General features: G+C 66.9%; 53 protein-coding genes and 1 tRNA gene (1 of these 54 only partly in view). 22 read left to right on the top strand and 32 right to left on the bottom strand.

The window, feature by feature from the left end:
- A protein-coding gene (locus A5767_RS04405) for a hypothetical protein (RefSeq protein ID WP_019290954.1) crosses the window boundary here: on the top strand, positions 1-139 show its end. 251 nt of this gene lie to the left of the window's left edge; only the last 139 of its 390 coding nucleotides appear in the window; the start codon falls outside the window, past its left edge; it ends in the stop codon at positions 137-139.
- 427 nt (positions 140-566) lie between these two features.
- Here the strand turns inward: A5767_RS04405 and A5767_RS04400 are convergent, their stop codons facing one another.
- Complete coding sequence (locus tag A5767_RS04400; protein WP_006553103.1) at positions 567-716, bottom strand: hypothetical protein; 150 nt, start codon at positions 714-716, stop codon at positions 567-569.
- A gap of 104 nt (positions 717-820) precedes the next feature.
- On the bottom strand, positions 821-2,356 hold the full coding sequence (locus tag A5767_RS04395) for an amino acid permease (RefSeq protein ID WP_064851751.1): 1,536 nt from the start codon (positions 2,354-2,356) through the stop codon (positions 821-823).
- Between the two features lie 219 nt (positions 2,357-2,575).
- On the opposite strand from A5767_RS04395, the gene A5767_RS04390 reads away from it, so the two are divergent.
- Complete coding sequence (locus A5767_RS04390) at positions 2,576-3,082, top strand: Lrp/AsnC family transcriptional regulator (RefSeq protein ID WP_006553105.1); 507 nt, start codon at positions 2,576-2,578, stop codon at positions 3,080-3,082.
- Positions 3,083-3,136: 54 nt separating this feature from the next.
- Here A5767_RS04390 and A5767_RS04385 read toward each other — a convergent pair whose 3' ends face one another.
- The 7 genes from A5767_RS04385 to A5767_RS04355 form a co-directional block, all read right to left on the bottom strand.
- A complete protein-coding gene (locus A5767_RS04385) occupies positions 3,137-4,222 on the bottom strand; it encodes a Glu/Leu/Phe/Val family dehydrogenase (RefSeq protein ID WP_064851750.1) in 1,086 nt (361 codons plus the stop codon).
- A gap of 35 nt (positions 4,223-4,257) precedes the next feature.
- Positions 4,258-7,716 carry an indolepyruvate ferredoxin oxidoreductase family protein gene (locus A5767_RS04380; protein ID WP_064851774.1) on the bottom strand — a complete coding sequence of 1,153 codons (3,459 nt, stop codon included), beginning with the start codon at positions 7,714-7,716 and terminating at the stop codon, positions 4,258-4,260.
- 217 nt (positions 7,717-7,933) lie between these two features.
- Complete coding sequence (locus A5767_RS04375; protein WP_064851749.1) at positions 7,934-8,431, bottom strand: GAF and ANTAR domain-containing protein; 498 nt, start codon at positions 8,429-8,431, stop codon at positions 7,934-7,936.
- Between the two features lie 159 nt (positions 8,432-8,590).
- Positions 8,591-9,004, bottom strand: a complete 414-nt coding sequence (locus A5767_RS04370; protein ID WP_064851748.1) for an SPW repeat protein — start codon at positions 9,002-9,004, stop codon at positions 8,591-8,593.
- Positions 9,005-9,176: 172 nt separating this feature from the next.
- Complete coding sequence (locus A5767_RS04365; RefSeq protein ID WP_064851747.1) at positions 9,177-10,175, bottom strand: zinc-binding alcohol dehydrogenase family protein; 999 nt, start codon at positions 10,173-10,175, stop codon at positions 9,177-9,179.
- 4 nt (positions 10,176-10,179) lie between these two features.
- Positions 10,180-10,422, bottom strand: a complete 243-nt coding sequence (locus A5767_RS04360; protein WP_064256182.1) for a hypothetical protein — start codon at positions 10,420-10,422, stop codon at positions 10,180-10,182.
- Positions 10,423-10,472: 50 nt separating this feature from the next.
- Positions 10,473-10,670 (bottom strand): hypothetical protein, encoded by a 198-nt coding sequence (locus A5767_RS04355; RefSeq protein ID WP_064851746.1) that lies wholly within the window; start codon positions 10,668-10,670, stop codon positions 10,473-10,475.
- A 148-nt stretch (positions 10,671-10,818) separates the two neighbouring features.
- Between A5767_RS04355 and A5767_RS23265 the strand changes: the two genes are divergently transcribed.
- The gene (locus A5767_RS23265) at positions 10,819-10,971 is read left to right on the top strand and encodes a hypothetical protein (RefSeq protein ID WP_019290944.1); all 153 of its coding nucleotides are present in this window, start codon (positions 10,819-10,821) and stop codon (positions 10,969-10,971) included.
- Positions 10,972-10,990: 19 nt separating this feature from the next.
- The gene (locus A5767_RS04350; protein WP_064851745.1) at positions 10,991-11,572 is read left to right on the top strand and encodes a hemerythrin domain-containing protein; all 582 of its coding nucleotides are present in this window, start codon (positions 10,991-10,993) and stop codon (positions 11,570-11,572) included.
- A gap of 24 nt (positions 11,573-11,596) precedes the next feature.
- Here A5767_RS04350 and A5767_RS04345 read toward each other — a convergent pair whose 3' ends face one another.
- Positions 11,597-12,076, bottom strand: coding sequence for a DUF421 domain-containing protein (locus A5767_RS04345; RefSeq protein ID WP_064851744.1), 480 nt, complete (start codon positions 12,074-12,076; stop codon positions 11,597-11,599).
- Positions 12,076-12,597, bottom strand: a complete 522-nt coding sequence (locus A5767_RS04340) for a hypothetical protein (protein ID WP_064851743.1) — start codon at positions 12,595-12,597, stop codon at positions 12,076-12,078. The genes A5767_RS04345 and A5767_RS04340 overlap by 1 nt, the downstream gene beginning before the upstream one ends.
- 197 nt (positions 12,598-12,794) lie before the next feature.
- On the opposite strand from A5767_RS04340, the gene A5767_RS04335 reads away from it, so the two are divergent.
- The 3 genes from A5767_RS04335 (at position 12,795) to A5767_RS04325 (ending at position 17,062) form a co-directional block, all read left to right on the top strand.
- Positions 12,795-13,586 (top strand): manganese catalase family protein, encoded by a 792-nt coding sequence (locus A5767_RS04335; protein ID WP_064851742.1) that lies wholly within the window; start codon positions 12,795-12,797, stop codon positions 13,584-13,586.
- A gap of 128 nt (positions 13,587-13,714) precedes the next feature.
- On the top strand, positions 13,715-15,007 hold the full coding sequence (locus tag A5767_RS04330; protein WP_064851741.1) for an ATP-grasp domain-containing protein: 1,293 nt from the start codon (positions 13,715-13,717) through the stop codon (positions 15,005-15,007).
- 12 nt (positions 15,008-15,019) lie between these two features.
- Positions 15,020-17,062 carry a CocE/NonD family hydrolase gene (locus A5767_RS04325; RefSeq protein WP_064851740.1) on the top strand — a complete coding sequence of 681 codons (2,043 nt, stop codon included), beginning with the start codon at positions 15,020-15,022 and terminating at the stop codon, positions 17,060-17,062.
- Between the two features lie 135 nt (positions 17,063-17,197).
- Here A5767_RS04325 and A5767_RS04320 read toward each other — a convergent pair whose 3' ends face one another.
- The 3 genes from A5767_RS04320 to A5767_RS04310 form a co-directional block, all read right to left on the bottom strand.
- Entirely contained in the window at positions 17,198-17,656 is a 459-nt protein-coding gene (locus tag A5767_RS04320; protein WP_064851739.1) for a DUF6098 family protein, read from the bottom strand.
- An 81-nt stretch (positions 17,657-17,737) separates the two neighbouring features.
- On the bottom strand, positions 17,738-19,258 hold the full coding sequence (locus A5767_RS04315) for a sugar transferase (protein WP_064851738.1): 1,521 nt from the start codon (positions 19,256-19,258) through the stop codon (positions 17,738-17,740).
- Between the two features lie 357 nt (positions 19,259-19,615).
- Positions 19,616-20,731, bottom strand: a complete 1,116-nt coding sequence (locus A5767_RS04310) for a glycosyltransferase (protein ID WP_064851737.1) — start codon at positions 20,729-20,731, stop codon at positions 19,616-19,618.
- 177 nt (positions 20,732-20,908) lie between these two features.
- Here A5767_RS04310 and A5767_RS04305 point away from each other — a divergent pair, with 177 nt between their 5' ends.
- The 5 genes from A5767_RS04305 (at position 20,909) to A5767_RS04290 (ending at position 27,741) form a co-directional block, all read left to right on the top strand.
- Entirely contained in the window at positions 20,909-22,705 is a 1,797-nt protein-coding gene (locus A5767_RS04305; RefSeq protein ID WP_064851736.1) for an alpha/beta fold hydrolase, read from the top strand.
- Positions 22,702-24,099, top strand: coding sequence for an O-antigen ligase family protein (locus A5767_RS22430; RefSeq protein ID WP_138844530.1), 1,398 nt, complete (start codon positions 22,702-22,704; stop codon positions 24,097-24,099). The genes A5767_RS04305 and A5767_RS22430 overlap by 4 nt, the downstream gene beginning before the upstream one ends.
- Positions 23,982-25,064: a glycosyltransferase family 4 protein gene (locus tag A5767_RS04300; RefSeq protein ID WP_064851735.1), complete on the top strand. Its 1,083-nt coding sequence runs from the start codon at positions 23,982-23,984 to the stop codon at positions 25,062-25,064. Before A5767_RS22430 ends, A5767_RS04300 begins: the two co-directional genes overlap by 118 nt.
- A gap of 12 nt (positions 25,065-25,076) precedes the next feature.
- The gene (locus A5767_RS04295) at positions 25,077-26,624 is read left to right on the top strand and encodes a flippase (protein ID WP_230826372.1); all 1,548 of its coding nucleotides are present in this window, start codon (positions 25,077-25,079) and stop codon (positions 26,622-26,624) included.
- Between the two features lie 82 nt (positions 26,625-26,706).
- Positions 26,707-27,741: a GH39 family glycosyl hydrolase gene (locus A5767_RS04290; RefSeq protein WP_231913115.1), complete on the top strand. Its 1,035-nt coding sequence runs from the start codon at positions 26,707-26,709 to the stop codon at positions 27,739-27,741.
- Here the strand turns inward: A5767_RS04290 and A5767_RS04285 are convergent, their stop codons facing one another.
- A complete protein-coding gene (locus A5767_RS04285) occupies positions 27,742-28,824 on the bottom strand; it encodes a GNAT family N-acetyltransferase (protein ID WP_064851733.1) in 1,083 nt (360 codons plus the stop codon).
- 165 nt (positions 28,825-28,989) lie between these two features.
- Here A5767_RS04285 and A5767_RS04280 point away from each other — a divergent pair, with 165 nt between their 5' ends.
- Positions 28,990-30,111: a GH39 family glycosyl hydrolase gene (locus A5767_RS04280; protein ID WP_064851732.1), complete on the top strand. Its 1,122-nt coding sequence runs from the start codon at positions 28,990-28,992 to the stop codon at positions 30,109-30,111.
- A 16-nt stretch (positions 30,112-30,127) separates the two neighbouring features.
- Here A5767_RS04280 and A5767_RS04275 read toward each other — a convergent pair whose 3' ends face one another.
- From A5767_RS04275 to A5767_RS04245, 9 genes are all read right to left on the bottom strand, one after another.
- A complete protein-coding gene (locus A5767_RS04275) occupies positions 30,128-31,327 on the bottom strand; it encodes a MalY/PatB family protein (protein ID WP_064851731.1) in 1,200 nt (399 codons plus the stop codon).
- A gap of 42 nt (positions 31,328-31,369) precedes the next feature.
- Positions 31,370-32,017, bottom strand: coding sequence for a phosphate signaling complex PhoU family protein (locus A5767_RS04270; RefSeq protein WP_024102005.1), 648 nt, complete (start codon positions 32,015-32,017; stop codon positions 31,370-31,372).
- 73 nt (positions 32,018-32,090) lie between these two features.
- The gene (locus A5767_RS22975) at positions 32,091-32,249 is read right to left on the bottom strand and encodes a hypothetical protein (RefSeq protein ID WP_019290929.1); all 159 of its coding nucleotides are present in this window, start codon (positions 32,247-32,249) and stop codon (positions 32,091-32,093) included.
- A gap of 118 nt (positions 32,250-32,367) precedes the next feature.
- Complete coding sequence (locus A5767_RS23260) at positions 32,368-33,882, bottom strand: hypothetical protein (RefSeq protein ID WP_064851730.1); 1,515 nt, start codon at positions 33,880-33,882, stop codon at positions 32,368-32,370.
- Positions 33,883-33,974: 92 nt separating this feature from the next.
- Positions 33,975-34,769 (bottom strand): hypothetical protein, encoded by a 795-nt coding sequence (locus A5767_RS04260; RefSeq protein ID WP_064851729.1) that lies wholly within the window; start codon positions 34,767-34,769, stop codon positions 33,975-33,977.
- A 129-nt stretch (positions 34,770-34,898) separates the two neighbouring features.
- Positions 34,899-35,603, bottom strand: coding sequence for a hypothetical protein (locus A5767_RS04255; protein ID WP_064851728.1), 705 nt, complete (start codon positions 35,601-35,603; stop codon positions 34,899-34,901).
- Positions 35,604-35,711: 108 nt separating this feature from the next.
- Positions 35,712-36,038: a SelT/SelW/SelH family protein gene (locus A5767_RS04250; protein WP_064851727.1), complete on the bottom strand. Its 327-nt coding sequence runs from the start codon at positions 36,036-36,038 to the stop codon at positions 35,712-35,714.
- 217 nt (positions 36,039-36,255) lie between these two features.
- Positions 36,256-36,417 carry a hypothetical protein gene (locus A5767_RS23255; RefSeq protein WP_197483196.1) on the bottom strand — a complete coding sequence of 54 codons (162 nt, stop codon included), beginning with the start codon at positions 36,415-36,417 and terminating at the stop codon, positions 36,256-36,258.
- A gap of 83 nt (positions 36,418-36,500) precedes the next feature.
- Positions 36,501-37,628 (bottom strand): glycosyltransferase family 4 protein, encoded by a 1,128-nt coding sequence (locus A5767_RS04245; RefSeq protein ID WP_064851726.1) that lies wholly within the window; start codon positions 37,626-37,628, stop codon positions 36,501-36,503.
- Between the two features lie 176 nt (positions 37,629-37,804).
- Between A5767_RS04245 and A5767_RS04240 the strand changes: the two genes are divergently transcribed.
- Genes A5767_RS04240 through A5767_RS04225 form a run of 4 tightly spaced genes read left to right on the top strand, consistent with a single transcriptional unit; the run spans position 37,805 to position 44,389 of the window.
- A complete protein-coding gene (locus tag A5767_RS04240; RefSeq protein WP_064851725.1) occupies positions 37,805-39,796 on the top strand; it encodes a hypothetical protein in 1,992 nt (663 codons plus the stop codon).
- Positions 39,797-39,801: 5 nt separating this feature from the next.
- A complete protein-coding gene (locus A5767_RS04235; protein WP_231913114.1) occupies positions 39,802-41,286 on the top strand; it encodes an archaeosortase/exosortase family protein in 1,485 nt (494 codons plus the stop codon).
- On the top strand, positions 41,271-42,746 hold the full coding sequence (locus tag A5767_RS04230; protein WP_064851723.1) for a glycosyltransferase: 1,476 nt from the start codon (positions 41,271-41,273) through the stop codon (positions 42,744-42,746). The genes A5767_RS04235 and A5767_RS04230 overlap by 16 nt, the downstream gene beginning before the upstream one ends.
- Positions 42,743-44,389, top strand: coding sequence for a glycosyltransferase family 39 protein (locus tag A5767_RS04225; protein WP_197483195.1), 1,647 nt, complete (start codon positions 42,743-42,745; stop codon positions 44,387-44,389). Before A5767_RS04230 ends, A5767_RS04225 begins: the two co-directional genes overlap by 4 nt.
- On the opposite strand, the gene A5767_RS04220 is transcribed toward A5767_RS04225, so the two are convergent.
- The 3 genes from A5767_RS04220 to A5767_RS04210 all read right to left on the bottom strand — a co-directional run bounded on the left by A5767_RS04220 (position 44,381) and on the right by A5767_RS04210 (position 46,793).
- A complete protein-coding gene (locus A5767_RS04220; protein WP_064256163.1) occupies positions 44,381-45,445 on the bottom strand; it encodes a hypothetical protein in 1,065 nt (354 codons plus the stop codon). The genes A5767_RS04225 and A5767_RS04220 overlap by 9 nt on opposite strands.
- Before the next feature lie 87 nt (positions 45,446-45,532).
- Positions 45,533-46,123 carry a dCTP deaminase gene (gene dcd, locus A5767_RS04215; protein ID WP_006552638.1) on the bottom strand — a complete coding sequence of 197 codons (591 nt, stop codon included), beginning with the start codon at positions 46,121-46,123 and terminating at the stop codon, positions 45,533-45,535.
- Positions 46,124-46,157: 34 nt separating this feature from the next.
- A complete protein-coding gene (locus tag A5767_RS04210; protein WP_064851772.1) occupies positions 46,158-46,793 on the bottom strand; it encodes a TetR/AcrR family transcriptional regulator in 636 nt (211 codons plus the stop codon).
- Positions 46,794-47,056: 263 nt separating this feature from the next.
- Between A5767_RS04210 and A5767_RS04205 the strand changes: the two genes are divergently transcribed.
- The 3 genes from A5767_RS04205 to A5767_RS04195 all read left to right on the top strand — a co-directional run bounded on the left by A5767_RS04205 (position 47,057) and on the right by A5767_RS04195 (position 51,037).
- A tRNA-Gly gene (locus A5767_RS04205) sits at positions 47,057-47,127 on the top strand.
- Positions 47,128-47,353: 226 nt separating this feature from the next.
- Complete coding sequence (locus A5767_RS04200) at positions 47,354-49,042, top strand: hypothetical protein (RefSeq protein WP_064851722.1); 1,689 nt, start codon at positions 47,354-47,356, stop codon at positions 49,040-49,042.
- Between the two features lie 744 nt (positions 49,043-49,786).
- Positions 49,787-51,037, top strand: coding sequence for a hypothetical protein (locus A5767_RS04195; RefSeq protein WP_156665119.1), 1,251 nt, complete (start codon positions 49,787-49,789; stop codon positions 51,035-51,037).
- Between the two features lie 50 nt (positions 51,038-51,087).
- On the opposite strand, the gene A5767_RS24110 is transcribed toward A5767_RS04195, so the two are convergent.
- Positions 51,088-51,423, bottom strand: coding sequence for a tyrosine-type recombinase/integrase (locus tag A5767_RS24110; RefSeq protein ID WP_082937595.1), 336 nt, complete (start codon positions 51,421-51,423; stop codon positions 51,088-51,090).
- A gap of 223 nt (positions 51,424-51,646) precedes the next feature.
- On the opposite strand from A5767_RS24110, the gene A5767_RS04190 reads away from it, so the two are divergent.
- Positions 51,647-52,744, top strand: a complete 1,098-nt coding sequence (locus A5767_RS04190; RefSeq protein WP_231913113.1) for an ISAs1 family transposase — start codon at positions 51,647-51,649, stop codon at positions 52,742-52,744.
- 381 nt (positions 52,745-53,125) lie between these two features.
- Here A5767_RS04190 and A5767_RS04185 read toward each other — a convergent pair whose 3' ends face one another.
- The 4 genes from A5767_RS04185 to A5767_RS04170 all read right to left on the bottom strand — a co-directional run bounded on the left by A5767_RS04185 (position 53,126) and on the right by A5767_RS04170 (position 56,786).
- Positions 53,126-53,686, bottom strand: a complete 561-nt coding sequence (locus A5767_RS04185; RefSeq protein ID WP_064851720.1) for a gluconokinase — start codon at positions 53,684-53,686, stop codon at positions 53,126-53,128.
- 145 nt (positions 53,687-53,831) lie between these two features.
- A complete protein-coding gene (ahpF, locus tag A5767_RS04180; RefSeq protein WP_064851719.1) occupies positions 53,832-55,427 on the bottom strand; it encodes an alkyl hydroperoxide reductase subunit F in 1,596 nt (531 codons plus the stop codon).
- Between the two features lie 146 nt (positions 55,428-55,573).
- Positions 55,574-56,137, bottom strand: a complete 564-nt coding sequence (gene ahpC, locus A5767_RS04175) for an alkyl hydroperoxide reductase subunit C (RefSeq protein ID WP_006552642.1) — start codon at positions 56,135-56,137, stop codon at positions 55,574-55,576.
- A gap of 406 nt (positions 56,138-56,543) precedes the next feature.
- A complete protein-coding gene (locus tag A5767_RS04170; protein ID WP_006552644.1) occupies positions 56,544-56,786 on the bottom strand; it encodes a DUF2630 family protein in 243 nt (80 codons plus the stop codon).
- 100 nt (positions 56,787-56,886) lie between these two features.
- Between A5767_RS04170 and A5767_RS04165 the strand changes: the two genes are divergently transcribed.
- A complete protein-coding gene (locus A5767_RS04165) occupies positions 56,887-57,309 on the top strand; it encodes a hypothetical protein (protein WP_064851718.1) in 423 nt (140 codons plus the stop codon).
- Positions 57,310-57,465 lie beyond the last annotated feature (156 nt).

Here is a 57,465-nt window from a genome sequence, read left to right as displayed (position 1 = left end):
GAACCGTCGGCGCCGGCGGCGTTCGCAGCGACCGGCGTCGTACCGCAGGCATCCCGACGGGTCCAGAGCCATGCCGACCCCCGTCTTTCCGGCGGAAAGCGACGTCGAAACGGGCCCCATCCGCCGCAAAGCAGGATGAACGTCTCGGTTCGACCCCGAGAAGATTCTCAGGTCTCGTTTCAGTATCGACTCTGGACGAGTGCCCAGCTGTCACCTAAGCTCCAAAGCGGCCACGGCGTAGGTGGCCGTGTCTCCCTAGAGTCCTCCCCGACACAGGAGATACAGCGCGAGGCCCCCGCCGGCTCCTCCCCTCGAATCGCTGGCGGGGGCCCTTCCCTGTCGGCCTCCCCGACGACAGGGGCAGATCGATGGTAATCAGGTCCCGATGTCCGATTCGTCCTGCGTTCGGACGAAACGCCGGGTAACCCTTGTGACCTTCGTCTCTGCGGCGCTGTTCACAGCATAGAGCAATCTGCTCACTCGCGTGCATAGGTCCTTCTCGAGTTCACCGAAAGATCAACTCGCAGAGTCCGTTCTGCCGCTTTCGCGCGCTTCGCACTCTTCCGTCAGGCACGATCCGCCAGCTCGGCGTGCCCGGCCTGACGAGCACAATGCGCGCAGCAGAAGACGGCATCCGCCGACTCCACGCCGTGCCCGAGGATGCGGCAGTGACAGTGGGCGCACTGCGGCGCCATCTCCTCCTCTTCCGGCGTCACGATCGGACGGTGTCCGCTCTCCTTCCGGTCGGGTACCCGGAACCGCCGGAACACACGAGCCCGCCCACACCGATTCGGTGCGGGCGGGCTCGTGGACGACGGATCTATACCGGTTCAGGTTCCCTCGCTTCGTGCTTCGCGGCTTCCTGCTGCGCGGCCTCGAGCTTCAGGCGTTGTCCGAGCACCGACTTGCGGCGACCGTAGACGAAGTAGATCGCCACTCCCAGGACCATCCAGACGGTGAAGCGGATCCACGTCTCGACCGAGAGGTTGAGCATGAGCCAGCCGCAGGCGAGGACCGCGAGGATCGGGACCAGCGGCACGAGCGGCACCCGGAATCCGCGGGGCAGGTCGGGGCGGGTACGGCGGAGCACCATCACGCCGACGCAGACCAGGACGAAGGCGAACAGCGTGCCGATGTTGACCATCTCCTCGAGCACACCCATCGGGAACACCGCGGCGAGGACGGCCACGACACCACCGACCATCAGGGTGATGCGCACGGGCACACCCTTGTGGTTCGTGACGGCGAGCTTGCGGGTGACGAGTCCGTCGCGGGACATCGCGAACAGCACGCGGGTCTGGCCGAGCATCATCACCATCACGACGGTGGTGAGGCCGGCGAGGCCACCGATGTTGATGGCCATCTGCGCCCAGGTGATGCCGTGTGCCTCGAAGGCCGTGGCCAGCGTGGCACTGCCGTCACCGACCAGCTCGCTGCCGGTGCGCAGGTCGGTGTACTTCACCATGCCGGTGAGCACGAGCGTGACGCCGACGTAGAGGACCGTGACGATCGCCAGCGAGCCGAAGATGCCGCGAGGCAATGCCTTCTGCGGGTTCTTCGTCTCCTCCGCAGTGGTGGCGACGACGTCGAAACCGATGAAGGCGAAGAAGACCAGGCTCGCTGCGGCGAGGAGGCCGTACCAGCCGTAGGTGCTGCCGCCCGCGCCGGTGAGCGCCGAGAACAGCGACTGATGCAGACCGGATGCGGCGCTCTCCGCCTCTTCGGCCTGGGGGACGTACGGCGAGTAGTTGGACTTGTCGATGGAGAAGATGCCGACGACGATGACGAGCAGGACCACCGCGACCTTGATGGCAGTGACGACGGCGGAGACCCGCGACGAGACCTTGGTGCCGATCGCGAGGATGATCGTGATGGCGCCGACGATGAGCAGCGACCCCCAGTCGACCGTGATCGGTCCGAGGTCGATCGACGCGTCCCCGCCGAACATGCCCCCGAGATACATCGACCATCCCTTGGCGACGACCGCGGAGGCGAGGGCGAACTCGAGGATCAGGTCCCATCCGATGATCCAGGCGACGAACTCACCGAAGGTGGCGTAGGAGAAGGTGTAGGCGCTGCCGGCGACCGGTACCGCAGAGGCGAACTCCGCGTAACACAGTGCGGCGAGACCGCACGCGATCGCGGCGAGGACGAACGCCAGCGAGATGGACGGTCCGGCGAGATTGCCGGCGGTGCGGGCGGTGAGGGTGAAGATTCCGGCTCCGACCACGACGGCGACGCCGAACACGGTCAGATCCTTGGCGGTCAGTTCTCGTCGTAGCCGCGAACCGGGTTCATCGGTATCCGCGATCGACTGTTCGACGGATTTGGTCCGCCAGATGCCGACTCCGGGCATTGTGTGCTCCTCGGGGTGATTGCGGCGCCCGCCACGCCCGGTCCGGGCGAGGGGTAGGCATGTCGCTCACTTCGCGCGCATTACGTTGCAGCAAGCAGTGTTTGCGTGAGCATTTGATGTAGCAATCATGGCACTGGCTCGTGAAGTGTCAATATCTTTCTGTTCGGCTGAGCATTATGCTCGAGTGGTGACGCGCATCACAACGGAAAGGGTGTCATCGTGTTCAGTCTCGACCGGCTCGACGCAGCTCTCCTCGGAGAGCTCACGCACAACCCCCGGGCAGGAATCGTCGACCTGTCGGCGAAGCTCGGCATCGCCCGCAACACCGTGCAGTCGCGCATCAGAAAACTCGAGGAGTCCGGTGCCGTCACCGGATACCGACCGGTCGTCGACCTGCCGAAGCTGGGTGTGCCGCTGCAGGCGTTCATCGGCGCCGAGCTCGTCCAGGCACAGATGGGGCATGTGATCGCCCAATTAGGCCGATTCCCAGAGGTATTGGAAGTCCACGCGACAACGGGCCGGGAGGATCTCCTGATCCGGATGGCGGCGCAGTCCCAGGAGGACCTCCTGTTGGTCCTCGAACGGCTCCACGCCATCGAGGGCGTCGCGCACACCACCACGACGCTCGCGCTCACCACGCCGATCGAGTACCGGACGCAGCCACTCGTCGAGCACATCACCCGCAATGCGGGGCACGGGCGTTCCTCGTCGGCCGGAAACTCCTGAAGACACGAGAAGGGGAGGCACCTCGCGGCGCCTCCCCTTGTTCCCCTGTGCGGATCAGGCAGTATCGATGCGGCGCTCGGCGATCCGGTTGGCCGCTGCGCCCGGCGTGACGCCGAGAGTGCTGGAGACGTCGAAGATCTCGGCGGTGCGCTCGAAGATCGACTCCACTCGTGTACGGACGACGTCGGCGGCGGATCCGTCGACCTCGCCGGCGACCTGGATCAGTCCACCCGCGTTCGCGACATAGTCGGGTACCCAGACGATTCCGCGCTTGCCCAGCAGGCCCTCCACCTCGGGCTGCGCGAGCTGGTTGTTGGCCGCACCGCACACGAGACGTGCGTCGAGGTGGGCAGCGGTGATCGAGGTCAGCGTGCCGCCGAGAGCGCACGGGGCGTAGACGTCGGCGGACGAGGCGACGACGTTGTCGGTGACCTGCGCCGGGAACTCGTCGACCACGCGGGCGACCGCGGCGGGGTTCACGTCGGAGACGATCACCTCGGCACCGTCGGCGACGAGCAGCTTCACGAGTTCGTAGCCGACCTTGCCGAGACCCTCGACACCGACCGTGCGACCCGCGAGAGTCGTTTCGCCCCAGACCGTCCGAGCGCCGGCACGCATGGCCTGGAAGACACCGAGTGCGGTCAGCGGCGAGCTGTCGCCGGATCCGCCGGCGGCGACGGTGCGCCCCACGGCGTGGGCGGTGTGCCGGCCCACCACGTCGAGATCCTCCGCGCGGGTTCCCACGTCGGCGGCGGTGATGTAGCGACCACCGAGTGACTCGACGAATCGTCCGTAGGCGGCGAGCAGTTCGTCGTTCTTGTCCATCTTCGGATCACCGATGATGACGGCCTTGCCGCCACCGAGGTTCACACCGGACACCGCGGCCTTGTAGGTCATGCCCCACGACAGTCGCAGCACGTCCTCGAGTGCCGACATCTCGTCCGCGTAGGGGTAGAAGCGGGTGCCGCCGAGGGCGGGTCCGAGTGCGGTGGAGTGGATCGCGACGATGGCGCGCAAGCCGGTGGCCGCGTCGTGATGGAAGACGACCTGCTCGTGCGGACGGTCGGTCAGGCGGGCCGAGCGGCCGAACACGCCGTCGGACGTGGTGAACTCGGGGAGGTCGAGGGCAGAGGTGGTCATCGGTGGGTTCCTTTGCAGCAGAGGGTGTTCGTGCTTCAGAAGTCGGTGTCGATGCCGAGCTCGGCGAGGCGGGCCCGGTACTGCTCGACGGAGCGGAGCTTGACGTCCTCGTAGCCGCGCACCATGTCGGGCAGGGCCGCGATTTCGGCGGCGCGGTCGTAGGAGTCGACGTCCAGATCGGCGGCGAGCCGCTGGATCGTGGCGGTGTAGTGGGCGAGCAGAGCACGCTCGACGCGGCGGACGTGGGCGTAGCCGAAGGGATCGAGCTTCGTGCCGCGCAGACGCTTCGCCTTGGCCAGAGCCTTCAGCGCGACATGCGATTTCGGTCCGAAGCCGACCTTCTTCTCACGGCCGAGTGCGCGCAGCGCCGGCGGGTGCAGGCGGTAGGTGAGCTTGCGCCCACCGGGGACCTGGCCCTGCACCTCGTCGAGGAAGGCCGGGTCGACGAGCATGCGGGCGACCTCGTACTCGTCCTTGTAGGCGGTGAACTTGAACAGTCCGCGGGCGACGGCCTCGCTGAAGTCCGTGCGGTTCGTGACGCGGCGCTCTGCCTCCCAGGCTGCCTGCACCTGCGCGATGTAGCGGGCGGCGAGGGCTTCGCTCTGGAAGTCGATCAGCGACGCGGCGCGGATCCGCACGAGCCGCTCGACCTCACCCGTGAAGGTGGTGCCGGCGAACAGACGCTCCGGTGCGACGGTGGCGGCGCGCTCCGTGGGGGCCGGTTCGGTCGCGGCGGCGAAGGCCGCGGGATCCGCGACGGCCACCCGGCCCCAGCGGAAGGCGGCGATGTTGGTCGCGACGGCCACACCGTTGATCTCGATGGCCTCCTCGATGGCGTCGGCGGGGATCTCGAGTCCGCCGAGTTGGTGGGCGGCGCCCACGACGAGGAAGTTCGCGGCCGAGGTCTCACCGAGCAGCGCCTGGGCTGCGGCGAGGGCGTCGAACGAGACGGTCGTGCGGGTCGCGGTGTCGAGGCGGGCGAGCAGGTCGTGCTCGTCGGGGTGCCGGACAGAGCGGTCGTAGACCATGTCGCCGGTGGGGACGCGGCTCGTCGACGCGACTGCCACGGTCTCCTCACGGTTCGCGTAGGCGAGGTTCTTCGGCTCGGTCGCGGTGAGCAGGTCGAGCGCGAGCAGAGCGGTGGCACCGCCCGGGCCGACGCGGTTGCCGGGCTCGAGTCCGTCGGCGGCGAAGCGCAGGTGGGAGACCACCGGGCCGGCTTTCTGGCTCATGCCGATCTGGTCGAGCGACTCGACCTCGAATCCGGCGCGTAGCGCGGCCGTGGCGAGCACCTGGTTGACGGTGACGATGCCGGTGCCGCCGATGCCCGCGAGGAAGACGTTGCGGGTGCCCTTCGGGGTGTCGATGGCGGCGTCCGGGATGCGCGGCGGGGTCGGAGCCTTGCGGCGCTTGGGCTTCTCCGGCGACGTCTCGACGGTCACGAAGGACGGGCAGTCGCCGTCGAGGCACGAGTAGTCGGTGTTGCAGGAGGTCTGATCGATGCGGGTCTTCGAACCGAATTCGGTGCCGACCGGCTGCACCGACAGGCAGTTGCTCTTGACGCCGCAGTCGCCGCAGCCCTCGCACACCGCTTCGTTGATGACGACGCGGATCGTGCGGGCGGGCAGGGTGCCACGCTTGCGCTGACGGCGTGCGTCGGCGGCGCAGTGCTGGTCGTAGATGAGCACGGTGACGCCCTCGATCTCGCGCAGCAGCTTCTGCGCCTCGTCGAGCCGGTCGCGGTGCCAGACCTCGGTGCCGCGGGCAAGGGTGCGCTTGCGGAGGCGCTTCGGTTCGTCGGAGCAGATGATGATCTTGCGGACGCCCTCGGTGGTGAGCTTGTGGGTCAGCGCCGGGATCTTCAGGGCGCCTTCGGCGTCCTGCGCGCCGGTCATCGCCACGACGTCGTTGTAGAGCAGCTTGAAGGTGATGTTCACGCCGGCGGCGACACACGCCTGCACGGCGAGTTGACCGGAGTGGAAGTAGGTTCCGTCGCCGAGGTTCTGGAACATGTGGCCGATGTCGGTGAACGGCGCCTGGCCGATCCACTGCGCACCTTCGCCACCCATCTGGGTCAGGCCGGTGACGGCGCTGTCCTTGCGGCACGACAGGGTGACGAGGGTGTGGCAGCCGATGCCGCCGCCGCCGATCGAACCCTCCGGCAGTGCGGTGGATCGGTTGTGCGGGCAGCCGCTGCAGAAGTAGGGGGTGCGCTGGGTCGACAGCACCTCGAGCGACAGCTGCGGCAGGGGTGCGGGGCCGAGTTCGACGTGGCCGCGGAGCACGCGACGCAGCGGGCCGCGCAGGCGACCGGCGGTGAGCTCACCGTCAACCGGCACGAGCGGGCGGCCGTCGGCGTCCTTCTTGCCGACGATCTGCGGGGCGTTCGCGGTGCCGTAGAGAATCTCGCGGATCTGGGTCTCGACGAAGGCGGTCTTGTCCTCGACCACGATCAGTTCGTCGAGGCCGCGGGCGAATTCGCGGACGATCTCGGGACCGATGGGGTACGGCATGCCGATGCGCAGCAGGCGGATGCCGGCGCGGTGCAGCGCGGCGTCGTCGACACCGAGGTCGAGCAGGGTCTGGCGCAGGGCGTCGAAGGTGGTGCCGGTGGCGGCGAGGCCGACGCGGGCCTGCGGCGGGTCGACCTCGATCACGTCGAGGCCGTTGAGGCGGCCGTATTCCTGGACGATCTTCCAGCGCGGGCCGTAGAGGTCGGCCTCGGCGATGACGCTGTCGCCAGGCGCGGCCATGGGGCGCTGCTTGTAGACGAACGGCCGTCCTTCCCATTCGATCTCGGGGACCGCGATGGGCAGGTCGGAGATGGAGCCGTCGACGGACCAGGCGCCGTCGGCGACGTCCGCGACGATCTTGAGGGCGACGAGGCAGCCCGAGGCACGCGACAGCGCGACGCCGTGCAGGCCCATCGTGACGATCTCGGCGGCGTTGCGCGGGAACAGGACCGGGATTCCGAGGGCGGCGAGGGACCGCTCGCTGACGGCGGGCACGGTCGACGACTTCGACGCCGGGTCGTCGCCCACCATGAGCAGCACGCCGCCGTTCGGGTTCACGCCGTACATGTTGGCGTGACGCAGTGCGTCGGTGGCGCGGTCGAGGCCGGGGCCCTTGCCGTACCAGACGCCGACGACGCCGTCGTGAGTCGGTGTGCCGGCGCCGAGCTGTCCCTGGCTGCCCCACACCGCGGTGGCGGCGAGTTCCTCGTTGAATCCGGGCACGAAGGTGATGTCGTGCTCGGCGAGGACCTTCGGCATGCCGTGGAGCATCTTGTCGAGACCACCGAGGGGGCTGCCCTGATATCCGGAGACGAAGGTCGCCACCCGGCGACCGTCCCGCATGGCCCGTACCTGCTGTTCGACGAACAGCCGGGCGATGGCCTGGACGCCGGTGAGCAGCACGGTGCCGGAGCCCGAGCGATATCGGTCGTCGAGGTCGTAGGGAAGTCGTTCGCTCTCCCGGATTACGGTCTCGGTCATTGCGTACCACCCGTCCTTCGTCGCGGCGTCCGATTGTGTCTGCGCCACTTCGATCGCGTCATTTGGTACAGCAATAGTTGATTGAGCTAGGCGAACTCGTCAACATAAGATTTTCCAGCGCATCATTTTGATTAGATGTGATGCACGACACACTGGATGGATGCGCACGGTGCTCAGTTCCGGACGATCCGGCGCATCCGCCTGGGGAGGATTCGCTCTACCGTTCACGCGGAGGTCGGGCGGTCTCGACCACTTCGACGGCAAGGTCGCGCACGAGTTGGTTGCGCTCCTGGGACAACCTGCGCAGCATTCCGAATGCGCTCTCCGCGTCGATGCCGAAGCGTTCCATGAGAACGCCCTTCGCCTGCCCGATGACATCCCTCGAAGCCAGGGCCGCGCGGAACTGCTCCTCGCGCAGCGCGGCCACCGCGGCGAAGGCCGCATGCGTCGCCAGGGTCGAGGCGATGTCGACGCTGCCGTCGTCGAACGCACCCGCCTGCGAGCTGTGCAGATTGAGGGCTCCGATCGTGTCGTCCGTCGTGTACAGCGGGACCGCAAGCATGGAGCGAGCACCCAGACGGGCCGCTCGGGAAGCGAACGCGGGCCATCGGTCGTCGTGCATCTCACGAGCGAGTTCCTCGATGGATTCTCGCAATTGTCGTTCGAACCTCACCGAGTTCGCACTACGAGCGCCGCGGCCTTCACCGGTGTCCATACTGCATCGTGGCATCGAAACGGCGACGGGTTGCAGCGTTCGACCGAGGGGTATTGCCCTCGGTAGCCGGAATCGGTGTCCGGACGCCGCACCCGGTGAGGTGCTGCCGGTTCAGACATGCAGCCGGCAGCACCGCCCGGGGCTACTGCACCGAACCGGTCAGCGTGAACGGTCCATCAGACCGGTTCCCATCGCGGCCGTGGCCACGCCCAGGACGAACACGATCACACCCACGATGACGTGGGACCAGATCATGGAGGTGCTGGTATCGACGCCGCTGACCAGCCACGGCGAAACGACCAGCCACAGACCGAGCAGAGGCGCGATGAACGCCAGGCCGTGGGTGCGGCCGTAGGCCGAACCGAGCGCCATGGCGAGCAGTGCGACCGCGAGGCCGCAGATCAGATTGGTGGTGGCGAGTGCCGTCTGATCGGCGAAGCCGATGATCCAGGCGGATGCCGCTGCGTACAGACCGGCAACCATCATCAATCCGTCGGTGACCTGGACTGTGGGCTGTTCGCCCATCCGGTCGTAGCGTTCGCGCATCTCGACGATGTCGGGATGGGTGTGCATTGCAGAATGAGCCGATGATGTCGACATTGTCCTCATCTCCTCGTGGGTGAGAAGTCCGAGGGGCCCTCCTGGGTCCGACACTATTATCGTCGTCCCGGGCGCGATGTTCCCGTAGGGTAGAAAGTCCCGACTTGGTGATCTCGGGCGGAGCGCACCGTATCGATCCGGACCATCAGGGGACGAGGACGGCAGCGCCGCGCACGCGGTCGCCGGCGAGATCCGCCAGCGCGCGATCGGCGTCGTCCAGCCCGTATCGCATCGTCGCGACCCTGATGCGGTGCTGCCCGGCGAACGCGAGGAACTCCCGGGAATCCTTACGGGTATTGGCGGTCACCGACCGGATCTCGCGCTCGTAGAACAGGTGCCGCTGGTAGTTCAGCTGCGGAACGTCGGTCAGGTGGATGCCGGCGATCGAGAGGATGCCGCCGCGGTCGAGTGCTTCGAGTGCAGGCGGCACGAGGTCGCCGACGGGTGCGAAGAGGATGGCGGCGTCGAGGGGCACCGGTGGTGCGTCCGCGGCGCCCTGCACCGACGCGGCCCCGAGTTCGCGAGCGAGATTCCGCGCGTCCTCACTCCTCGTCATGACGTGCACCTCGGCACCTCGCGCCAGGGCGACCTGCGCCGCGATGTGGGCGCTGCCGCCGAAGCCGTAGATGCCGAGCCTCCCGCCGTCGGGAACCGAGGCGCGCTTCAGCGCGCGGTAGCCGATGATGCCGGCACAGAGGAGCGGAGCGAGTTCGACGTCCTCGTATCCGTCGGGCAGCGGGAGGGCGTACGCCGCCGGTACGGCGACGAACTCGGCGTACCCGCCGTCCTCGTCCCAACCGGTGTATCTCGAATCCGGACACAGGTTCTCGTCGCCACGACGACAGTAGCGGCACTGCCCACAGGTCGAACGCAGCCAGGCCACGCCGACGCGGTCGCCGTCGGCGAACCCTTCGACCGCCTCCCCCACTCGATGGACCACCCCGACCACCTCGTGCCCCGGGACGACACCCGCCCGGTGGACGGGGAGATCGCCCTCGGCGACGTGCAGGTCGGTGCGGCACACACCGCACGCCAGCACGCGCACCAGAAGATCGTTCGGTCCGGTCTGGGGAAGCGGGACGGATTCGAACCGCAAAGGGTGACCGGCGACGGGGCCGGGCTCCACCACGCGCCACGCTCGCATCGACTCAGGCAGAGCCCGCCGAACCCCCGCCCTCCGGACCCCCGCCCTCCGAAGCTCCGCCCTCCGAAGCTCCGCCGCCCGGACCTTCGGTGTGCCAGGGCCGCACATCCGGATCGTCGTCGGCCGGCGGCTCCGGATCGCGTGCCTCGTCGGCGCGGGTCGGACGGTTGGCGCGGATCATTCCTTCGGTTTCCTCTGCGAGCGCGTCGTCCTTCTTCGGACCGTGCTTGTCGCTCCCTCGTTCCATCTCTCTGCTCCTTCCGATGGTTCGCCGAGAATCCGTCTGTAACGCAGCGGCTACTCGGTTGCGGGTGGGACGTGGTCGGGGTCGTGGTCCTCGACGCCGGCGGCAATGCGTTCCTGCTCCGTGCGGTACTCGAGATAGTCGTCGTCGACGCGGTCCGGCGACTTGCCGTGCTCGCGCCGATCCTTGGGCGCGGACTCGGTCGGGTCGATCACGTCGTCGAGATCGGGAGTGTCGTGCGGTCCGGTCATGATCTTCCTCCGAACATTTCTCGGTGAAAGGCGGTCTCCCTAGGACTACCCCCGCCCGGCTCCCCGAACCACCTACCCCGGCAGGATGCGAATCCCCGTCGGTCGCCGGAGTGTTTGCCCTCGCCGGTAGTGGTGAACCCCTTGGTACATGAGCAGCACAGACGGTTCTGCCGATCCGTACGACGCAGCCGAAGATCCCGACGCCGATCCCGACAACCTCCTCTCCAAGGCTCCGCAGCAGCCCGACCAGGCGGAGGGCGAGGACGAACCGGACGAGACCGGCGATACCGGACGATCCTGACCGTTCGAAGGAGACATCGATGACCGAAACCGCCCACGAGGGACCGAATTCCGGCGGCACGGATGTCGTCACCATCCTCACCGAGGACCATCGGGAGATGCTCGAGCTTCTGGGCCGAGCGGAGACCACGCTCGACGCGGAGGAGCGCCGCGATCTCACCGATGCGGCGATCGCCGAGGTGATGAGGCACTCGGTCGCCGAGGAAATGTTCGTCTATCCCGAGATGGAGAAGCACCTCCCCGGCGGCACGGAAGCCGTCGAACACGACAAGGAGGAGCACGACGAGATCGTGCAGGTGATGAAGCAACTCGAGGGCGCGGAAGCATCGAGTGCGGAGTTCACGACGTTGGTGAAGAAGTTGCAGGATCTTCTGCGCCACCACGCGAACGACGAAGAATCCGACCAGTTCCCGGCGTTGAGGACGCATCTCGGGCAGGACACCCTCGTGGAGGTCGGCACCAAGGTACAGGCCGCCAAGAAGCTGGCCCCGACCCGGCCGCATCCGTCCGCGCCGCATTCCGAACTGTTCCACAAGACCGTCGGACCGGGGGTCGGCATGGTGGACCGACTGCGCGACGCACTGACCGGACGCAATACCTGAGCGTCAGGACGGCGCGGCACCCCGTCACGCCGGGTCGGGTTCCTCCGGCGCGCCGTCCTGAGCGCTCGTCCGGGCGAAGAAGGAGATCCTCCCGTTCGTCTCGAGCACCGCGAGGTCGATGTCGGCGAACCGCCGGATGCCCTGTTGACGCGCGGCGGCCATGAGGTCGTCGAGGGACAGACGTTCCCGTTTCAGGTTCTGCATGTCGGGTTCGCCGTCCTGGACGATCACGACGGGAACCCCGTGGGTGATCCCGCGCATCCGCGGTGATCGAGCGTTGATCGTCGAGAGGGCCAGGGTCAGCACGGCGAAGACACCGATGGTGAGGACCGCACTCGTCATCGACACGTCGTCCTGGGTGATCCCCTGCTGCACGAGATCACCCATAGCCACGAACAGCACGAGTTGGAAGGTGCTCAGTTCGCCGACACTCGACCGGCCGACGAGGCGGGTGATCCCCCACAGGAACAGGAACAGGACGAGCGCGCGGATCACAATTTCCATCAGGGCACCAGCCAGGTATCGAAATAGATTGTCACTGCCGATTTCTCGCCGTCCATCACCGAGACGGAGCCCGATTCGCCCCATTGCCTCCCGGCCCGAATCCGCACGTCGAGCGCGAAGGTGAACTCGTCACCCGGTGGCGGGTCGAAGGTCAGGTACGCCAGCCCCTCGCCCGCGGTCTCCGAGGACGGCTCGGGCAGCCGGCCCCGCATCTCGAGGATCTCGAAATAGGACGTGTCGATCGCCAGGACGATCTCCCCGTCGAAACCGCCGTCACGGCGCACCGTCACCGCCCAGGGAACGTCGAGCCCGGAACGCGCGATGCGCGGGTAGGTCAGGTCGAGTTCGTACCCGCCGCCCTGCGCGGTGGCCGTCGAACTCCGGACGCCGAGAAAGCCCAGCACCCCGGCCACCAGCACGATCACGAGCACGGCCGCTGCAGCGGTCCGCAACCGCGCCACGCCCTTGCTGCGAGCCACCTTCCCGACATCGTCGAGGGTGGATTCCGGCCTGTTCTCCATCTGTCCACGTTGGCACAGAACCGGTGACAAACGGTGGATATCGACAGGGTGTTTGAGCTGCAGAAGCACGGGTGGTCGCAGGTAGCACCACGGGCCAACCGAGGCGGCGTCGAGACCAGGCGCCACGGGGTGTCTTCACGGGCGCGTCTTCATGCGCGACGCGTTTTCGCACGACAATTGGCATTCGAGGGAGCAACATGTTTCGTCACACAGACCATCTGCAGTTCGACGCCAAGCCGGAGAAGCCCGATCCCGTCTACGCCCGCAAGCTCCAGGAGCTGATCGGCGGCGCGTACGGTGAGATGACCGTGACCATGCAGTACCTGTTCCAGGGCTGGAACTGTCGAATGCCCGGCAAGTACAAGGACATGATCATGGATGTCGCCACCGAGGAGATCGGGCACGTCGAAATGATCGCCACCATGGTGGCGCGTCTCCCCGAAGGCGCACCCGCCACGGAGTCCACCAAGAACGCCGCCGCCGATCCGGTGGTCGCAGCGGTACTCGGCGGCATGGATCCCTCAGCGCAGGGCAGAGTGCAGACAGCCCGGTTGTACAACATGACGGACGATCCGGGCGTCAAGGACATGCTCCGGTTCAACCTCGCCCGCGACACCTACCACCAGAACCTGTGGCTCGCGGCCATCGAGGATCTGAAGGCCGACGGTATCGAGCCCAGCCCGATCGCACCGAACGCGTTGTTCGACGAGGAGCACTCCGAGCACGCATCGAGCCTGTGGCACCTGTCCGACGGCGCGGCCTCCGATCAGGGTCGCTGGGCGCACGGCACCGGTCCCGACGGCACGACACCCATGTCGTTCCTCGCCGACCCGGTCCCGCTGGGCGATGTGGCGAGCGCACCGCCGCCGGACCCGAAGCTGTACGCGACCTACGACGGGTCGCAGGGCAAGCCCCGTTCTGCCGCAATGGGAACGGAGAAAGGACTCATGGGCAAGATGAAGGACGCCCTCGACCCCGACAATCCCTGATACTTCCTTCCGATGCAACCGCCCCGGCTCCCCGTGAGCCGGGGCGGTTGCGCGTGAAAGTACTTTCCCGACGGTTTGTTTCGTTACCGGTTTGTTTTGTGACGTGAGGGAGCGGGAAGGCTTCATCAATGAGCACCAACATTTTCGTCCTCGGACTCACCGACATCCAGCGCAAGGAGCTCGAGACCGTACGCGGCGCCGACCAGCTGAGCTTCCACGGCCTCCTCGACTACGAAACATTGGTGGAGCCCGACGAATACGTGTTCGACGATCTTCTCGACGCCTGCCGGCGCGAACTCGACGACTTCCCCGGCAGCGTGGACGGGATCATCGCCCACTGGGACTTCCCCACGAGCGTCCTCGCCCCGATCCTCGCCGCCGAACGGAACATCCCCTCGCCGTCGCTGCGCAGCATCGTCGCCACCGAACACAAGTACTGGAGCCGTCTCGCCCAGAAGGAATCGGTTCCCGAGTGCGTCCCGCAGTTCAACTCGTTCGACCCCTTCGACGACAACGCCCTCGACAGCATCGAGCTCGACTTCCCGTTCTGGGTCAAGCCCGTGAAGTCGCATTCGTCGCAACTCGGATTCGAGATCCACAACGAGCAGGAGTTCGCCGACGCCCTCGTCGAGATCCGCGAGAAGATCGGACTCGTCGGTAACGCCTTCGACGAGGTCCTGCGCCGCGTCGACCTCCCCGACGAGATCGGGAAGAGCTCGGGCACCACCTGCCTCGCCGAGCAGGTCGTCAGCGGTATCCAGGCCGCCCCCGAGGGCACGATGTTCCAGGGACAGTTCAACGTCCACGGCGTGTTCGACATGCGCAAGGACGCCGCCGGGCACAGCTTCGAACGTCTCGACTACCCGGCGAGCACCGTGCCCGAAGAAGTGCAGGCACGCATGATCGACATCACCGAGCGCTACCTGCGCCACGTCGGCTTCGACAACGGCTGCTTCAACTCCGAGTTCATGTGGGACGAGGAGAACGACAAGCTCTGGCTGATCGAGGTCAACACCCGGATCTCCCAGTCCCACAGCGAATTGTTCGCCAAGGTCGACGGCAGCTCCAACCACGAGGTGGCCATCGACATCGCCCTCGGCCGGCAGCCCCGCATGCCGTACCGGCAGGGCGACTACGCCGTCGCAGCGAAGTGCATCATCCCGCACTACGAGGACGGCATCGTCACGTCGGTGCCCTCGGAAGCCGACATCGCCCGTCTCCGCGAACGGATCCCCGGCGCCCTGGTGTGCATCGACGTCGCTCCCGGTGACCGGCTCGCCGACCTGCCCAACCAGGACGCCTACCGCTACGAACTGGGCACGATGTACATCGGCGCCGACAGTGTCGAACAGCTCGAGCAGCGCTATCACGAAGGCCTGGAGACACTTCCGTTCGCCTTCGATCCGGCACCCGAGGACTAGGAGGAGCACTACATGCGCACGATCACAGACCTCCCCCATGAGGTCCGTGTCATCGAGAACGTCTTCATCACGATGCGCGACGGCGTTCGGCTCGCGGCGCGGGTCTGGCTGCCCGTCGACGCCGAAGCACATCCGGTACCCGCTGTGCTGGAATACATCCCGTACCGCAAGCGGGACTCCACGCGCGGACGTGACGCGTTGAATCACCCCTACATGGCCGGCCACGGCTACGCCTGCGTGCGGGTGGACATGCGCGGCAGCGGCGATTCCGACGGGGTGCTGCGCGACGAGTACCTCGCCGACGAGCACGACGACGCCTGCGAGGTCATCGAATGGCTTGCGGCGCAACCGTGGTGCGACGGTTCGGTCGGCATGATGGGCATCTCGTGGGGTGGCTTCAACAGCCTGCAGGTCGCGGCACGCCGGCCACCCGCCCTGAAGGCCATCGTCAGCGCTTCCGCCACCGAAGACCTGTACGTCGACAACATGCATTACATGGGTGGTTGCCTGTTGTCCGACAACCTGTCCGAGGCGACGGTGATGTTCGCCTTCAACAGCCTGCCTCCCGATCCCGCCATCGTCGGCGATCGCTGGCGCGAGATGTGGCACGAACGTCTCGAGGGCAGCGGCCTGTGGATCGAGAAGTGGCTCGAACATCAGCACCGGGACGACTACTGGAAGCGTGCCTCCGTCAACGAGGACTACTCGTCCGTGCAGTGCCCGGTCCTCGCCGTGGGTGGCTGGGCCGACGGTTACACCAACGCCATCTTCCGGTTGATGGAACATCTCGACGTTCCCCGCAAGGGACTGATCGGACCGTGGGGCCACAAGTACCCGCATCTCGGGGTCCCCGGCCCGGAGATCGGTTTCCTGCAGGAGGTCGTGCGGTGGTGGGACCACTGGCTCAAGGGCGTCGACACCGGGATGATGGACGAACCGATGGTGCGTGCCTGGATGCAGGACTCCATCGAGCCGAACCCGTCCTACGCGGAACGTCCGGGCCGTTGGGTGGCCGAACCGTCGTGGCCGTCGCCGAACATCGAGAACCGCCGCTACACCTTCGACCGGTACGCGCTGCATCCCGACGACGACGGCACCCTCACCGTCGACGAACGTCCCCTGGCACTGCAATCCCCTTTGAGTGTCGGCATGTTCGCCGGCAAGTGGGCGTCCTACGCCGCGACTCCCGACCTGCCGTCGGATCAGCGCGAGGAGGATGGCGGTGCGCTCGTCTTCGAGACCGAGGCGCTCGACACCACGACGGAGGTTCTCGGCCGTCCCGAGCTGGAGCTCGAGGTCTCGTCCGACAGACCGGTGGCGATGCTCGCCGCCCGGCTGTCCGACGTCGCGCCCAACGGCGAGGCGACACGCGTGACCTACGGGTTACTCAATCTCACGCATCGCGACAGCAGTGAGAAGCCGGAAGCCCTCGAGCCGGGAAGGCGCTACCGCGTCCGGATCGAGCTCAACGGCATGGGCCACGTGTTCCCGGCCGGGCACCGTCTGCGCCTGTCGCTGTCCACCTCCTACTTCCCGCTGGCGTGGCCGTCGCCGACACCCGCCGAGGTGACGGTGTACACCGGTGGTGGTCTGCATCTGCCGGTGCGCCCGTCCCGAGCGGAAGATACGCATCTGCGCGAATTCGGTGAACCGGAAGCGGCTCCGGAGCTCGGGATCACCCTGCTGCAGCCGGGCGAGCACCATTGGCGGACCACCCGCGACCTCGCGACCGGCGTGTCGACCCTCGACATCCTCGACGACCAGGGGTCGTTCCGGATCGACGAGACCGGTACGGTCATCCGGCGTCGCACCCAGGAGTGGTTCAGTTTCGGGGGTAACGATCCCAACTCCGTCCGCGGCGAGACGCAGACCGTGCGGCGCTACGAGCGGGACGACTGGCGCACCGAGGTCCGTACCCGCACGATCCTCACGTCCACTCCGGAGGAGTTCGTGATCAACGCGGAGCTCGACGCCTTCGAACTCGACGACGATCACGGCGATCGTCGCGTCCACTCACAGAGCTGGCAGCGCCGGACGCCGCGAGATCTGGTGTGACGCACACGCGACATCCGGTGTGACGCACACGCGACATCCGGTGTGACGCACACGCGACATCCGGTGTGACACGCACACGGAAGCCCACCCCGCGATATGCCGGGGTGGGCTTCCTGCGTTCTGCGCGAACGGTTCTCAGTCGCTCCTGTGCGAATCACCGTCGACGTCGAAGTGCTCCTCGTACCACCTCTTCGCCTCGTCGAGCACATTCCTGCCGAGCCGGGCATGGGGCCGGACGTCGACGAGCAACGGTTCGTGGCCGGGACCGCGCCCGACCATCCTGCCCGCGAGGATCCAGACGAACCGACCGTCCTCGTCGCCGAACCCGGTGCACGTGCAGACACGGCGGGCGCCCCAGTCCTTGACGGGCCGGCGCCACCACGGCTCCGGAGCGAGGGTGGTGGCGACGAGCCCGGGCAGGGTCACGTTCGCCTCGCGATCGCGGCTCGGCCCGTCCTCGGCATCCGCCGCCGGACCCTTCGAATACCGCAGGTAGAGCAGCGGATCCGTCGCGACGTCGGCGAGCTGGTCGAGCGAGGCGATCAGCGGGATGTCGTCGGGATCGGGTTGGAAACCCCGCACGGACGTGTTCACCTTCGACTCCTCCTGCAGATCCCAGGGCGAAGTCGAAGGGTTCCCTGCCCACCGGCTACGAAACCCCGCACTGCGGTGGGGTCAGTAGGCGCCGTCGCTCGCGAGCACCGCGCGCACCGTCTTCACGACGATGAGCAGATCCTGCACCATCGACCAGTTCGCCACATAGAACAGATCGAGGCGGATGCGGTCGGCTTCGGACAGGTCGGATCGCCCGGAGACCTGCCACAATCCCGTCATGCCGGGTCGCACCAGGATGCGGCGCGGAACGAAGCCCGGGATCTTCTCGCCCTCGCCGACCGCGAGGGGACGCGGCCCCACGAGACTCATGTCGCGAGCGAGGACGTTGAACAACTGCGGCAGTTCGTCGATGCTCGTGCGGCGGATGAACCGCCCCACGGGCGTGATCCGCGGGTCGCGGGCGGACTTGTAGAAGGTCGCGTCCTCCTGACCGGTCTGCGCGCGGACCGTATCGACCATCCGGTCGGCATCGACGACCATCGATCGGAACTTCCACATCCGGAAGACGGTGCCGCCCAGGCCGACGCGTTCCTGCCGATAGAAGACCGGACCGCCGTCCTGGAGTTTGATCAGCGCGGCGACCACAAGCATGACCGGCGCCGCGATCGTGAGGGCGAGGACCGCGCACACGAGGTCGAAGGTCGTCTTGGCGATCCGATGCGACCCGCGGTACTGCGGCTCCTCGACGTGCACGAACGGCAACCCACCCACGGGATGCACCGACAGTCGCGGCAGGGCGATGTCGGTGACGCCGGGAGCCACCACGAGATCGACGCGATACGGCTCGAGTTCCCATGCGAGCTCGCCGATATCACCGTTCCCCCAGTGCGTTCCGGCAGCGATCGCGACGGTGTCGGCGCCGGAGAGCTTGACGGCGTTGATCACGTCGGTTTCCGCACCGAGTACCGGGATCTCCTGTCCGGCGACGGTGATGGTGCGCCCGCTCTCCCCCGTGTACCCGGTGGTGCACACGCCGGCGACGCGGTATCCGGCCGACGTGTCGCGGACGAACGATCCGACCATCGCATCCACCGCGCGTTCGGAGCCGACGACGAGCACCGAGGTCCGGAACTCGCCCCGCACACGCCGGCGTTCGATCGAACGACGGCACCATCGACGTCCGAGCGGCAGAACGACCAGGCCGACCGGCATGGCCAGCAACACGTAGACCCGGATCGTGTCGAGGTCGGTGGCGAACGAGTCGACGAGGAACGAGGCGATCGCGAGCAGACCGAAGGTCTGCAGGGTCGCCCTCGTGACGAGCCGGTACTCCTCCTCGCCGCTGCCCACGATCGGCTTCTTGCGAGTTCCGTTGAGTGCCAGAATCGCAAGCCACAGGCCGGCCACCACGATCGCCGAGGCGAGTCCCCGGGTCACCGAGGACCCCGGGTCGACCGGTCCACCGATCATCGTCCCGGCCCCCTGCGCCAGGACGACGGTAGTGACGACGATCGTCGTGTCGGTGATCGCCAGCGACCGGAGATAGGTGCGCTGCCATTGTCTGCGCGGGACACTTCCGTGACCGTCGCTCGTGTCGTGGGTCGGCGCGTTGCGGCGCGCCAACTCGGGTCCGATCCCCATACTTCTCCTGCTTGCCTACTCCACGCGAAGTGGCCCCGACAGCCAGATGAACGATTCGGTGATTATGTCCGTTTTCTCGAAGGAACGCGAATCCTGTTTCAGTGCAACGGATCACAGTGACGCGGGTGATTCCACCCTGAAGCGAAGAAGCTACGCGTAACTCGAATTACTTGTGCGTGTAGCTACTTCAGCAAAGAACACATTCATGAAGCCGCGACGAACGTAGCTCGGCCGGCGGCAGTGAGCCATGACGATCCCCCATCGAACCCCATCAGCAGGCCCCCGACCCGGGAGAAAGGTACAACAGAGACGAACCGGCGACAAGAGTTCGTCTACTCGTCGGTAGTATGATGTGAGTCACGCCGTTCCGATCCCCTCCCCGACCCAGTCGCGGATGTGCTGCCGGAAGTTTTCCGAGGACAGCGCGGCGACGGCCTCGTTACGGCCCTTCGGCACACCGTCGATCGCGGCGATGCACTCGGCGACCGCCTCCACCCTGTCCTCGCGGAAACACAACCCGTCGACCCCCTCGGCAACCGTCTCACCAGCACCTCCGAGCGCGTTGACGACCACACGCGCCCCTGCCGCACGTGCCTCGACGGGCATGATCCCGAAGTCCTCCACCGCAGGAAAGACGTAGACGTGGGCCTGCTGGTAGAGCGCGTAGAGCAGGGCGTCCGACGGTCGAGCGAGCACGTGGACCGGCACCGTCGCCTCGTCGGCGAGCTGCCGCAGCCGGCCCTCCTCCGGCCCCGATCCCGCGATCACCGCCGGCACCCCGGCGAGGTCGGCTGCCCGGATCACCCAATCCAGTCGCTTGTACGGCACGAACCTCGACGCCCCCAGCACGAAGGTCTCCGGAAGCCCCTCCAGCAGGGCGGATTCGGCGGCGGACAGTTCGTCACGCCAGTCGGGCACCGACGAGATGCGGGCCGTCTCGACGGGAGGGAAGATCACACGCGCCTCGACATCCCAGGACCGCTCGATGCGGCGACGCACGAAATCGCTGTTCGCGGCGAAGTGTGCACCCTCCCGCGCGCGACGCCGATCGAGGGCACGCAACGGAGGTGCCGCGCACCGCACCGCGGCCGAGGCACCCCGATCGTCGAGTTCCGGATTCCACAGGTAGCGCGCCGGAGTGTGTACGTAGACGAACTTCTCGAACCCGCTCGGTGCGCCCCGGAAGGTCACGTGGTGGGCGAAACAATGCGAGCTGACCAGGGCGAAGTCGTACGAACCGGGTCGGCGACGCCAGACGTACGGCATGGCCGACAACGCCAGCGCCTTGCTCCTACGCAGAGGTGTGCGTGCCAGACCGCTCTCGTGCACCGTCCGCCCCGGATACCGGTCGGCGTCGTCCCACAGGCACAGGACGTCGGCGTCGGGAAAGGTGCGGACGAACTCGTCGAGAACCTTCTCCGAACCTCCGTCGCGTGCGATCCATTCGTGCACCAAGATTCCAGGCACAGCCATCCCTCCGAAGACCCCGAGCCGATCGGGAGGGTACTTTATGACCCTGCCAACGCCGAGAGGTAACGGGTCGGCACAATCCCTCGATACGAATGCGTCCGAACGGCAAGAAGATTCAGGGTCCGAGACGAGGCGGGAAATCACCCCCTCTTTCACCCCCTCGACAGTGGAGGTCACGGAGTGGATGTGCGACACGCGTCGTGGTTCGGCGACCCTGCGTCCCCGATCCTCGGGCACGTCCACCTTCCCGCCGACCGCCGCGCGCGCGGCGCGGTGGTGCTGTGCCCACCCCTCGGCAAGGAACACCTCGACACCTATCGAGGCGTCAAGGCTCTCGCCGAGCAACTCGCCGAGCGGGGACTCGCGGCAGTGCGCTTCGACTACACGGGCACCGGAGACTCGGCCGGCGATCAGGATTCGCCCGACGCGGTCGCGGCATGGCAGCGCAGCGTCGTCACCGCAGTGGAGACGGCCCGCGCGAGCGGCGCCGAGCACATCACCGTCGTCGGACTGCGCGCCGGCGCACTGATCGCGGCGACGGCACTTCCCGAGTGCGGACCGGCCGACGCCGTCGTGCTGTGGGATCCGATCGTCTCGGGCCGAGCGATGTTGCGCGAACAACGCGCCCTCTACCGTCTCGCCCTCGGCGCCGACGATCCCGAAGACCCCCGGGTTTCGATCGTCGGCGGGGTTCTCGCCCCCGAAGCTGCCGACGCGCTCGGCGCCCTGAAGATCGATCCGAGGTCGCTGAACGGCACACGAACCCTGCTCGCGACCCGACCCACAGCCCGCGAGACCGCCGCGGTGTCGGCGCTCGCCACGGCACTCGGCGGTGACGAGGTCTCCCTCGACGCCCACGAATCCTTCGTCACCCCCAGCACACTCCACTCCGCGATCCCGACCGAGCAGCTCACCCGGATCGCCGATTGGGTAGTTGCGGACGCGCCGGCCGCCACCCGCGAGGTCCACTTCCCCGAGTGCGGCCGCGCGGTCGTCGCGACCACCGACTCCGGGCTCCCGATCCACGAGAGCGTCGAATATCTCGGCCCGAACGAGATGTTCGCGCTGCGCACGCACGGGGTCGCCCCCGAACGGTTCGACACCGAGGGGTTCGGCACCGAGGGGTTCGGCACCGAGGGGTTCGGCACCGACAGGTTCGGCGCCCCGCGCCGGTCCACCCCGACGGTGTTGTTCTTCGGCACCGCCTACGAGCACCGACTCGGCCCGAGTCGTCTCTGGGTCGAGCTCGCACGCGAGTTCGCCGCGCACGGCATCTCCACTATCCGGTTCGACCGGACCGGGGTCGGCGATACCGGCACGGCACACGGGGCGACGCCCACGCCGCTGTACTCCGACGACTCCGACCGCGACGCCCTCGATGCTGTCGCCGCCCTCGGCATCGATCCGCAGGACCTCGTGGTGATCGGCCTGTGTTCGGGTGCGTGGTACTCGTCGTGGGTCGCCCTCCGGGGTGCAGCACACTCCGCCGTGCTCGTGAACGTGATCCTGTGGTGCACCCACCGCCGGAAGTCGTTGCGCGCAGATCTCGGTCCGAACGCACCCGATGTTCCGGCGATCGCAGCCCCGACGGAACCGCAGACGATCTCCCTGCGAGCCCGCATCAAACCGTGGGCGCAGAAGTACCTGCCCTATCCATTGTGGCTGCTGCTGAGCCGAATCGGCGTGACCCAGGTTCCCGAGGTCGGGTTGGAGGCACTGCGTCGCGCGGGTGTGTCGACCACGGTCGTGCTGTCCGCCGAGGACCACCGGTGGTTCCTGACCCAGCGCGGAGAAGAAGGACTTCGCCGCCTGCGCCGACGGGGCTTCACCGGGGACATCCTCACCAGCGAGGTCGGTGAGCACAGCGGTCGGCAGCGGGACGGGCGCGAGTTCCTCCGCACGGCGGTCACCTCGACCGTGCTCTCCCGTTTCGGGTCCCGCACCGCGGATCCCGCTGCAGGCGAGTACGTCTCATGACTCCTGTGCTGATGCTCGCCGTTCCGGTCGTGCTCGTGCTGGGTGTGTTGCTCTGGCGGCGACCCCAACGCGGGTTGCTGGCGATCGCCGCGCTCACGCCGTTCCACGGCCTGCTCGCCATCGTCCCCGGCGGTGAATCACTGTCGCCGTGGAAGGAGGGGCTGCTGCTCCTCACCCTCGCCGCGACCTTCGTCAGCCCCTACCGACGGCGGCTGCCGGCACCGTCCTATCCGTGGTGGCCGGCCGTGGTCGCATGGGTGGCAATCGGAGTCCTGTCGGCGTTGCTCGTCTCGGGGCTCGCCGGCATCATCGCCATCAAGATTACCTACTTCTACCTCGTCATCCCGGTGATCCTGTGGCGTGCACCGTTCGACGCCCGCGACCGCGACCACCTGGTGACGATCCTCATGGGCACGACGGCCGTCACCGCCGTCATCGGACTCGCGCAACAGGTGATCGGCGGTGAGCGACTCGCCGAACTCGGCTACCGCTGGGACGAGCATCTGCGCATCAGCGGCGGAATCCTGCGCAGTTTCAGCACGTTCACGACACCCTTCGCCTTCGGCCTGTTCGTGATGATCGGACTGATCGTGGGGTGCTCGGTCTCCTTCGCCGATCCGCACCGGCTCCGCAACAGACTGTTCCTGTGCGCGACACCGATCATGGTGCTGGGCATGGGTGTGACGATCGTGCGCGCCAGCTACATCGGTCTCGCCGTCGCATTGTTGTGGCTGGCGGTCCACCGCTACCGCACCCTGCTCCTCGGTTTCGGCGCCACCGCGGCGCTCGCACCGCTCGTCCTCTTCGCCGTGCCGAGTTCGATTCTCGCTCCACTGTTCTCCTCGTCGAGCCTCGGTGAGCGCGGGGACGGCTGGTCGCAGACCCTGTCGTCGCTGTGGGTGCACCCCTTCGGTCAGGGTCTCGGCGCGACCGGCTCGGCTGCCGCCGACACGGTGGCCCAGAGCAACCCGATGCTGTCGGAACTGTCGTACACGGCGGCCGTGCAGTTCGGGTTCATGCCCTATCAGCCCGACAACTACTACATGAAGCTCGCCGTGGAACTCGGCCCGATCGGCGTGTGGCTGTTCGTCCTCGTACTCGTGTGCGCCGCGGTCTCGACGCTGCGTGCATCCCGGGTGCTGAGCGGGCAGGACGCCGCACTCGCACTCGGGGTGAGCGGCACGATCGTCGCGGCGGCGGTCGCCTCCACCGTGGCGACCTATCTGGAGATCTTCCCTCTCGACGTCTATTTCTGGCTACTGTTAGGAACTGTCGGATGCGCACTGACGCAACACTGGTCACCTCACCGAAGCTCGCTCACCGCATCGGATTCGGCGCCCTCGCACTCCGTCCGTCCGGCAGTGGAGTCCAGACCTACGTCCGCGAGCTGCTGACCGCGCTCGACCCGTTGTTCCCCTCGGCTGCGCTGCGCGCGACGGTGCAGTGCGATGCCGTGAGTGAACTGCCCCCTCGCGTGACCCCGTCGGTACGACCGGTCGCCGACGGGGTGCGGCGGATGCTGTACGCCAAGATGCCCGTCCGCGGGGTCGACCTGTTCCACAGCCTCGACGTCGACCTGCCCGTCCTGTGTTCCGGTGTCACCGTCTCGACGTTCCACGATCTCGCCGTCTTCGACACCCCGTGGGCGTTCAGCAAGTACCGCGCCGCCGGTGAGCGCGCGCTGCTGCGCGATGCCATGCGACGGGCCGACGTGCTCGTCGCGGTCTCGAACTTCACCGCCGAACGTCTCCACGCGCTGTGCGGCCGCGACGCGGCGGTCACCCCGCTCGCCCCCGCGGCGTGGGCGAAACCTCCCACTCCCGAGGAGATGCGGGACATCCACCGGGTCTACCGGCTGCCCGAACGGTTCGTCCTGCAGGTCGGCACCGTCGAACCCCGCAAGGACGTCGCGCTCGTCGCCGACGCGTGCCGTATCCTCGACGTCCCGCTGGTGCTCGCCGGAGCCGGATCCACCGGACCCCACGCACCGGCCGGTTCGATCGGTCTCGGTTACGTTCCCACCGCACACCTTCCCGCGCTGTACGCCGCAGCGACCGCCGTCGCATACGCCTCACGCTACGAGGGTTTCGGGTTACCGCCGCTCGAGGCGATGGCGTGTGGTGGGGCGGTGGTGACGAGCGCTGTCGGTGCACTGCCCGACGTCGTCGACGACGGAGCGCTGCTCGTCACCGAACACACCGTGACCTCGTGGACCGCGGCCCTGCGCGTCGTCGTCCACGACCGTGATACCGCGGATACGCTGCGTACCCGTGGACGCGAGGTCGCCGCGACCTCGACATGGACGCGCACCGCCGAGCTCACGCGCGATGCCTACCGCTCCGCGGGCCTGAGAATCTGACGAGGCCGTCGCGTGGGTAGACATTCGCTGGCCGACCGGATGGCCGAAACCGTCGTGATGGAGCGGATCGTCGCGGCGCACGACCCCGGCGGTACTCTCCACGAACCGCAGACCCCGGAGCTCGACGGGCGGGCCGCGCGACGCAACACCGTCGTGATGCTCGGCAGCCGGTTGGCCGTCGCCTCGATGGGCTGGGCCGGTTCGATGATCGTCGCCCGCGCGTTGGCACCGGACGACTTCGGCAAGTTCTCCTTCGTCTTCGGCCTGCTCGGGTTGCTGTCCGTCGTCACCGATCTCGGCGTGGGCCGAGTGGTGCTCGCCAAGCTCGTCGAGTGCAATCCGTGGGAGGTCTCCTACGTCACCACCGCGTTCATCGCGTTGCGCGGTGTGCTCGGTCTGCTCGGGTACGCGCTGGCCATCGGGTACGTGCTGCTGCTCGGATACTCGTCCGATGTCGTCTGGGCGACGGTGATCGCCGGTCTCGTCGTGGTGATCGCGACGCCCAACAACGCCCTGTCGGTGATGTACCAGAGTCGACTACGCATGGCATCGGTCGCGGTCGCCGAGACCTTCGGCCAGCTCGCGCAGCTGATCGCCACCATCGCCGCGGTGCTGTGGAATCCGGTGCTGCTCGTGCTCGTCGTGCCGGCCGTGATCAACGAGGTCGTCGGCGCAGGCATCCTCGTGCGCGGCGTGCGAGCGGGCAAGGCCGGTCCCCTGCCCGCCGCACGTGCCCAGTTGTGGCGGTGGCGCGAGATGCTCGTCGAGGCCATCCCCCTCAGCATCGGTTTCGCTCTGCTCACCCTGCTGTCGAAGATCGACGTGCTGATGCTCGGGCGGATGGACACTTTCGACTCGGTAGGTCTCTACACCGTCGGATACAAGTTCGCCGACCTGCTGTCGATGGTGTCGTCGACCGTCGTGGGTCCGGTGACCACGCTGCTGGTCGCCACCTGGCCGGCGCAGAGCGAGATGTTCCGGCAGCGCACGCGGGAGGCGGCGATGCTCCTCGCGGTGCTGGGCGCGACCGCTACCGCGGCCTTCTGGTCGTCGGCGGACGGCGTGCTGTCCCTCCTCTACGGCGAGCGGTTCGCCGAGGCGGCCGGCGCCTCGCGCATGCTGGTGCTCGGCAGCGCTCTGTCGATGCTCACCGAACTCGGTCTCATGGTGCTCATCGCGACCGGACGCCACCGCGTCTACCCGTGGGTGGCACTGGCCGCGCTCGCCGGGAACATCGGTGCGAACCTCGTCCTCATCCCCCGCATGTCGTTCGACGGGGCGGCGCTGGCGACGGTGCTCACCGAGGCTGCGATGCTCGTCGCGATCTGGATCGTGGTGGTCCGGAGCGTCCGGATCAGGGGTCTGTTCCCCTTCACCCAGACCATGGCGATCGCGATGCTGGGTGTTTCGGTGGCCGTGTGGATGTCGCTCTTCGCGGAACGCTACGATCTTCCCTGGCCCGTCACCGCTGTCCTCTCGGCTGTCTGTGTTCTGGCCGGAACCCATGTCCTTCCCATCACCGGCGGGCTCGGCCTCGCCGGTCTCGTCAAGTCCCGTTGAGGTTGCAGTGTCCCTTTCGCGGTCGATGCCGCGTCGCGTGTCGCGGTCCATGCCGCTCCGCGCCGTTCTCACCCTTGTCGGTGTGTTCGCTCTGTCGTGTACCCAGAGCACCGAGGCACGCGACTGCCGAACAGATCTGACCGCCGACAGTCTCGGGGTCGCGACGGGAGCCGGTCTCGACTCCCTCGACGCCGACGACCTCGACGCGTACATGTCGAAGGTCGCCGACAGCGGCGCCGGCTGGATCCGGTTCGACATGGACTGGTCGATCATCGAACCCGCGCGCGGACGCTTCGACTGGAGGGGCACCGACCGGGTCGTCGCCGCGGCCGACGCGCACGACCTGCAGGTGCTGGGCCTGCTCACCCACACTCCGCACTGGGCGCGGACGTCGGAGGCCGACCCCGGCGATCCGCACGGGATGCCTGCCGACCCCGGCGAATTCGGGCGCTTCGCAGGCGACGTCGCCGATCGCTACTCGGACAGAGTCACGCACTGGGAGATCTGGAACGAGCCGAACCTGACGGCCTTCTTCACCCCGCAACCCGACGTCGGCGCGTACGCCGACCTGCTCGTGGCGGCGTCGGAGGCGATCCGCAACGTCGACCCCGGGGCGGTGGTGATCACCGGAGGCCTGTCCCCCGGCACCGACAACGGCTCCGACATCGCCCCGACGACCTTCCTCACCGAGTTGTACGATCAGGGCGTGTCGCCGGCCTTCGACGTGGTGGGCATGCATCCCTACAGCTATCCCGCTCTCCCGTCCGACGCCTCGACCTCCGACTGGAACTCCTTCTACCGCATGCGCGAGATGCGCACCGTCATGGTCGAGCACGGGGATTCCGACAAGCCCATCTGGGCAACGGAGTTCGGGGCACCGACGGGCACGGACACCGACGCGGTCGGGCCCACGGAGCAGGCCGACATCCTGCGCGACGGGATCACCGAGCAACGCGCGTTGGGCTTCGTCGACAAGCTGTTCGTCTACAGCCTCCTCGACCGGGGCACCGAGGTGGCCGATCGCGAACAGAACTTCGGGGTCCTCGCGCACGACGGGTCGCCCAAGCCGGCCTGGGACGTGCTGCGCACGGCCGCGGTCACTCCCGGTTGCCTCTGATCAGCAGCGATTCGACGTGAGAGCATCGCGCGCCGCCAGGCGCAGGGGACGGACGAGGTCGGCTCCGAGATCCGCGGCGCGGAGGGTCCATCGGTGGTGCGGTCGCGAGGTGGGGACGGCGACGATCCGCCCCACCCGGTAGTCACCATTCGACCACTGCTCCTTGAATTCCGATGTGCCGAGCAGATAGTCGAAGCGGTCGATGCCCAGCTCGTCGTGGCGGTCGGCGAGGTGGCGCTGCAGCAACTGTCCGGGCTGGTAGCGGCGTGCCTCGGGATGGAAGCGGCTCAACCACATCTCGGCCGTGGTCCCGGTGCGGAACATGATCTCGTGTGCCGTCCATCGGTCGCCGACGAGTAGGCCCACGATGAGCAGCCGGCCGGCGCGGGCCTCGGCGTCGAGCAGCGGCCGGGTGAACGCGGTGAACGGCGGCGCACAGAAGTTGTCGCGCCCGCTGTGTGCGTCGGCGGCCGCGGCGACCGCGGTGATATCGCGCCACCTCTGCGCGAGATGGTCCGGATCGCGCACCACTTCGACGGAGACCGGGGTGCCTTCGCGTTCCAGCGAGCGTTCGAGCCGAGACAGTGTTCTCAGTGTGCGCCGACCACGCAGCGATTCGGCGCCGGCACCGGTGGCGACATCGACGGTCAGGCACCGCTCGGTTCCGGCGATGTCGATGCTCCAGCGAGGCGAGGCATGCAGCATCTCGACGAGAGGGTCGGTGAGATCGACGTGGTCGAGTTGCAGTGCCATGTTCCGATCGGCGATGCCGTCGAGCAGGTCGGCGAGCGCGGCCTCGTCGGTCGTGAGGAAGGTTCCTATCGTGGCGAGGCCGTGAGCCGGGAGTCGTAGAGCGGTGACCCCGAGACGGGTGCGGGCGTGCAGGGGCGCGAGTCCGACGAGGCGCCCGTCGCGCCGAACGGTGCACACGGCCGATCGGCCGCGCCCCATCCGATTCCAGGCCAGTACGTAGGAGGGGCGGGTCGCGACGCGCCGACCCACCTCCTGGGCGAGATCGTCCCATTCCGCGGAGAGCCGGACTGCGGATGTTTCGTCGTGGATCTCGAAATTCACGGTGCGCATGCACCGGAACCTTCGGTCCACGAATCCCGCATCTTCCGGCCTCCTGCTCGTTACAGTGAATTCGCGGCGTCGGTCTGCCGCTCGCTCCACCGCAAGAATCGCAGGTCGGCGGCGCGACGTTACGACCGATGCCTGAATTGTCCGAATGGTACATCAGGAGAGTCGATGGGTCGTCTCGCACAAGTTGCACTGGCCACAGCCCTCTCGTGCACCCTCGCCGCACTCGCAGCGTGCGCTCCACCGCCCCAACCCCCTCCGCCGACCACCTGCGCGAGCGACGACATCGGCATCGCCGCCGGCGCACCGCTGATGTATCTGCCGGACTCCGAACTCGACCGCGAACTCGACACGATCCGGGCGGTCGGCGCCCGGTGGTTGCGCGTGGACATCGACTGGTCGGTGATCGAACCGAACCGCGGACAACAGAACTGGTCGGTGCCCGACCGTGTGGTGGATCGTGCTCGGGCCCGCGGACTCGAGGTGGTCGGCATCGTCGCGTACACCCCGGCCTGGGCGCGCGTCGCGGGCGGCGGCGACACTCACGGATACCCCGCCGACCCGGCAGCCTTCGCCGGTTTCGCCCGGCAGGCGGCACAGCGCTATTCGACCCGCGTGACGCACTGGGAGATCTGGAACGAACCGAACCTGACGAACTTCTTCCGTCCCCGTCCCGACGTCGGCAAGTACGTCGAGTTGCTCGCCGCGGCCGCTCCGGCCGTCAAGTCCGTGCAACCGAATGCCCGGATCCTCAACGGCGGACTCGCACCGGCGGTGGACAACGGTTCCGACATCTCCCCCGTCACCTACGTGCAGCAGCTCTACGCGCGCGGGGCGCACCAGTACTTCGACATCCTCTCCGTCCACCCCTACAGTTATCCGGCACTGCCGTCCGATGTGAGCACGCAGAGCTGGAACACCTTCTACCGCATGCGTCTGATGCGCGACACCATGGTGCAGTACGGCGACGCCGCGACACCGGTGTGGGCCACCGAGTTCGGCGCCCCGACCGGCACCGCCGCGAACGCGGTGAGCACGCAACGGCAGGCCGACATCATCGCCGACGGTATCGCAGAGGCCCGCCGGCTCGGCTGGGTACAGAAGGTTTTCGTCTACTCGATGCGCGACCGCGGGACGAACCAGGCCGACGTCGAGCAGAACTTCGGGCTGCTCTACCAGAACTTCTCGGCCAAGCCCTCACGCGCCGTGGTCGCTTCGGCGACCTCCGGATGCGCGGCCGCGAACGACACACTCGAGTCCACGAACACCCCGGCCGACGCGGTGTGGTGACGGGGTGTGCTGACGATCAGGCACCGAGCGCGTCGGTGATCCCGTCGAGGATGCGATCGAGGATCGGCCCCGACGTCGCGAAGTTGATGCGCAGGAAGTTGCGTGCGCCCGACCCGAACCGCACCCCACCGTCGGCGAGGACACGTCCCCGATCGCGGACGGTCGACACCGGATCGTCGATGCCGAGCGGCCCGGTGTTCAACCACGTCAGGTAGGTACCCTGCGGCAGGTGGTGCCGCAGATCCGGAATCCGTTCGCGCAGAACCTCGTCCACCCGTCGACGGTTCCGGTCGAGGACCTGCAGCAGGTCGCGCTGCCATGCACCGCCCTCGCGCCACGCGGCGAGCGTCGCGACCACGCCCGGCACCGAGACCGTCCCGTACAGGTCGAACGGCTCCGCGTCCCGGCGCTTCAACAGGGCCTCGGAGCCGTAGTGCACCACCGCGCACCGCATCCCCGCGAGATTGAACGCCTTGCTGGCGGAGGTGAGAGTCACCGTGCGGGCAGCGGTCTCCGGCCCGAGCGAGGCGAACGGGATATGCCGGTGCGGTTCGTAGATCAGTTCGGCATGGATCTCGTCGCTGACGACGAGCATGTCGAGCCGTTCGGCGAGATCGGCGATCCGCTCGAGTTCCTCACGCGTAAGCACCCGTCCGGTGGGGTTGTGCGGGTTGACGAGCACCAGCACCCGCGGACGACGACGCGCCGCCAACAGCTCGAACACATCGAAGTCGAGCACCCACCCGTCGCCCCGGTCGACGAACGGAAAGTCGATCTGCTGCAGACCCATCCGTCGCACTGACGCGAGGAACGGCGGGTAGTTCGGTGTCTGGATCGCCACCGCATCGCCGCGCGTGGTGCTCAGGTGCAACACGAGCTGCAACGCCTGGATGAGATCCGTCTGCTCGCGCACGGCTCCGGGATCGGGTTCCCATCCGTAGCGCGTTCGCATGCGCTGTGCGAACTCCTCGCGCAGCGGCGTCCCGTGGAACCAGTCGGGATAGCCGAGATCGCTACGGTCGACCAGCTCGTGCAGCGCACGCGCGATCGGCGGTGCGACCGGGAAATCCATGTCGGCGACCCAGGCGGGGGCCAGCCCGTCGGCGGCCGCCCGTGCCCACTTGGCGCCGGACCGCACCGACAGAGCATCGAAGTCGAGGTCGTCGAACCCGGGCACCCCAGGACCGCCGACCGAGAGGCGCTCGTCGCGGGTCATGGTGAGAGAATCGCACGGTTCGCGGCAGTACGCGCGGCGAAGTCAGGCAGCCGGTCGTTGGCCCGTGACGAAGAAGATCAACCGATCGGCGACGTCGACGGCCTGGTCGCCGAACCGCCCGTAGAAACGCGCGAGGAGTGCGGTGTCGACCGCGGTCCGGATGTCGCCGTCCCATTCGGGGCTCTCGAGCAGGGTGAGCAGTCGCGAGTGCACCGCATCGAGTTCGGTCTCGATGGCGTGTGTGCCCTTGATCGTCTCGAGGTCGAAGTCGGTGAACGCGTCGCGCAGGATCGCGACGATCTGCGCGGCGAGTTCGGCCATCCGGCGAAGATCGTCGCGCAGGAGGTCGTACACCAGCGACTCGGGATGGCGACGCCGTACGACCCGCGCGATGTGCAGGCTCAGTTCGCCCATCCTGGTGAGATCGCCCGTGATACGAACCGCGGAGAAGACCAACCGCAGGTCGGCGGCCACGGGACCCTGCAGGGCGAGGATCCGCACCGCTCGCTCGGCACAGTCGGTGTCGAGTTCGGCGATCCGTGCATCGAGATCGAGGGCGGCCTGGGCTGCGTCGAGATCGGTGTCGAACAGGGCGCGAGTGGCCAGGTCGAGCCCTTCGGCTGCGACCGCGGCGAGCTCACCGAGACGTTCGACCAGGTCGTCGAGCTGTCCTCGGAACAACTCCCTCATGTCTCGCTCCCTCCGTCGCCCGGTTCACGGCACGTGTACCCGGCTGGTCCTCTGTGCAGTCCTGGAGACGAGCCTAACGGCGCGCGTCGACGACACTCTCGGTGGCGACGTCCTCGGAGGGCGATGCGGAGCCCGCACCGTCTTCCATGCGGGCGAGATGAGCCTTGATCCATTCGGTGCTTCCCGGCGTCGCGGTGCTGTGCTGCGGTGTGCCGGCAATGCAGATAGACAAATCATTTTCCTCGTCGTGACGCCGATGTGCTCGGCTGCGCAGGCCAAACCCATCCCCTGGAGTGACCGCCATCACTATAGCCTGTCGGCGCGAAGCTTCAACTCGGGCGGGAACACGGTCAGTAGCGCGACGTCTCCCGAGATTCGCCGTAACCGTTCTGCTCGGGATGAGCGTGCCCGTCCCGGTAGCTCTGTTGGTCGGCGTATCCGTAGTCGTGCCCCTCGTCGTAGCGGTACTGCCGGTAGGCCGAATCCTGGGGCGGGACGAACAGCGACTCGGGTTGCGACGGCACCGGCTGCGGAGCCCGGTGACGGTCGTCGGGCACCGGTCGCGGTGCAGGCGCCGCAGGTGCAGGTGCAGGTGCAGGTGCGGGCTGAGGTGCGGCGGCCGGGACGGGAGCCGGGGGCTCGGGAGCCGCCTCCACGGCCGTTTCGCGGCGCCGGGCCGGAAGCACGGGCACCAACTCGCGTCCTGCACCGAGCAGGACGAGACGCGTGGGCACCTCGATCTCGGCCAGGGCACGCAGTGTGTCCTCCGCCTGCGCTCGCTCCTCGGCCCCGGCCTGCAGCACGATCACGGCAAGCGCGAGCCCCTCGGTCTTCGCGCGGATCCACCACTGTTCCCCGACTCCGCAGCACACGATCCGGTTGCGGGCATCGCCGAAGGCGTCGGTCTCGACGGTCACGCCCTCGCCGGTGAGGAGGAGGATGTGGTCGCCGAGCGAAGCGCGCTGTCCGAGCATGACGATCGTGTCGAGAGGAAGCGTCTCCCGATCGTCGCGCTCGATCTGCACAGCTGTCCGGTGGCGACGCGCGACCCGCCGGGCCCAGGCCGGGCTGTTCGACGCTCCGAAGCGTCCGTTCAGCGCGACCAGCAACTCGGCGACGAGGACGAACACGGCGAGAAAGGCGACCGCGGCCTCGGCGCGCGGCATCGGGGACACCTTCGTCCCGGTACCGGCGGGCATCGACAGCACCTGGAGGTATTCGAGGCTCGCGCCCGAGCGTGCCTGCCGGAGCTGCTCGAGCCGCGCATCGAGTTCGGCCTGCACCACCGGATCGGCTACGCCCTCCTCGTCGGTGGCGATACTCGCGGCGAGGTCGGCACGCAGACCGGCGACGACCGCGTCCAGCTCGGCGATGCGCGCGTCGAGGGCGACGCGATTGCGTTCGGTCTGCGCGCGGTCGAGCTGCGTGACGACCGTCTGCGCGAGCCGGTCGGCGTCGGCCTGCGAGTCGTCGCGGGCGGTCACGGTGAGCAGGGTGGGCGACGAGCCGTAGCCGACGTCGATCCTCGACGGCAGCTTCGCGGGGTCCTCGTTCGTCTCGGCTGCGATCGCGGCCACGACCGCCGAGTCCTGCGACAGCGCGACATAGGGAGCGATGAGCTGCCCGAGGGTCGCGTCGTTGCCGGACACGGATGCCGACGAGCGGATCTCCGCGACGAGCGACGACTCGTACACCCCGGGGCCGCTGTCACGGACGAAGAAGACCGCGACCGCGGCGAGCGCGGCGACGAGTGCGGCGGGCACGGCCACGCGAGCGAGATCGCGGGCATGCCCCACAAGATCGACGGTGGGAGGAACACCGAGCTCACGACGCAGTTCGGCGTCGCGGATGCTTCGTTCGGACACGATGCACAGGCCTTTCGCTGTCGCCCCGGGGAGTGGGCACGTCGCCAGTGTGTCGCGACGAATCGGGCAAATGTTACCGACCCGAACGTCCGTCAGCTGCCGAGCAGCCAGCGCGGACGGGACCACATCTGCCAGGTCTCGGCGACGCGCGCTCCGGCCGCGAGATAGAGCGGGGTGACACGCGGCCTGGTGAGTCCGCACATCGCGACCGGGCCGCGCTGCGTGTGGGTGTGGGCGGCGCCGGCCCGAATCAGCCGGTTCGCGTATCCGCGACGTTGCCGGCCGGTGCGGGTGCCGAGCGACCACACCGTCCGGATCGGTCCGCTGTCGACGAGCAGGGTGCAGGACTGCAGAGCTGCAGCCCCGTCGTCCGCATCCGCGTCGTCGAAGATCCCGATCACCTCGACGCCGGTGGTGCGGGCGACGACGTCGGCGTAGGCGACCGCGGCGGTCCCCGGGGCGATCCCGAAGGTTGCGGCGGCGAGTTCGCGGGCATGCACCATGTCGTCCTCGCCGAGAACCCGAAGGCCCGGATCGATCGGAGCGTCGTGGGCGACGAGGTAGGTCAGGTCCAGCGAACCTGCACACACCCAGCCGTTGTCGGCGAGAACCTGGGCGGCGCCGAGGCCGTCCCCGGCGAGCAGGACGATCGACGGGTGACCGGCCTCCGTCAGCGTCTCGTAGACATGCTGGGCGTGAGCGGTCACGTCGCCGCCGTGGACGAGCGCGAGGTTGTAGTCGGGGTCGGGGGCTGCGGTGATGCCGATCCACCAGCCGTCACCCTCGGACCAGTGGCCCCCGGACGTCAGCGGCCGCATGCTCGCGCCGTACGCACGTCGCAGTTGCAGCGACGATGCGAGAACCGTCGCGATCGAGGCGGCGTCCACCCCTTCTCCTTCCACTGCCACAGAAATCGACCCCGGACCACATCTACAGGGTCGGCACGAAAACGGCATCGGCGGCCCCCGATGGGGGCCGCCGATGCCGTCACGTGCGGATCGGAGTGTGGACTCCGATCAGAGGTAGGCGCCGATCAAGTCGCGCAGGAACTTGATCGCGAACTGGAGCGGGTCGACCGGCTCCGGCTGCGACTGGGGGGCCTGCGGAACATTGTCGGCCTGGGGCGCGGCCTCGCCCTGCGGCGCGGGCGCGGACTCGGCCTGCGGCGCGGGCGCGGACTCGGCCTGCGGCGCGGGCGCGGACTCGGCCTGCGGCGCGGACTGCGCCTGCGGAGCCGACTCGCCCTGCGGTGCGGACCCGCCGTCGCCGACCGTGACGGAGATGCCACCGGTGAAGGGGCGACCGGACGCGTCGAAGATGTTCTCGTACTGCGCACCCGAGGCGTCCTGGCAGCCCCAGAAGACGTTGTAGGTGCCGTCGGTGATCGACTCCGGGCCGGCCTGCAAGGGTGCGCCGTCCTTGATGTACAGCGCGCTCGAGGTGCTCGTGTTGGTCACCGAGAAGCTCGTGCCGGCGGGCTGCGCGTCGATGCGACCCGACGGATCGGCCGTGTCGACGGTGCCCGGCTTCAGGACGTAGGTGACGCAGGTGACGCCGCGGTCGACGTCGGCGCGCGTCAGATCGAAGTCGACGACGATGGCGCCGTTCTCCGCCTTCGCCGAGACGCTCGGACCCGCAGCGGACGAGACGCCCGGAACGACCAGTGCCAGCAGTGCGGCACCGGAGGCCGCGACTGCAGCCTTCTTCGCAACAGAATTCATCGATTTTCCTCCCCGTATTTCGATGTCGGCGACCACTTTCGTGAGCGGCACGCCGTCGACCGTGCCCGACGCGCGTAGAACGCGGGCACATATACGAGAACGTTACCGCTAGATGTCGTTGCTGTCGCGACGAGGTGGGGCATCGGCCCGGGCGGCCCGATCCACATGCCCGAGATCACGATCCGGCTCCACGAGATCACGCACTCGCCGTTTGAGCACGACGATCTCGGGAAAGCCCTTGTCCTCCTTGCGGTCCCACACGACCGTGTCGTCGACAACGATGCGGAACACTCCCCCCGTCCCGGGAACGAGCGCGACCTCGCCGAGAGCGGTACCGAAGGTGTTCAGCATTTCCTGCGCCATCCATCCGGCGCGCAGCAGCCACTTGCACTGCGTGCAATAGGTGATCGCGACGCGGGGAGCCTGCTCGGTCATGAGCGACAGGATATCTCCGCCGGAAACAGGCCCGAGAATAGGTGAAGCCCCGGCAATCGTGGTGGTGGATCGGCCGGGGCTTCTGCACGGACCGGCGATGGGGGGTAGCCGACCCGTGCGGCCGTCCTCACATGGGGGACAGGAGGACGACGCGGAACCGAGTCTAGACACGAGAAATTGTTACTCGCGAGTATCGCGCAGGCGGACGTCCGGCGTGTCAGGAAGCGACGGGAGGATTCGCAGGATCGCGCTGCTCCCGCTGCATCTCGACGAGCTGTTCCTCCCTCTCGGAGACGAACAGGAACCGACCGACCGCGAGCGCGCCGAGAGCCGAGAGGCCCAGCCACGCCGCCAGCGACGATGCGATCCACACCCACATGGCTCACAGTGTGCGCGAATCCGCCGGGAACACCAAACATCGGCGATCACAACATGGTTGCAAAAGCAATACTCGAGGCCGCCTCACGATGTGACGCCCGTCGCCCACAAGGCGTTCACCATGGCCGGCAACGTGACTTCGATGTCGTGGCGCTCCTCCACCCGGCGACGCGCGGTGACGGCAATGTCGTTCCGCAGGTCGGGATCGGACATCAGTCGCCGCAACGCCTCTGCCAGAGCCTTCGCATCGCCGGGCGGAACGAGCAGTCCCGCGCCGTCGGCCAGATGCTCGGCGGTCCCTCCGTGATCGGTGCCGACGACGGGCACACCGTGCGCCATCGCCTCCAGTGCGACCAGGGGCCCCGCCTCCGGTGAGGTGCTCGCGGAGACCATCACGTCCCACACCGCGAAGACCTCGGCGGGATCGACCCGACCCAGGAACGACACTCGTCCGCGCAGGTCGGGGGCGTGTGCGCGACGCCGCAGTTCGTCGAGGAAGGCTTCGTCGCCGGGGAACGGTTCCCCCGCCACATCGAGACGGATCCCGGGCACCTCGGCCACCGCCTCGAGAAGGACGCGGTGTCCCTTCCATTCCGTCACCGACGCGAGGATGCCCACGCGCACGGTCGAGGCATCGGGAGTCGAGGCATCGGGAGATGTCGACCGGGACGGAACAGGCGGGATCGGGACGCCGTGCGGTGCGACGACCACCGGATATCCGCATTCACGGACCGGCACGGCCGAGGCCCGCGAGACGGCGACCGCTCCACCCACGGCACCCCTGCCCATCCGGGCGACGATGCGCTGCTTACGGGAGGACAGAGTGTCGTGCACCAGCCACCCGGCACGTTCACGGTGGGACGTGCCGAGCACGGCGAGCCGCAGGGACGGCAATGCGAACAACGAGTTGCACACGACCCGCGGCCGCTCCGCGGAGAGCACGCGACGGAGCCTGCGCGCTCCCACCAGCCACCGCACCGGAAGACCCGCCAGGCCCGCGATCCGCCCGACTCCCCTCTGACCCCACATGCCCAGCCGGGGCAACCGGACACGGACGCATCCGGCCGGGAGGGCGTCGGCGAGCGGCCCGTCAGGGCACGCCACCACGACCCGACGCCCCTGCGCGAGAGCGACGTCGACGAGCATCAACATGACCTTCTCGGCACCCGACCGCTCACCGGTGTGCGCGACGAACAACAGCGGATCGCTCACGGCGCCGCAACCGTCCGATCCCTCGCTGCTTCCGTCACGGGGCCTCCTGATTCGTCCGATTCGAGTCGTCGGCTGAAATCGAGGCCGGCCGTCGTTCCGTTACAACAGCGCAACGTCACACCGAATTGTCGCCGCGTCTGCAATATTCTCGTGATCGGACGCAATACGCTGCTCGAGTGACATCGCCCAGAACCGGTCGCCGTTCCCGTCGCACCCTCGTGCTGGCTCTTGCCGCCTCGATGACGTTGTGCGCGAACCCGCTTACCGCTGCAGCGCAGGATCTCGAACCGACGGAACCGACTCCTCCGGGCGAGGTCGCATTCCCGACCCGCAAGCTCGGGCTCGGGCCGAACATCGAATTCCGTGGCAATTCCGATGTCGTCACACTCGCATTTCCTGTCCCGGCCGGAAATACTCCCGCCTTCCTGGACACCACCGCCGAACTGCCCACGAATGTCGCGCGCGGATGGATCGACGTCGTCTCGGACGGGCGCCTGCTCACCCGCGTGGAACTGCCGCCCGGTGGCGCCATCGTGCCCCTGACGATTCCGCTCGCCGGGGCGAAGGTGGAGAACGGCGCCGCGGTGGTCTCGCTCGATCTGCACCTGGTCGCCGTCGACAACATCTGCCCCGACGACTGGACGCTGGGTTCGGTACGTCTGCGCGACGGTCTGGTCCGGTACGCGGGCACACCCGCGGCGCCGCAAGCGGTCGCCGACTACCTCCCGCCGGTCCTCGATCGCCTCGAGTTGTATCTGGCCGAGGACCCCACGGACGCCGAAGCGGGCGTCGCCCTCGACCTCGCAGCGACCGTGAGCGCCCGGTATCCCGGGCGGCAGGTGCCCGTGGACGTACGTGAACTCCCGGCGAACGGCCTACCCCCCGCAGCCGACACCCCGCTCGTCCGGCAGATCGTCGTCAGCGAGGGCGACCAGACGGGTGCGGAGGTCGTGCCGGTGCCCGACGGGCCGCCCGCCCTGTACGTCCGAGGCGACGCCCAGACCCTCCTCGACCAGGTAGGCCTGGTGAACAGCATCCTGTCCGGTCTTGCCGTCGGTTCCGACGTCGCCGTCGGCACCTTCGACGTCCCGCCCATCCTCGCTCCGGACTCGACCACCCTGTACGACCTACGAGTGTCCGACCTCGAGACGAGCGGTCTCGGCCTCGCCGACGTACACCTCTTCCTCGACCAGACCGAATTCGGGCGGCCGGTGCGCGATGTGCGCATCGACCTGCAGGGCACCTACACCCCGCTCCCCGCCACCCAGGGCGGGTCGATCACCGTCTCCGTCGGCGACATCATGCTCGATTCGTGGGCCGCCGACGCGAGCGGCGTCATCGACCGTGTCGTCACGGTTCCGAACTCGGCCCTCGGGCGGCTCACCGACATCAGTGTCGAACTCCGCACCACCGGCGCGCAGCAGCAGTGCGGTCTGCAGCAACCCGTCACCCTGCGCATCGACGGCGGCAGTCGTGTCTTCAGCACCCTCGCGGATCCGCCGCTGCCCGTCGGCTTCCCGTCGCTGCCCCAGACGCTGATGCCGAAGGTCGACGTCGCCACCTCCGATCGCAGCCTCGTCGACGTCGCCCGTGCCGTCGAGCTCGTCGCCGGGCTCCAGTCGCTCACCAACCGTCCGCTCGACCCCGAATGGGTGACGATCGACGAAGCGCTCGCCTCGTCGGGACCGGCAGTGATCGTAGCCGCGAACGGTCTCCTGCCCGAAGATCTGCAGTCGCAGCTGCCGCTCGTCCGCACCGAGGACCGCCGGTTCGAGGTCCGCAACGCCGACGGCGAGAGCACCAGCCTCACTTTCGGCACCGAGGTGGACTTCGCCTCGTTGCAGGTCGTGCGGGACGACGGACGCACCGTGCTGGTCGCCACGTCGACCGGTGCTCCCGAGGAACTCGATCGGACGCTCGACTGGCTCGCCGCCGAGCCCGGTCGCTGGTTCGAACTCGAGGGCAGCGTGCTGTTCACCGCGCCCGACCGCGAACCGATCACCCTCATCGATCCCCACACCCGGGACGACGACGTCGACGCGGCGTCGTCGGAATCGGACAGCACGGTGACCGCAGTGGTCGTCGCGGGGATCGTCCTGCTCGTCGTCGGTGCGGCGGGCGCCGCGGTGTGGTCGCTCACCCGTCGGCGCCGTCCGCAGTCGCGGTGAACACGATGACCACGACAATCGAGAATCCGTCGTTCATCGAGCGGTTCTTCACGAACGCGATGCTGCACACCACCAATCGGTGGATCGCGATAGTCGCCGCAACCCTGATCGGCTTCCACTCCACCTGGCTGCAGCTGCTCGACGAGATCCGCACCGGCACCACGGGTGGTTACGTCCTCATCGTGCCGCCTCTCGTCGCGATCGTTGCGATCGGCATCACGCGGCAGCGGAAGAACGAACTGCCGATCCACGACCGGCAGACCGACATCATCACGTCGGTGCTCCTGCTGCTGATCGCGCTCGCGATCAAGGGGCTGCTGATGCCGCGCTACGCGACGAACTATCAGGTGATGCACCTCGACGTGCTCGCCGCGTGGGTGTTCGTGTGCGGGGCGTGCGTCGCGATGTTCGGTCTGCGCGTGACCGCGGCGTACTGGCAGGCGTGGGCGATGCTCTTCCTGAGCTCGCCCGTGCTCTATCGGATCGTGCTCGTCGAGTCCGGGGGCACGAAGCTCGCCGCGGGACAGGTCACGCTCGTGCTCGCCGCCACGGCCATCGGACTCGCGACGCGGCGCACCCGTGCCCGCGGATTCTTCTACGGCTCCGCGACATTCGTGACCGGACTTTTCGTGCTCATCCTGATCGATCAGCGGTGGCCGGACGCGTCCATCGCCGTGTCGCAGTACGTGCCGGCGGTGATCGCGACGCTGGTCGTCGGTGCCGGCGCCTATCTGTGGACCTACCGCGGGCTCGCCCCGCGCACGCTGCCGCCGAATCCGGTGTCGATTCCCCAGGCTGTGCGGGGAGCCCTGTGCATCGTGGTGGCCGCACTGCTCGCGGCGCTCGTGCCGCTGCCCGACCAGCGACTGACCCCCGTGTCGGAGGGACCGCCCTATTCGGGCACCGCCACACAGATCGTCCCACCCGGATGGGTGCAGTTGTCGTCCGTCGACTACGACTGGCCCCGTGCCTATTTCCGCCAGGGATCGGTCCTGCGCCGGCAGATGATCCGTGCGGAGGAACCGAATCCCGACTGGGACCGTCTGCTGCGCCCGCGCACCGTCGCCGTACAGACCCTGCAGGTCCGCAGCCCGAACGCATTCGCGGTCTACCCCACCGAGTCGATGTACGAACTCGGCATGTCGCGCGTGAGCCCCAAGGAGTACGTCGAGCTGGGGCACGGGGTGACCGCCGAATACTTCACCGTCGTCGACGACAACCTGCTCCTGACGTGGAGCCTGCTCAGCTTCGTGTGGGTCCGCAGCGACACCGTCGCCCAGCGGGTGAGCCTGTTGACGGTGGACAACCACGAACTCGACGCGCCGTTCCCGCAGCCCGAACCGAACACCGTCACCAATGCGCGCACGCTGCTGCGGGTGCTGTTGCGCGGCAACGGCACCGTCGAGGACACCGAACCCGAGTACAAGGACCGTTCCATGCTGATCGAAGTGGGTCGCGAACTCGTGGAGGCACAATGGCAGGGCGAGTGAACGTCGGCGCCGGGCACGATGTTCCACCCGAGGGCACCGCGGAGTTCGGCGCCTACCGGACCGCGGCCCTGCACGAGGCGGTGCACGGACTCCGCGAACGGAGCCCCGTCTCGTCGGCGTCGGTCGCGTTCGTCCCGTGGCAGAAGTATCTCGGATTCGCGCTCGCCGCAGCCTTCGTGCTCTCGCTCGTCGTGGCGACGAAACCGACCCTGATCGTCTTCACCGTGTTGTGCACCTTCGGGTACATCGCGACCCTCGCCGACCGGCTGCTGCTGTTCACCCGCGGCATGGCGCGCGACGCGCAGTTCATCGTCGACGACGAGGAAGCCCTGGCCCTCACCGACGACCAGTTGCCGCAGTACACGGTGCTCGTCCCCGCTTACAACGAACCCGAGGTGGTCGGCGACCTGCTCGCCGCGATGGCCGCGCTCGACTATCCGGCCGACAAGCTCCAGGTGTTGTTGCTCCTCGAGGAGGACGACACCGTCACGATCGAGGCCGCGGAGAAGGCCGGGCTCGGCGAGAGCGTCGAGATCCTGCTCGTCCCGGCCGCCGACCCGCGCACGAAACCGAAGGCGTGCAACTACGGTCTGCACTTCACCACCGGTGAGATCGTCACGATCTTCGACGCCGAGGACCTCCCCGAGCCCCTGCAGTTGCGTCGGGTGGTCGTCGTCTTCGACCGTCTCGGCGACGACGTGGCATGTGTACAGGCGAAACTGGCTTTCCACAACGGAACCCAGAATCTGCTGACCGGCTGGTTCACCGCCGACTACGCGCTGTGGTTCAACTTCATCCTGCCCGGACTGATGAAGTCGCACTCGCCGATCCCGCTCGGCGGGACGTCGAACCATATCCGCCGATCGGTGTTCGACGAGATCGGTGCGTGGGATCCGTACAACGTCACCGAGGACGCCGACCTCGGCGTCCGGATCGCCGAATCCGGCTACTCCACTGCGGTTCTCGACTCGACCACGTTGGAGGAGGCGAACAGCGATCCGATCAACTGGGTGCGGCAGCGATCCCGGTGGTACAAGGGCTATCTGCAGACCTGGCTGGTCCACATGCGCCGGCCCGTCCGGTTGTGGCGGGTGATCGGCACCGCGGGGATGCTGCGTTTCACGACCCTGCTCGCGGGCACGCCGATCATCGCGTGCCTGAACATGGTGTTCTGGATGACGACGCTCGCGTGGCTGCTCGGCCAGGCGGAACTGATCGAGGAGATCTTCCCCTGGTACGCCTACTTCCCCGCGCTGATCTCGCTCGTGTTCGGCAACGTCGCCGTGATGTACATGAACTTCGTGGCGTGCCGCGAGACGGGCCACTCGAACCTGTGGTGGCCGTGCCTGACCGTGCCGTTCTACTGGGTCCTCATGTCGATCGCGGCGATCAAAGGCACCTATCAGCTCATCCGTAATCCTTCCTACTGGGAGAAGACCTTCCACGGGTTGTCGTCGTGAGGACCCGCAGCACGTGGGTGTTCTGGACCACCTGCCTGATCTATCTGGTGGTAGGACTGTGGCTCGCGCTGGACGTGCAGTACTACCAGGGTGATTCGCTCAGCCGTGTCAGCGCTGCGCGGTCGGCGCTGCTCAGCCGCGACCCGCACCTCGCCGCCATCGGTTTCGTGTTCACACCCCTCACCGCGCTCGTCCAGGTGCCCCTCACAGGACTGTCGGCGTGGTTCCCGGGACTGTCGGCCTACGCGGTGACGGCCGTGCTCATGTCGGCGCCGTTCATGGCCGGCGCGGCGGTGCAGATCCACCGCATCGCGTGCGATCGCGGCTGCACGCCGTGGTTCGTGTGGACGGTGACGGCGGTGTTCGCCCTGAACCCGATGATCGTCTACTACGGCGCGAACGGGATGAGCGAGGCGCCGTTCCTGTTCGCCTTGTGCTGGGCCGCGCGTCGCCTGATCCGCTGGTGCAGCACCGACGACATCCACGACCTGGCGCTGGCCGGAATCGCCCTGGCACTGGCGTATCTCGCGCGGTACGACGCGCTGGCCGTCGGCGGGGCGGTGACGGTCTTCGTCGCACTGCTCGTCCGGTACCGATCGCGACGGTACGCTCCCGGCTCGGGATGGCAGCCGGCGATCATGGACGCGATCCTCGTCGCCGCTCCCCTCGCCCTGGCCTTCGTCGCGTTCGTCGTGACGAGCTGGCTCGTCACCGGTGAATGGCTCGCGCAGTTCACCTCGGCCTACGGCAACGCCGCCATCCTCGAGCAGAGCGGTGGCGGGTCGTCGGGCGGGCTCGGTGCGATCGCCTTCTCGCTCGCCGAGACCGTCGTGCTCGGGCCGGCGCTTCCGCTGCTGATCCCGGTCGTGGCGGTGCTCGCATGGCGACGACGCGATCTCGAACCGCTCGTGCCGTTCGTCGTCTTCGGCGCGGTCCTGGGCTTCGCGGCCCTGTCCTATGCACGCGGAATGACCTTCCCGTTCCTGCGCTTCTACATCTGCGCGATCCCGCTGCTCGCGGTGTGGGTCGTACAACTGGCTCCGCGACGTGGACTGCTCACGGCACGACGCCCCGGGCCGCATGCCGTTCCGAGGACGGAGGACCACAGCGGCGCAGCACCCTTGGGTGCGGTGCTCCTGGTGTGCAGCCTGCCCGTCACGTTCGTCGCGATGGGCTCGCCCACCCTGTCGCAGGAACAGCACGCGCTGCGCACGGTCCTGTTCCCGGACGACAACGATCCGTCCGAGGTGCGTGAGAAGCAGCGACAGGTGATCGCGGCATTCTCCACAGAACGGCGCATCGCCGAATACCTCGACGCGATGGACCTACCGCCGGGCTCGGTGCTGATGGACACGGTCTACGGGTTCGCGATCTTCTCGGCCACCGAACGCCCCGAGACGTTCGTCATCCCTTCGGACTCCGACTTCACGGCCGTGCTCAACCGCCCTTCCGCCTCCGGGGTCGAGTACATCCTGACCGTCCCCAACGAGGGCCGCGGAACATCGGACGCCGTCAACCGCCGCTACCCCACCATCTACGAGACCGGCAGCGACATCGCGGTACTCGAACTCGAAATCCCCAACGACGGTGCCGACCAACCCGATTGGCGACTCTTCCGGGTACTCGACCGGACGTCACCCTGAGCCGTGGTGACGCCGTAGGACGTAGTGGACCGGGTCGTCCGGGCCGATGTCGTAGGTGCACTCGTCCGGTCGCGGGTCGGGGACGAACGACCACATCAGTGCGCCGTCGGCCCCGAGATCGCGGTACCGCGTGAGCGTGCGGTCGACGATATCGGCACGTTCGCTCACCGCGCGGCACGAACCGGCCCGGACACCGAGTTCGGCGACGAGCATCGGCTTCGACAATCCGTCGAGCCGCCGTTCGAGGAACTGTGCGTCGTCGTAGTCGTGGTACTGCACCACGTCGAGCTGCTCGGCGTCGGTGACGGTCGCGAAATCGTCGCCGGCGGAACCGCACTGGTCGCCTCCGATGGTGCCGACGGTGACGAGCCGGTCCGGGTCGTGCTCGCGGACTATGCCGGCTGCTTCGTCGATCCAGTTGCGGAGCAGCCGAGCACCGCCGGGCAAGCACTCGCGTCGTTCGAGGGTGCACTCGTCGTCGGTGCAGGTCGCGGTCTCGGGTTCGCCGATCAGCTCCCACATCGCGACCGCCGGTGACGAACCCCACCGTTCGACGGCGGTCGCGACCCAGTCGTCGTAGGCGAGCACATGACCCGGCAGCGGGTCGTGCCAAGCGGCGTCGTACCAGTCCGCCTGCTTGTATCCACCCGCGTCGCAATCACTGTCCTGCGGGGCGAGCACCGGGATCAGGTACACCCTGTGCCGCTCGGCGGCGTCGAAGACGGCATCGAGCGCCGTGAAGTCGAGCGTGCCGCCGATCCGGTGGACAGCGTGGGACTGGAAGGCGTCGAAACGCACGATCGAACGCGGCGCCAGCGTGCCGAAGAAGTCGTCGAGGTCCACCTCGGCACCGCATCCGTGGTTGACCTCCCAGCGGGTACCGAGCTGGTATGCGTTGAGTCCGGCGGGCCACCACGTCCGGCCGTCGAGGACGAGCCGGTCACCGTCGGCACGCACTACCGGGAGATCCTCGGGAGGCGAGGGGCGCGACGAGGTGTCCTGCGCGCAGGCCGCGAGCAGGAGCAGCAGTGTGGTGGCGACCGCAGCGACGCGCACATGCAGAGATTAACCCGGGCGAGAGGGTGCCCGACCCGCACGGACGAGATTCACCCCGGGGTTCGTCTGCGACGTGCGCAGGACGAACTAGCTCGGACGCGCGTCGGGATGCTTGTGCACGAAGTTCAGGTACGCCTTCGACGGCGTAGGCCCGCGCTGGCCCTGGTACTTGGACCCGACCTTCGCGCTGCCGTACGGGTGCTCGGCGGGGCTCGTCAGCCGGAACAGGCACAGCTGACCGATCTTCATGCCCGGCCACAGCGTGATCGGCAGGTTAGCGACATTGGACAGCTCGAGGGTGATGTGCCCGTCGAAACCCGGGTCGATGAACCCGGCCGTCGAGTGCGTGAGCAGACCGAGCCGGCCCAGCGACGACTTGCCTTCGAGGCGACCGGCGAGGTCGGCCGGCAGGGTGCACCGCTCCATCGTCGACCCGAGCACGAACTCGCCGGGGTGCAGCACGAACGGCTCACCCTCGGGAACCTGCACCAGCGACGTCAGTTCGTCCTGCTGCTTCGCCGGGTCGATGTGCGTGTAACGCGTGTTGTTGAAGACGCGGAACAGGCTGTCGAGTCTGACGTCGACACTCGAGGGCTGCACCAGCTCCGGATCGAACGGGTCGATGCCCAGATGCCCGGAGGCGATCTGGGCGCGGATGTCGCGATCGGAGAGCAGCACGCGTAGAGGTTAACAATCGCGCGGCCGCGGGGTTCTACGTGGCCGAGTCGCGTCGCAATTGGGCCGACATCGTGATCAGCAGTTCGGTGCACTCCTCGACGACGTCGTCGTGGCTCAGCGGCACGGTGCCGTCGAGCCAGGCCGTCAGCGCCTGGGCGAGTCCGCCGACGACGTAGTGCGCCGCCAGGTCGAGCCGGGGGCTCGGGGTGATGGCGTAGATGTTCTCGGCCTGGGCGGTGACCAGCCCGGCGAACATCCGGGTCGAATCCAGGCGCCGCCTGGACAGCTGCGGATTGGCCTGGCTGACGGAGAACATGATGCGGCCGAGCCGGGGGTCCTCCTCGATCTCGTGGACGATGTTCTCGACACCTGCGCGGACGATGACGCGGTCGTCGCCGGTCGGTGCGGCCGTCACCGCGGCCATCGTGCTCTCGGCGATGCGCTGGACCACGTGGTCGTAGACGGCTTCGGTCAGCTCGTCGCGGTCGGTGAAGCTCTCGTAGAAGTAACGCGACGCCAGGCCGGCGCGCTTGCAGACGCCGCGGACGGACAACGTGGGCTCGCCCTCGGCGGCGCCGAGGAGGTCGAGGCCGGCCTCGACGAGCTGGGCTCGTCGATCGGCCTGCCGTTCCTCACCTGCGCGTCCACCGTAGAGCCGTCCAGTCGTCATGAGTCCATCTTCGCAGCGTTCCACCGTCACGCCCTAACCCACTCCGAACACGAGCACGTTCATATGACGGCAGGTGAAGGGGACGCGACGCCATGTTTTGGCACGACATTGCAAGTGCCACAGGAAACTATCGAGCACTTCTCGCCGGCACCGGGCGGCGGATCCGGACGGGACGGTCGCTCGTCCACAGGCCCTGCGGGTCTGCTACAGTGTGCTCCGAAGCTTTGGGCGGGAGTCGACGAAAATCGGCGAACGCCCAGCGTGCCGATGTAGTTCAATGGTAGAACATCAGCTTCCCAAGCTGAATACGCGGGTTCGATTCCCGTCATCGGCTCTCCCCGAAATGCCCAGTACACCGACTATTTTCGGTGGCCACAGATTGCCTCACCGGGACTGGTCTCCGCTCGCGAGGTACGTGCAAGGTACAAGTCCGCGAACCGGCAGGATCCGGTGGGACGAAGACGATCGAGCGGACCGCGTGCACCTCGGCATTCCCGCACATCCCTGATCGTGATTCACTTTCTTCACGTAGGGGAAGCGCATCGTCAGCAGGGGGAAACATGGCGTTGGTTTATCGGGCAATCTGGCAGGACGACCGCGACGACGTCTGCGCAGCAGCGCAGAGTGAGTTCACCAAATGGGTCGAATCCGAGAAGAGCAACGGCGCGTTGCAAGTCCCCGACACAGGCCACGCCTGGGCGGATATCTCGCGAATCGGAAAGAAGGTTCACCTCGAGGTCTCGACCGAGCGCGCCACTGGAGACGGCGATGTCCGGACGGCGTATCGCGCGTACTTCACCGAGACTGCAGCCGACAATGTCCGCTGGCAAACCACGCTCCGATCCTGGGAGACCGGAACAGTTGACGGCGGCCGACGTGAAGCATGGCTCTGGGTCGACCTCGAAGTGGTCGGCGATGTCGACCTTCAGAGACTCTCGCCCGCCGCTCCCCGATTGGTCCGGAACCTGATCGAATCAGGACAACGTCCGCGTCTCGACGACGTACAGCTGTCCACGACTCCCACATACCACTCCGGTGCGGCCGCCGGGGCTTTACTTGCAGGCGAGGTGAGCGCCTTCTCAAGGCAGGCGCCGATCGTGGTATTCGTCGATGACCCCGGCCGATTCGACGTCTTCGCAGGTAGTCAATACACCTTCGCCGACATCGTCAACACCGCGGCACGAACTGTCGCCGGAATCGCAACTGTTGCGGTCGTCGACCAGTCCGCTGCAACGGCTTTCAATATGGAATTGGGAGACGATCACGGCGTCAGAGACGGAGCATTTCGGATCTACCTCAAGGACCTCGACCCTGCACTGAAGAACGACTCCTGGCGACACCGCTTCGTCACTGCAAGCCGGTACATGGGCTTGCGAGGCACCGCCGCCAAGATCATTGCCGGTAAGCTCGGAGCACTGTCCGGGGTACACCGCCCTCCCGCAAGTTTCAACGAGGCAAAGTCCCTCCTGGACGCCCTCAGAACGAACAGCGCGGACGACTACAGGGAGCTCCTGGCGATCGCCGAGGATGAAATCGGCGACCTTCGCGATCAGCTCCAAGAGAAGGATGAGGACTACCTCGGGCTGGCGACCGACCTCGAGACCATTCAAGAAGAACGCACTGCTGCCATAGACCTTGCCGACTCATATCGACGGCAACTCGACCACGCCCTTGCTCAGCTTCGGGAGCTGAACCAACCTGAGAGTTACTGGGATTCAGAGGCTTATCAGGCCAGTGTTCCCAGTACAGCATCGAGCGCAAGCGAGGCCGTGCGTCAGGCGCAAACACATCTGCGCGACCGACTTCTCATCCACGATCGGGCACTTCGTGACATCGAGGATCTCGACGCCACGGTGCACGGGTCGAACTGGGGTCAGCGCGCATGGGATGCGTTCCGGGCACTTCACGCGTATGCGTGTGACCTCGCCTCCGATGCCCCTCCAAAAACGTTCTGGTACTGGTGCAAAGACTCCAGACACCCGCTCGCATGGCGCGCTTCCACCAAGGCACTGGCGATGAGTGAGTCCGACACCGTGAAGAAAAACTCGAAGTTCCATCAAGCGCGGATTCTGCCGGTTTCAGAAGCAGTCGATTCATCCGGCGCTATCTACATGGAGGCCCACATCAAGATCGCAGCGGGTGGCGGCGACCTTTCCCCCCGAATCTATTTCTACGAACACCGCGAAACCGCCACAATTCATGTCGGCTTCTTCGGACCTCACAAGTACATGCCCAACACACGATCATGACGAGATCAGAATCCACGCGCCGATTGACCTTCCGTGCGCAACTACAGTTTCACCGCCGCGCGCTAGAGCAGAGAATCGAGAAAGTTAACTTTCCCGGCTCCCGCAAACGAAGTAAGTTGCCACTCGAAATATTGAAGACCTGATTGAACTCCTCACTGCGTTCGGAAATGCACCATGTGCATGATATCGGTGGACACCCAACGTGTTCTGATTTCAGATTTTGACACTGGGATAATACCCTCCCTGGGGCACGGAATGCGACGAGCACACGGAGCACTCGCACTATCGGATTTGACTGCATGATCTGACCTATACGACAGCAAGAAGGAGGACCTCACCGCGAAATGCATACCAAGTCAGGATCTACATTGGAGAAGACACACATCGAGCAATTCTGGAACACGCGGTAAGACAATTTCGAAGCGACCGAGCGTAGCGAGGGAGCCTTTAATCTACGTCACGACTCTCCTCGTTCCGGCGCAACACGAAGCGAACGTCGATGCCGCATTGCCCACGAGCAAGTACCGCCGCGGAGCACCAAACTGCAAACGATGCCGGACATCACACTCGCCCGTTCGGCGCTAACGCGCCGATATCTGCGCTTCGCGATGCGACGCGGAAGGCTGTCGACGAGCACTGACACGGCCAGCAGTCCTCGCCATCGTACCGGTCGTCGAGGCACTCCTGACGGCTTATAAAGTGCGACCCATTGCCGGCACCGCCGCCGTGTGCTATCTATCGCAGATGGCTAAGTATCCGCCAGCGTTAGTGTCAGCAATCGAGAAGGAGATCGAAGCCTTCCTCAATCGAAGCGGCACGGCACTCGAATCTGTCGAGGTGTCCACCTTCTTCGAGATGTTCACCGGCATGGAACCGACCACGCTTGCTGGATACGAGTTCCAGCGTCGTCGCGATGAGCAATCGGCAGCAAAGTTCAAGAACCCGAAGAACGCTCTAGTCGCCATCGGCGATGCCGTCGATGCGATCAGGTCTCGAACTCACCGTTTGGCTCAGAAGTACGGGGAAGAAGGGAGACTCACCAACCCTACCGAGGGATTCCGCCACGAATCCGATGAGCGTGCGAACTTCACGCCAGGCCGCAGGCCCGGGAGTGACAAGATCGCACATATTGTTGCACGGATGGAGGACCGGACGTTCCTCGCTCTTGCGAGTGGCGACAGCGAAATCTTCAGATCGCATATGAGTAGGTCTGCTTCGATCAAACAGAAGCTACTTCAAGAAGCGGACGAAAAGTACCACTTCTCGTTTCGGATTCCATTTGAGCTGACCAGACAACTTCTGAAGTTCTCAATCGACGATCCGGCTGCTGCTCGGGCCAAGATGATGAGTCAGGTGGACCGAATCGAATCTCGAGACTTCGATGTCCTCCTTCGAACTCCAGCAGGAAAGCGCGCGAACCCAAACGCGCGAACCGAGGAGTACGACATACTGGACTTCGAGATCCTGCCTCCCGGGACCAGCCTGAGGGACCTCGCAGAATACATCGCCAGGCACAAAACCAGCATCTCGACGGCTCAGATCGATCATCGACGGATCGATATCCTTGAGGACCTAAGGCACCACTTCGGATGGGACAACTGCCATTTTGCACGCGGCCGAAGGTCCAGCAATGCATCGCGTTCTGGATCGGGAAGCAACGTAGACGAGGACTACATCGTCCTCGTCAGACGCCATCCCCCATCGAACTGGGCGACAAATGAGGACGCGATTGCGATCAGTCAGTTCGCAAACAAGAATGCCACCTTCTTCGTGCGTCACGACGTTTCACAGCAGACGTGGCGTGACGTATTCGCCCAGACCAAGCACGACGCGCGAGAGATGCATGCTCGGCGCCTCGTCTTCAAGAACGGGCGAGATGGGATCTCCGCCTACGACGCGATGAGGATGAAACTCATCGCACTGGCCGAGTGCTCAAGATACAGCTTCCACCGAGCACCCCACTACGATCCGAACCGTGGGAAGCACGTGATGTAGCTGCAGGAAGCTAGTCCCGCTCCCACCTCGGGCAGCCGGAACACAGTGGGCTACCTTGGATGCATCCTGCGCACTGCATTGTCGTGCAACGAGACTCCGAGGTGGACGTACCGGTCAACCATCTCGTAGGTGGCATGACGCGACTGCTGCTTGATCAGCCTCGGTTCGACACCGGCCCTTGCGGCCGACGTTATGAATCCTGACCGCAGTGAGTGAGCGGAGTACCTCGTCGGGTCCTCTCCGATCAATGTGACAGCTCGCTTGACCACCCGGTTTGGGTGCGCATCGGACAGCTGTCCGCCGATACTCCCACGAGGACCGCGACCAGCAACATTGGTAAACAACGGTCCGCCCTCCGAACCTCGGAGCTCGGCCCAGCGCTTCATCGATTGGACTGGGCAGGGATCAATCCAAGTTCGGTTGATCGGCACTAGGGCCAGGGCCCCGGCAAAGTCGTGAATGATGCCCGCTGATCTGCGGTTTCAGTGCGGAAAGGTGCTCGATCAGGAGCCCGGATTGGGGCGGGCACGACCGTCTCGGTGATGATTCAAGTTCCTACACAATCGTCACAACCAGGAACGAGTCGTGCCCGCAGTCTCATCTTCTCCCATGCCCACCCGAGTGCCCGACACCGGGATCCTCGAGGTTCTCGATCGGGTGCCCGATCCGCGGGCGAGGCGCGGGGTCCGGCACCGGCTCGCGGTAATCCTGTCGGTGGCGCTGGCCGCGGTGTGCGCCGGCGCGCGTTCATTCACCGCGATCGCGGAATGGGCCCACGACGCACCGGCGGAAGCACTCGGAACGCTGGGTGTGGCCGACCGGGTGCCGTCGGAATCGACGATCCGCCGCACCCTCGCCCGTGTCGATGCGACCGTGTTGGACCAGGCCATCGGGGTGTGGGCGTGGCTGCGGACCCAGGTGGTCGACGGTCGCCGGGTGATCGCGGTCGACGGTAAAACGTTGCGAGGCGCGAAGGACGCGGCAGGGCATCTGACGCATCTACTCGCTGCCCTGGACCAGGGCAGCGGGGTCGTTCTCGGGCAGATCGAGGTCGGCGCGAAGACCAACGAGATTCCGCTGATCACCGACCTACTCGCCCCATTCGACCTCACCGACGTGGTGGTCACCGCGGACGCCTTGCACTGTCAGCGGGCCACCGCCGAGTACATCGTCGGCCGCGGTGGGCACTACGTGTTCACCGTCAAGAACAACCAACAAGTCCGGCGGAATCTGTTGAAAACATTGCCTTGGAACAAGATTCCTGCTTCATCGTCGATTGGCGGGCGTGGCCACGGACGGCGGGAACGCCGCACGATCAAGGCCACCGAAGTCGCTGCCGGGCTCGGATTCCCGCACGCCACACAAGTCCTGCAGGTCCGCCGCACCATCACGAAAGGCGGACGCACGAGCGTCGAGGTCGTGTACCTGATCACCTCGATGCCGATGGTGTCCGCTACTCCGGTGCAGGTCGCGGGCTGGATTCGCGGTCACTGGTCCATCGAGAACCGCCTGCACTGGGTTCGTGATGTCACTTTCGACGAGGACCGCTCCACCATCCGTACCGGCACCGGACCGCAGGTGATGGCCACTCTCCGCAACACCGCGGTCAGTGTCCTCCGGCTCGCCGGCCACACCAGCATCGCCGCTGCCTTGCGGCACCACAGCCGCGACGCACACCGGCCGGTCGGTCTACTTCATGCCAACTGACGTGGGCTTATAGGACTTTGCCGAGGCCCTGGAGCTCTCACTGCTCTCGTCAGGATCACCTAGGACGGACATCGCCGAAGGATAAGCGGCAGCCAAACAGGAGCACCTGGGCCCCATAGCTGCGGCGCGAGACATCCACTGGGGTCGTCGCCCGAGGACTCAGCGGTCGTGACGTGTGAGGTGCTCCAACCTGGCGCCTGCGGCTCGCCGAGGTACAAGTTGAGGTACGTGTGGAAGCAACAAGCACCCACCTACGCCCCTCATCTTCGGGTTCTTCTCCCCGTGCCAACCTGGGACAATCCAGTCCGATCACTTTCCCAAGCTGAATACGCGGGTTCGATTCCCGTCATCGGCTCCACAGCACATGAGATGTGCTGATCCCTATCTGTCCCCTGTTCCCCCTCTGTGGCGACCATCGTGCGCTCGCGACTCGAGCGATTCGACGTCCCGAGGTTTCGCTCCCCAGGGTTCCGGCCGGTCCACGAGATACGAGCAGGCGGTATCGACGAGCTCGGGTAGCGGCAGGATGCCGTCCAGGGCGACGCCGTCCTCGTCGGCCCCGAGCGGCTCGAGCGTCTCGAACTGCGAAGCCACCAGCGTCTCGGAGAAGAAGTGGCCGCCGCGTGCGCGAATCCTCGACCTCACGACGTCCACGGGCACGTCCAGATGCAGGAAGACGCTCGGAGTGCCGGAACGCAGAATGTCTCGATACGACCGCTTCAGTGCCGAGCACGCGACCACCGGAGTCCCGGTACTTGCGGCGGCGGCCGCCGCGACGGCGCGCAGCCACGGCTCACGATCCTCGTCGTCGAGCGCCCGGCCGGCGCGCATCTTCTCGATCGACGACGCGCTGTGGTAATCGTCCGCATCGATGAACACGCCGCCGATCCCGTCTGCAAGCTTCCGCGCGAATGTCGTTTTCCCGCATCCACTCACGCCCATCACCACAACGGCCATGCCACATCGTAACGACGGGGAGGTTGTGGTCGCTCCCGTCGACATTCTCGACCCCAACCTCAGAAGTTCACCCGAAGCAGCATGGCCGCCACCCCCGAAGGGAGTGACGGCCACGGGGCTGCGGTGACGTCTAGACGGTCGCGGCGACCGTTTCCTCGCCCTCGGCCGGGGCACTCGTGCGGATCAGGTGGTCGAACGCGCCGAGCGCGGCCGTCGCACCCGCACCTGCGGAGACGATGATCTGCTTGTACGGGACGGTCGTGCAGTCGCCGGCGGCGAACACACCCGGCACCGAGGTGCGGCCGTGGTCGTCGACGACGATCTCGCCGCGCGGGCTGAGTTCGACCGTGCCGGTGAGCCATTCGGTGTTCGGCAGCAGACCGATCTGGACGAACACGCCGTCGAGCTCGAGGGTGCGCGACTCGTCGGTGGTGCGGTCGGTGTAGGTCAGGCCGGTGACCTTCGAACCGTCGCCGAGGACCTCGGTGGTGAGGGCGCTGACGATGATGTCGACGTTGGGCAGGCTGCGGAGCTTGCGCTGCAGCACCTCGTCGGCGCGCAGGACCGAGTCGAACTCGATGAGGGTCACGTGGGCGACGACGCCGGCGAGGTCGATCGCGGCCTCCACACCGGAGTTACCGCCACCGATGACCGCGACGCGCTTGCCCTTGAACAGCGGGCCGTCGCAGTGCGGGCAGTAGGTGACGCCCTTGTTGCGGTACTCCTGCTCGCCCGGCACGTTCATCGCGCGCCAGCGGGCACCGGTCGCGAGAACGACGCTGCGCGAAAGCAACCGGGCGCCGCTCTCGAGCTCGACCTCGACGAGGCCGCCCTCGGTGGGGGCCGGGGTGAGCTTCGAGGCCTTCTGGACGTTCATGATGTCGACGTCGTACTGGCGGACGTGGTTCTCGAGCTCGGCAGCGAACTTCGGGCCCTCCGTGTAGGGGACGGAGGAGAAGTTCTCGATGGCCATGGTGTCGAGCACCTGGCCACCGAAGCGCTCGGCGAGAACGCCGGTGCGGATTCCCTTGCGGGAGGCGTAGATCGCGGCAGTCGCGCCGGCGGGGCCGCCACCGACGACGAGGACGTCGAAGGGATCCTTCTCGCTGATCGCGGCGGCGGTGCGCTCGGCGGAACCGCTGTCGAGCTTGCCGACGATCTGCTCGAGGTTCATGCGTCCGGAGCCGAACAGCTCACCGTTGAGGAAGACGGTCGGCACTGCCATCACCTGGCGTGCGTCGACTTCGTCCTGGAAGAGCGAGCCTTCGATCGCGGTGTGCTTGATGCGCGAGTTGGTCACACACATCACGTTCAGGGCCTGCACCACGTCGGGGCAGTTCTGGCACGACAGTGAGAAGTAGGTCTCGAAGTGGAAGTCGCCCTCGAGGTCGCGCACCTGCTCGAGCAGCTCCACGGCCTCCTTCGAGGGGTGGCCGCCGACCTGCAGCAGGGCGAGCACGAGGGAGGTGAACTCGTGGCCGAGCGGGATGCCCGCGAACTCGACCGCGATGTCGGTGCCGACCCGGCGGATCAGGAAGGAGGGGCGACGGGTGGCTTCACCGTCGCGCACATGGGTGACCAGATCGGACATGCCGGCGATCTGATCGAGGAGATCGGCGAGTTCCTTCGACTTCGGCCGGTCGTCGAGGGACGACACGAGCTCGATCGGCTGGGTGACCTTTTCGAGAAGGGACTTCAACTGGGCGGCGAGGGAGGCGTCGAGCATGAGGATTCACTCCAGAGGTGGAAGAACTGTGACCGGAAGAGATGGGAGTCGGCGAACTTCTCAGCTCGAGCCGAGCGGACCCGGACGGTGCCCGGTGGCACGGGACGTTCGATCCCGTGCCACCGGAACGAATTTCCGTCGACGAATCAGATCTTGCCGACGAGCTCCAGCGACGGAGCGAGGGTGTCGTCGCCCTCTTCCCACTTGGCCGGGCAGACCTCGCCCGGATGGCTGCGGACGTACTGAGCAGCCTTGACCTTGCGAACGAGCTCGGCGGCGTTGCGGCCGATGCCTTCAGCGGTGACCTCGGTGAACTGGACGACGCCGTCCGGGTCGACCAGGAAGGTGCCGCGATCGGCGAGGCCCTGGTCCTCACGGAGGACCTCAAAGTCGGTGCTGATCTGCAGGGTCGGGTCACCGATCATGGCGTACTTGATCTTGCCGATGGTCTCGGACGAGCCGTGCCATGCCTTGTGCGTGAAGTGCGTGTCGGTCGAGACGGAGAAGACCTCGACGCCGAGCTTCTGCAGCTCCTCGTAGTGGTCCGCGAGGTCGCCGAGCTCCGTCGGGCAGACGAACGTGAAGTCTGCGGGGTAGAAGAAGAAGATCGCCCACTTGCCCTTGATGTCCTCGTCGGACACGGTCACGAAGGCGCCGTCCTTGAAAGCCTCGGCCTTGAAGGGCTTGATCTTCTTGTTGATCAGCGACATGTAGAAACCTCACTCGTCTCGATGGGGTTGACGGCTTCGACGTTATCCGCGAACTATTAATTGTGCCAATCGATAGTTTCTAGAAATTCGATAAGCAAGGGCTATAACACGGCATTCGGCCAGGTCGTTGCTTTTCCTTCCTCACGAATGTGACAGAACACACAGCCTTTGCGACAGAGCACTCCGGCCCGTCCGGAAGGGAAAGATGGAACCGATGCACTCACGACCGAGCTACCGCCGCACCGGATCCGGTGAACCCCTACCCCTCCTGCACGGGATCGGCGCCACGATGGACGACGTCTCCACCCTCGTCCCGCGCCCCGCCGAGCACTTCGACGTGCTGAACGCCGAACTACCCGGCCACGGTTCGTCGCCGAAGCAGAACGGTCGACCCACCGTCGGCGCCCTACTGTCGGTAGGACTCGACCTCGTCGACCGGCCGCGCCTGGGCGTCGTCCGGGTCGTCGCCGAACTCGGCCTTCGCGCGACGCTGCCGCAGCAGGTCCCAGCACTGGTCGAGCCTCTTCTCGACAGCGGCCAGCCGCTGCAGGTCCTCGTCGCTCGGACCGTCCGCGCCAGTTCGTGAGCGCAGTGTCTTCTCCTCGTCCACCAGCTTCTCGATGTGCTGGAAGAGTTCGTTCTCGTCCATGGGAAACTCCCTCGATGTGGTGTTCCGTCGGCATAGCCTCATCCGGCAGGAGTGAAACCGCCGCCGGTTTCGCACCCGGCCGGCCGGGTATCTCCTCGACATGAGCATCGAAGACGGTCCCGGCGACACCCTCAGCCCCAGCGAAGGCCTGGACGCCGACGAAGTGCGGAACGACGACGGCGACGAGGTCGTCGACCCGCCCGAGGACTGGAGCGGCGCCGACAAGTTCGGAACCACCCAGCGTGAAGAGCAAGAAGGCGAGTCGCTGGACCAGCGCCTCGCCGAGGAGGAACCCGACGTCGAACCCGCCGAGCCGCTGGACAAGCCTGTCGCGGCGACACCGGAGGACGAGCTCACCGAGGACGTCGACGAGGTGATCGACGACGCCACCACCGGCGCCCCCGAGGACTCGAAACTCGCCGACGAGGTCGACGGGGTGATCGTGCAGGATTCGCGTGTCGACCGCGGTCAGATCAGCGGCGCACCCGAGGACGGGGAGTCGATCTTCCCGATCGTCGAGTAGGAGTTCGGCGAACAGACGAAGGGGAGGTTGTGTGGGGGGGGGGGGGGGGGGGCCCCCCCCCCCACACAACCCCCCTTACCCCGCGGGGAGTATGGCGGGGCGGCCCCGGGGCGGGGGAAAAATAACCCCCCGGGGGGGGGGGGGTTGTGGGGGGGG

It is taken from the genome of Rhodococcus sp. 852002-51564_SCH6189132-a (assembly GCF_001665495.1).
Taxonomy (GTDB): Bacteria; Actinomycetota; Actinomycetes; order Mycobacteriales; family Mycobacteriaceae; genus Rhodococcus; species Rhodococcus pyridinivorans.
Note: the sequence above shows the minus strand (reverse complement) of the source record. Positions and strands in the feature narration are given on the sequence as shown.

What these genes read in the sequence shown, in the direction of transcription:
- A5767_RS04325 (WP_064851740.1), top strand. Translation starts at nt 15,020, where the DNA reads ATGCGCACGATCACAGACCTCCCCCATGAGGTCCGTGTCATCGAGAAC.
- A5767_RS04285 (WP_064851733.1), bottom strand. Translation starts at nt 28,824, where the DNA reads ATGCGCACCGTGAATTTCGAGATCCACGACGAAACATCCGCAGTCCGG.
- A5767_RS23255 (WP_197483196.1), bottom strand. Translation starts at nt 36,417, where the DNA reads ATGTGGGTGTGGATCGCATCGTCGCTGGCGGCGTGGCTGGGCCTCTCG.
- A5767_RS24110 (WP_082937595.1), bottom strand. Translation starts at nt 51,423, where the DNA reads ATGAAGCGCTGGGCCGAGCTCCGAGGTTCGGAGGGCGGACCGTTGTTT.
- A5767_RS04355 (WP_064851746.1), bottom strand. Translation starts at nt 10,670, where the DNA reads ATGACCGGACCGCACGACACTCCCGATCTCGACGACGTGATCGACCCG.
- A5767_RS04385 (WP_064851750.1), bottom strand. Translation starts at nt 4,222, where the DNA reads ATGACCACCTCTGCCCTCGACCTCCCCGAGTTCACCACGTCCGACGGC.
- A5767_RS04230 (WP_064851723.1), top strand. Translation starts at nt 41,271, where the DNA reads ATGGCAGGGCGAGTGAACGTCGGCGCCGGGCACGATGTTCCACCCGAG.
- A5767_RS04165 (WP_064851718.1), top strand. Translation starts at nt 56,887, where the DNA reads ATGAGCATCGAAGACGGTCCCGGCGACACCCTCAGCCCCAGCGAAGGC.
- A5767_RS04335 (WP_064851742.1), top strand. Translation starts at nt 12,795, where the DNA reads ATGTTTCGTCACACAGACCATCTGCAGTTCGACGCCAAGCCGGAGAAG.
- A5767_RS04200 (WP_064851722.1), top strand. Translation starts at nt 47,354, where the DNA reads ATGGCGTTGGTTTATCGGGCAATCTGGCAGGACGACCGCGACGACGTC.
- A5767_RS04235 (WP_231913114.1), top strand. Translation starts at nt 39,802, where the DNA reads ATGACCACGACAATCGAGAATCCGTCGTTCATCGAGCGGTTCTTCACG.
- A5767_RS04195 (WP_156665119.1), top strand. Translation starts at nt 49,787, where the DNA reads ATGGCTAAGTATCCGCCAGCGTTAGTGTCAGCAATCGAGAAGGAGATC.
- A5767_RS04360 (WP_064256182.1), bottom strand. Translation starts at nt 10,422, where the DNA reads ATGGAACGAGGGAGCGACAAGCACGGTCCGAAGAAGGACGACGCGCTC.
- A5767_RS22430 (WP_138844530.1), top strand. Translation starts at nt 22,702, where the DNA reads ATGACTCCTGTGCTGATGCTCGCCGTTCCGGTCGTGCTCGTGCTGGGT.
- A5767_RS04250 (WP_064851727.1), bottom strand. Translation starts at nt 36,038, where the DNA reads ATGACCGAGCAGGCTCCCCGCGTCGCGATCACCTATTGCACGCAGTGC.
- A5767_RS04365 (WP_064851747.1), bottom strand. Translation starts at nt 10,175, where the DNA reads ATGCGAGCGTGGCGCGTGGTGGAGCCCGGCCCCGTCGCCGGTCACCCT.
- A5767_RS04350 (WP_064851745.1), top strand. Translation starts at nt 10,991, where the DNA reads ATGACCGAAACCGCCCACGAGGGACCGAATTCCGGCGGCACGGATGTC.
- A5767_RS04185 (WP_064851720.1), bottom strand. Translation starts at nt 53,686, where the DNA reads ATGGGCGTGAGTGGATGCGGGAAAACGACATTCGCGCGGAAGCTTGCA.
- A5767_RS04395 (WP_064851751.1), bottom strand. Translation starts at nt 2,356, where the DNA reads ATGCCCGGAGTCGGCATCTGGCGGACCAAATCCGTCGAACAGTCGATC.
- A5767_RS04375 (WP_064851749.1), bottom strand. Translation starts at nt 8,431, where the DNA reads ATGGACACCGGTGAAGGCCGCGGCGCTCGTAGTGCGAACTCGGTGAGG.
- A5767_RS04170 (WP_006552644.1), bottom strand. Translation starts at nt 56,786, where the DNA reads ATGGACGAGAACGAACTCTTCCAGCACATCGAGAAGCTGGTGGACGAG.
- A5767_RS04190 (WP_231913113.1), top strand. Translation starts at nt 51,647, where the DNA reads ATGCCCACCCGAGTGCCCGACACCGGGATCCTCGAGGTTCTCGATCGG.
- A5767_RS04275 (WP_064851731.1), bottom strand. Translation starts at nt 31,327, where the DNA reads ATGACCCGCGACGAGCGCCTCTCGGTCGGCGGTCCTGGGGTGCCCGGG.
- A5767_RS04315 (WP_064851738.1), bottom strand. Translation starts at nt 19,258, where the DNA reads ATGGGGATCGGACCCGAGTTGGCGCGCCGCAACGCGCCGACCCACGAC.
- A5767_RS04370 (WP_064851748.1), bottom strand. Translation starts at nt 9,004, where the DNA reads ATGCACACCCATCCCGACATCGTCGAGATGCGCGAACGCTACGACCGG.
- A5767_RS04280 (WP_064851732.1), top strand. Translation starts at nt 28,990, where the DNA reads ATGGGTCGTCTCGCACAAGTTGCACTGGCCACAGCCCTCTCGTGCACC.
- A5767_RS04310 (WP_064851737.1), bottom strand. Translation starts at nt 20,731, where the DNA reads ATGGCTGTGCCTGGAATCTTGGTGCACGAATGGATCGCACGCGACGGA.
- A5767_RS04340 (WP_064851743.1), bottom strand. Translation starts at nt 12,597, where the DNA reads ATGGAGAACAGGCCGGAATCCACCCTCGACGATGTCGGGAAGGTGGCT.
- ahpC (WP_006552642.1), bottom strand. Translation starts at nt 56,137, where the DNA reads ATGTCGCTGATCAACAAGAAGATCAAGCCCTTCAAGGCCGAGGCTTTC.
- A5767_RS04300 (WP_064851735.1), top strand. Translation starts at nt 23,982, where the DNA reads ATGCGCACTGACGCAACACTGGTCACCTCACCGAAGCTCGCTCACCGC.
- A5767_RS04380 (WP_064851774.1), bottom strand. Translation starts at nt 7,716, where the DNA reads ATGACCGAGACCGTAATCCGGGAGAGCGAACGACTTCCCTACGACCTC.
- A5767_RS04345 (WP_064851744.1), bottom strand. Translation starts at nt 12,076, where the DNA reads ATGGAAATTGTGATCCGCGCGCTCGTCCTGTTCCTGTTCCTGTGGGGG.
- A5767_RS04255 (WP_064851728.1), bottom strand. Translation starts at nt 35,603, where the DNA reads ATGAATTCTGTTGCGAAGAAGGCTGCAGTCGCGGCCTCCGGTGCCGCA.
- A5767_RS23265 (WP_019290944.1), top strand. Translation starts at nt 10,819, where the DNA reads ATGAGCAGCACAGACGGTTCTGCCGATCCGTACGACGCAGCCGAAGAT.
- ahpF (WP_064851719.1), bottom strand. Translation starts at nt 55,427, where the DNA reads ATGCTCGACGCCTCCCTCGCCGCCCAGTTGAAGTCCCTTCTCGAAAAG.
- A5767_RS04210 (WP_064851772.1), bottom strand. Translation starts at nt 46,793, where the DNA reads ATGACGACTGGACGGCTCTACGGTGGACGCGCAGGTGAGGAACGGCAG.
- A5767_RS04270 (WP_024102005.1), bottom strand. Translation starts at nt 32,017, where the DNA reads ATGAGGGAGTTGTTCCGAGGACAGCTCGACGACCTGGTCGAACGTCTC.
- A5767_RS04330 (WP_064851741.1), top strand. Translation starts at nt 13,715, where the DNA reads ATGAGCACCAACATTTTCGTCCTCGGACTCACCGACATCCAGCGCAAG.